51 protein-coding genes are annotated in these 51,416 nt (G+C 40.3%); 24 read left to right on the top strand and 27 right to left on the bottom strand.

Features of this window, described 5'->3' with window-relative positions:
• Window positions 1–334: 334 nt before the first annotated feature.
• The 3 genes from BVH04_RS18500 to BVH04_RS18490 all read right to left on the bottom strand — a co-directional run bounded on the left by BVH04_RS18500 (window position 335) and on the right by BVH04_RS18490 (window position 2,825).
• Window positions 335–922 (bottom strand): Crp/Fnr family transcriptional regulator, encoded by a 588-nt coding sequence (locus BVH04_RS18500; protein ID WP_086542958.1) that lies wholly within the window; start codon window positions 920–922, stop codon window positions 335–337.
• Window positions 923–1,219: 297 nt separating this feature from the next.
• A complete protein-coding gene (locus BVH04_RS18495) occupies window positions 1,220–1,990 on the bottom strand; it encodes a dienelactone hydrolase family protein (protein ID WP_086542957.1) in 771 nt (256 codons plus the stop codon).
• Window positions 1,991–2,054: 64 nt separating this feature from the next.
• Window positions 2,055–2,825, bottom strand: coding sequence for a cupin domain-containing protein (locus BVH04_RS18490; protein ID WP_086542956.1), 771 nt, complete (start codon window positions 2,823–2,825; stop codon window positions 2,055–2,057).
• Between the two features lie 226 nt (window positions 2,826–3,051).
• Between BVH04_RS18490 and BVH04_RS18485 the strand changes: the two genes are divergently transcribed.
• The gene (locus BVH04_RS18485) at window positions 3,052–3,630 is read left to right on the top strand and encodes a YceI family protein (RefSeq protein ID WP_086542955.1); all 579 of its coding nucleotides are present in this window, start codon (window positions 3,052–3,054) and stop codon (window positions 3,628–3,630) included.
• A 55-nt stretch (window positions 3,631–3,685) separates the two neighbouring features.
• On the opposite strand, the gene BVH04_RS18480 is transcribed toward BVH04_RS18485, so the two are convergent.
• A complete protein-coding gene (locus tag BVH04_RS18480) occupies window positions 3,686–4,081 on the bottom strand; it encodes a DUF1573 domain-containing protein (RefSeq protein ID WP_086542954.1) in 396 nt (131 codons plus the stop codon).
• Window positions 4,082–4,218: 137 nt separating this feature from the next.
• Window positions 4,219–5,673 (bottom strand): ATP-dependent DNA helicase, encoded by a 1,455-nt coding sequence (locus tag BVH04_RS18475; protein WP_086542953.1) that lies wholly within the window; start codon window positions 5,671–5,673, stop codon window positions 4,219–4,221.
• Between the two features lie 14 nt (window positions 5,674–5,687).
• On the opposite strand from BVH04_RS18475, the gene BVH04_RS18470 reads away from it, so the two are divergent.
• The 4 genes from BVH04_RS18470 (at window position 5,688) to coaD (ending at window position 8,216) form a co-directional block, all read left to right on the top strand.
• The gene (locus BVH04_RS18470; RefSeq protein WP_086542952.1) at window positions 5,688–6,197 is read left to right on the top strand and encodes an NUDIX domain-containing protein; all 510 of its coding nucleotides are present in this window, start codon (window positions 5,688–5,690) and stop codon (window positions 6,195–6,197) included.
• 48 nt (window positions 6,198–6,245) lie between these two features.
• Window positions 6,246–6,827, top strand: coding sequence for a hypothetical protein (locus tag BVH04_RS18465; RefSeq protein ID WP_086542951.1), 582 nt, complete (start codon window positions 6,246–6,248; stop codon window positions 6,825–6,827).
• 11 nt (window positions 6,828–6,838) lie between these two features.
• Window positions 6,839–7,657, top strand: coding sequence for a DUF3822 family protein (locus BVH04_RS18460; RefSeq protein WP_169714460.1), 819 nt, complete (start codon window positions 6,839–6,841; stop codon window positions 7,655–7,657).
• A gap of 103 nt (window positions 7,658–7,760) precedes the next feature.
• On the top strand, window positions 7,761–8,216 hold the full coding sequence (gene coaD, locus BVH04_RS18455) for a pantetheine-phosphate adenylyltransferase (protein WP_086542949.1): 456 nt from the start codon (window positions 7,761–7,763) through the stop codon (window positions 8,214–8,216).
• Here the strand turns inward: coaD and BVH04_RS18450 are convergent.
• Window positions 8,204–8,890 (bottom strand): NUDIX hydrolase, encoded by a 687-nt coding sequence (locus BVH04_RS18450; protein ID WP_086542948.1) that lies wholly within the window; start codon window positions 8,888–8,890, stop codon window positions 8,204–8,206. The genes coaD and BVH04_RS18450 overlap by 13 nt on opposite strands.
• A gap of 99 nt (window positions 8,891–8,989) precedes the next feature.
• Between BVH04_RS18450 and pyrE the strand changes: the two genes are divergently transcribed.
• The gene (pyrE, locus tag BVH04_RS18445; protein ID WP_086542947.1) at window positions 8,990–9,634 is read left to right on the top strand and encodes an orotate phosphoribosyltransferase; all 645 of its coding nucleotides are present in this window, start codon (window positions 8,990–8,992) and stop codon (window positions 9,632–9,634) included.
• A gap of 64 nt (window positions 9,635–9,698) precedes the next feature.
• Here the strand turns inward: pyrE and BVH04_RS18440 are convergent, their stop codons facing one another.
• From BVH04_RS18440 to BVH04_RS18415, 6 genes are all read right to left on the bottom strand, one after another.
• Window positions 9,699–10,889, bottom strand: coding sequence for a hypothetical protein (locus tag BVH04_RS18440; protein WP_086542946.1), 1,191 nt, complete (start codon window positions 10,887–10,889; stop codon window positions 9,699–9,701).
• 6 nt (window positions 10,890–10,895) lie between these two features.
• Window positions 10,896–11,726, bottom strand: a complete 831-nt coding sequence (locus tag BVH04_RS18435; RefSeq protein WP_317045510.1) for a type 1 glutamine amidotransferase — start codon at window positions 11,724–11,726, stop codon at window positions 10,896–10,898.
• 44 nt (window positions 11,727–11,770) lie between these two features.
• A complete protein-coding gene (locus BVH04_RS18430; protein ID WP_086542945.1) occupies window positions 11,771–12,889 on the bottom strand; it encodes a carboxylate-amine ligase in 1,119 nt (372 codons plus the stop codon).
• A gap of 22 nt (window positions 12,890–12,911) precedes the next feature.
• The gene (locus BVH04_RS18425; RefSeq protein WP_086542944.1) at window positions 12,912–13,868 is read right to left on the bottom strand and encodes an ATP-grasp domain-containing protein; all 957 of its coding nucleotides are present in this window, start codon (window positions 13,866–13,868) and stop codon (window positions 12,912–12,914) included.
• A gap of 23 nt (window positions 13,869–13,891) precedes the next feature.
• Entirely contained in the window at window positions 13,892–14,605 is a 714-nt protein-coding gene (locus BVH04_RS18420; RefSeq protein WP_086542943.1) for an esterase family protein, read from the bottom strand.
• 579 nt (window positions 14,606–15,184) lie between these two features.
• Window positions 15,185–15,697 (bottom strand): gamma carbonic anhydrase family protein, encoded by a 513-nt coding sequence (locus BVH04_RS18415; RefSeq protein ID WP_086542942.1) that lies wholly within the window; start codon window positions 15,695–15,697, stop codon window positions 15,185–15,187.
• Window positions 15,698–15,833: 136 nt separating this feature from the next.
• On the opposite strand from BVH04_RS18415, the gene BVH04_RS18410 reads away from it, so the two are divergent.
• From BVH04_RS18410 to secG, 8 genes are all read left to right on the top strand, one after another.
• Window positions 15,834–16,556, top strand: coding sequence for a YceI family protein (locus tag BVH04_RS18410; protein WP_086542941.1), 723 nt, complete (start codon window positions 15,834–15,836; stop codon window positions 16,554–16,556).
• Between the two features lie 152 nt (window positions 16,557–16,708).
• A complete protein-coding gene (locus BVH04_RS18405; protein WP_086542940.1) occupies window positions 16,709–17,959 on the top strand; it encodes an anthranilate synthase component I family protein in 1,251 nt (416 codons plus the stop codon).
• Window positions 17,949–19,055, top strand: a complete 1,107-nt coding sequence (dinB, locus tag BVH04_RS18400) for a DNA polymerase IV (protein WP_262481375.1) — start codon at window positions 17,949–17,951, stop codon at window positions 19,053–19,055. The genes BVH04_RS18405 and dinB overlap by 11 nt, the downstream gene beginning before the upstream one ends.
• Before the next feature lie 225 nt (window positions 19,056–19,280).
• On the top strand, window positions 19,281–20,756 hold the full coding sequence (miaB, locus tag BVH04_RS18395; protein WP_086542939.1) for a tRNA (N6-isopentenyl adenosine(37)-C2)-methylthiotransferase MiaB: 1,476 nt from the start codon (window positions 19,281–19,283) through the stop codon (window positions 20,754–20,756).
• The gene (locus BVH04_RS18390; RefSeq protein WP_086542938.1) at window positions 20,756–22,045 is read left to right on the top strand and encodes a sigma-54 interaction domain-containing protein; all 1,290 of its coding nucleotides are present in this window, start codon (window positions 20,756–20,758) and stop codon (window positions 22,043–22,045) included. The genes miaB and BVH04_RS18390 overlap by 1 nt, the downstream gene beginning before the upstream one ends.
• Window positions 22,029–22,568, top strand: a complete 540-nt coding sequence (gene lptE, locus BVH04_RS18385; RefSeq protein WP_086542937.1) for an LPS assembly lipoprotein LptE — start codon at window positions 22,029–22,031, stop codon at window positions 22,566–22,568. Before BVH04_RS18390 ends, lptE begins: the two co-directional genes overlap by 17 nt.
• Before the next feature lie 33 nt (window positions 22,569–22,601).
• Window positions 22,602–23,306: a hypothetical protein gene (locus tag BVH04_RS18380; protein ID WP_086542936.1), complete on the top strand. Its 705-nt coding sequence runs from the start codon at window positions 22,602–22,604 to the stop codon at window positions 23,304–23,306.
• 12 nt (window positions 23,307–23,318) lie between these two features.
• Entirely contained in the window at window positions 23,319–23,684 is a 366-nt protein-coding gene (gene secG / locus BVH04_RS18375) for a preprotein translocase subunit SecG (RefSeq protein ID WP_086542935.1), read from the top strand.
• Window positions 23,685–23,905: 221 nt separating this feature from the next.
• On the opposite strand, the gene BVH04_RS18370 is transcribed toward secG, so the two are convergent.
• Entirely contained in the window at window positions 23,906–24,616 is a 711-nt protein-coding gene (locus tag BVH04_RS18370; protein WP_086542934.1) for a hypothetical protein, read from the bottom strand.
• A 215-nt stretch (window positions 24,617–24,831) separates the two neighbouring features.
• Between BVH04_RS18370 and BVH04_RS18365 the strand changes: the two genes are divergently transcribed.
• From BVH04_RS18365 to BVH04_RS18355, 3 genes are all read left to right on the top strand, one after another.
• The gene (locus tag BVH04_RS18365) at window positions 24,832–25,110 is read left to right on the top strand and encodes a co-chaperone GroES (protein WP_086542933.1); all 279 of its coding nucleotides are present in this window, start codon (window positions 24,832–24,834) and stop codon (window positions 25,108–25,110) included.
• A 39-nt stretch (window positions 25,111–25,149) separates the two neighbouring features.
• Entirely contained in the window at window positions 25,150–26,778 is a 1,629-nt protein-coding gene (gene groL, locus BVH04_RS18360) for a chaperonin GroEL (RefSeq protein WP_086542932.1), read from the top strand.
• 172 nt (window positions 26,779–26,950) lie between these two features.
• Complete coding sequence (locus BVH04_RS18355; RefSeq protein ID WP_086542931.1) at window positions 26,951–27,343, top strand: response regulator; 393 nt, start codon at window positions 26,951–26,953, stop codon at window positions 27,341–27,343.
• Between the two features lie 8 nt (window positions 27,344–27,351).
• Here BVH04_RS18355 and BVH04_RS18350 read toward each other — a convergent pair whose 3' ends face one another.
• The 4 genes from BVH04_RS18350 to BVH04_RS18335 all read right to left on the bottom strand — a co-directional run bounded on the left by BVH04_RS18350 (window position 27,352) and on the right by BVH04_RS18335 (window position 31,793).
• Complete coding sequence (locus tag BVH04_RS18350) at window positions 27,352–28,482, bottom strand: serine hydrolase domain-containing protein (protein ID WP_086542930.1); 1,131 nt, start codon at window positions 28,480–28,482, stop codon at window positions 27,352–27,354.
• Window position 28,483: 1 nt separating this feature from the next.
• Window positions 28,484–29,992, bottom strand: a complete 1,509-nt coding sequence (locus BVH04_RS18345; protein ID WP_086542929.1) for a S10 family peptidase — start codon at window positions 29,990–29,992, stop codon at window positions 28,484–28,486.
• A gap of 70 nt (window positions 29,993–30,062) precedes the next feature.
• Window positions 30,063–31,340 carry a metal-dependent hydrolase family protein gene (locus BVH04_RS18340; protein ID WP_086542928.1) on the bottom strand — a complete coding sequence of 426 codons (1,278 nt, stop codon included), beginning with the start codon at window positions 31,338–31,340 and terminating at the stop codon, window positions 30,063–30,065.
• Between the two features lie 45 nt (window positions 31,341–31,385).
• Window positions 31,386–31,793, bottom strand: coding sequence for a GNAT family N-acetyltransferase (locus BVH04_RS18335; RefSeq protein WP_086542927.1), 408 nt, complete (start codon window positions 31,791–31,793; stop codon window positions 31,386–31,388).
• Window positions 31,794–31,818: 25 nt separating this feature from the next.
• Between BVH04_RS18335 and BVH04_RS18330 the strand changes: the two genes are divergently transcribed.
• Window positions 31,819–32,079 (top strand): hypothetical protein, encoded by a 261-nt coding sequence (locus tag BVH04_RS18330; RefSeq protein WP_086542926.1) that lies wholly within the window; start codon window positions 31,819–31,821, stop codon window positions 32,077–32,079.
• A gap of 6 nt (window positions 32,080–32,085) precedes the next feature.
• Here BVH04_RS18330 and BVH04_RS18325 read toward each other — a convergent pair whose 3' ends face one another.
• The 7 genes from BVH04_RS18325 to BVH04_RS18295 form a co-directional block, all read right to left on the bottom strand.
• Entirely contained in the window at window positions 32,086–32,376 is a 291-nt protein-coding gene (locus BVH04_RS18325; RefSeq protein WP_086542925.1) for a GNAT family N-acetyltransferase, read from the bottom strand.
• 38 nt (window positions 32,377–32,414) lie between these two features.
• On the bottom strand, window positions 32,415–32,801 hold the full coding sequence (locus BVH04_RS18320) for a VOC family protein (RefSeq protein ID WP_086542924.1): 387 nt from the start codon (window positions 32,799–32,801) through the stop codon (window positions 32,415–32,417).
• A gap of 229 nt (window positions 32,802–33,030) precedes the next feature.
• Complete coding sequence (locus BVH04_RS18315) at window positions 33,031–33,855, bottom strand: hypothetical protein (RefSeq protein WP_086542923.1); 825 nt, start codon at window positions 33,853–33,855, stop codon at window positions 33,031–33,033.
• 50 nt (window positions 33,856–33,905) lie between these two features.
• Window positions 33,906–35,162, bottom strand: a complete 1,257-nt coding sequence (locus BVH04_RS18310) for a DEAD/DEAH box helicase (RefSeq protein WP_394335238.1) — start codon at window positions 35,160–35,162, stop codon at window positions 33,906–33,908.
• A 121-nt stretch (window positions 35,163–35,283) separates the two neighbouring features.
• A complete protein-coding gene (locus BVH04_RS18305) occupies window positions 35,284–35,652 on the bottom strand; it encodes a DUF2116 family Zn-ribbon domain-containing protein (RefSeq protein ID WP_086542922.1) in 369 nt (122 codons plus the stop codon).
• Window positions 35,653–35,751: 99 nt separating this feature from the next.
• Window positions 35,752–36,606: a hypothetical protein gene (locus BVH04_RS18300; RefSeq protein WP_086542921.1), complete on the bottom strand. Its 855-nt coding sequence runs from the start codon at window positions 36,604–36,606 to the stop codon at window positions 35,752–35,754.
• Window positions 36,607–36,671: 65 nt separating this feature from the next.
• The gene (locus BVH04_RS18295; RefSeq protein WP_086542920.1) at window positions 36,672–39,335 is read right to left on the bottom strand and encodes a PQQ-dependent sugar dehydrogenase; all 2,664 of its coding nucleotides are present in this window, start codon (window positions 39,333–39,335) and stop codon (window positions 36,672–36,674) included.
• A gap of 553 nt (window positions 39,336–39,888) precedes the next feature.
• On the opposite strand from BVH04_RS18295, the gene BVH04_RS18290 reads away from it, so the two are divergent.
• From BVH04_RS18290 to BVH04_RS25530, 3 genes are all read left to right on the top strand, one after another.
• Entirely contained in the window at window positions 39,889–41,139 is a 1,251-nt protein-coding gene (locus tag BVH04_RS18290; protein WP_086542919.1) for an LVIVD repeat-containing protein, read from the top strand.
• A 4-nt stretch (window positions 41,140–41,143) separates the two neighbouring features.
• Complete coding sequence (locus tag BVH04_RS18285; protein WP_140160612.1) at window positions 41,144–41,770, top strand: hypothetical protein; 627 nt, start codon at window positions 41,144–41,146, stop codon at window positions 41,768–41,770.
• 449 nt (window positions 41,771–42,219) lie between these two features.
• The gene (locus tag BVH04_RS25530; protein WP_086542917.1) at window positions 42,220–42,444 is read left to right on the top strand and encodes a hypothetical protein; all 225 of its coding nucleotides are present in this window, start codon (window positions 42,220–42,222) and stop codon (window positions 42,442–42,444) included.
• A gap of 598 nt (window positions 42,445–43,042) precedes the next feature.
• On the opposite strand, the gene BVH04_RS18275 is transcribed toward BVH04_RS25530, so the two are convergent.
• Together BVH04_RS18275 and fahA are read right to left on the bottom strand one after the other, a co-directional pair.
• Entirely contained in the window at window positions 43,043–44,545 is a 1,503-nt protein-coding gene (locus tag BVH04_RS18275) for a hypothetical protein (protein WP_086542916.1), read from the bottom strand.
• 269 nt (window positions 44,546–44,814) lie between these two features.
• Window positions 44,815–46,083, bottom strand: coding sequence for a fumarylacetoacetase (fahA, locus tag BVH04_RS18270; RefSeq protein WP_086542915.1), 1,269 nt, complete (start codon window positions 46,081–46,083; stop codon window positions 44,815–44,817).
• 405 nt (window positions 46,084–46,488) lie between these two features.
• Here fahA and BVH04_RS18265 point away from each other — a divergent pair, with 405 nt between their 5' ends.
• The 3 genes from BVH04_RS18265 (at window position 46,489) to BVH04_RS18255 (ending at window position 50,290) form a co-directional block, all read left to right on the top strand.
• Window positions 46,489–48,369 carry a CocE/NonD family hydrolase gene (locus BVH04_RS18265; protein WP_086542914.1) on the top strand — a complete coding sequence of 627 codons (1,881 nt, stop codon included), beginning with the start codon at window positions 46,489–46,491 and terminating at the stop codon, window positions 48,367–48,369.
• Window positions 48,370–48,672: 303 nt separating this feature from the next.
• Complete coding sequence (locus tag BVH04_RS18260) at window positions 48,673–49,170, top strand: DUF6398 domain-containing protein (RefSeq protein ID WP_205635883.1); 498 nt, start codon at window positions 48,673–48,675, stop codon at window positions 49,168–49,170.
• Between the two features lie 553 nt (window positions 49,171–49,723).
• Window positions 49,724–50,290 (top strand): cupin domain-containing protein, encoded by a 567-nt coding sequence (locus BVH04_RS18255; RefSeq protein WP_086542913.1) that lies wholly within the window; start codon window positions 49,724–49,726, stop codon window positions 50,288–50,290.
• A 183-nt stretch (window positions 50,291–50,473) separates the two neighbouring features.
• On the opposite strand, the gene BVH04_RS18250 is transcribed toward BVH04_RS18255, so the two are convergent.
• Entirely contained in the window at window positions 50,474–50,947 is a 474-nt protein-coding gene (locus BVH04_RS18250; protein ID WP_086542912.1) for a GNAT family N-acetyltransferase, read from the bottom strand.
• Window positions 50,948–51,416: the final 469 nt, after the last annotated feature.

The raw sequence follows: 51,416 nt of genomic DNA, 5'->3' as shown, positions 1-51,416 counted from the left end.
GGTTCTACCCTGAATTTTGTTAAAGGGGAAATTTTTAAGATCAATAAAATAATTGTTAAAATAACCCGATTCGAAATATGGAAGTAATTCTAAAATGGTGTAGTAAATCCGTATTTATTTACCACAAAGTAACAAAGAAAACAGAAGCCCGCTTTTTGTTTTCTTTTGATTCTTTGTGGTTTATTCTTTTTACAGGCTGCTTTATATCTGATTTTGACAATCAGTTGCCTGTTTTTGGAAATCTTAAAACTTTTATTCTCTTAGGATACAAAGTTTTCACAACATTCGTGGTAGAACCGATTTTTTAATAATAGCATTCCGTGAGCAAAATGCACTAAGCAAATATTTCCTCTTTGAGGACTTTACTAACTGTCTGCCGCGTCAATCCACTCAAGTCTGCAATATCCTGAAGGGTTATAACTTTCTGAAGATTGATTAATCTACCGGAGGCATCTTCTACCTGATTTTGAAAATCAACCATTATTTTTCTGACCTTTGAAGCAGCATCCAGACTTCGCACAGCATACAGTCTATCTTCAGCCCTACACCATCTTTTTACTACCTGAATATTAAACCACTCAGAAATATCAGGCTCTACGACCGTAATCCTTTTGAAAAAATCACAATCGTATTCCCTTACGATAACCGAGGAAAGTGATTTAGCAAATTCCAAAAATTGCCCATTTAAGTACCTCAAATTCCCAAAAAATTCACCCGGTTTGAGGATATCATAGCAAACTTCCAGCCCTGACGGTGAGTAAGTGCCTATACAAATTGCTCCTTTGACTATTTCATAAATTGGAGTTATCCGCTGGGGAGGTTGATACAGAAGTTGTCCTTTCTCAAATTCCACTGTATTCACATATTTGCTAATAGCTTCGGGATTGTGGGCACTTAAGAAATTGTACGGGCTAAATTGCATCTCTTATGATTTTGAACCCAAATTTAATCTCAAGATTAGAACTGCACTCTCCGATTGTGAAAGTTAATAATTGGATAATATTAAAGTACAATTACCATTTAAAAAGTGACCTTGTAGCTATTATTTATGCGTGTATGCTTTATTGCCAGTAGTCATGGAATTGGCAAGTGGCCGACCGGAGAGGAGATGCATCAGTACCATTTTCGCGATTTGCTGTTGAAAAATCAAAGCTCGAAATATCTGATTTGAACTTAAATCAAGAATTACTAAGAACCCCAGACGATTTCATTGCTGACCTTAAGTTAATTGCTGATCAAAATAGCCTACAACTTCATCAAAGGTTTTTCTTGTTGGATGCCCTGCTTTATCTACAAATTCCAGCGTTAAGATCGCATGTCCTTTACCGGGAAGCTCATGAAAAATGATTCGTTCTTTGTCGTCGGTGTTGAATGTTTTATCCAATACCTCAAACTTTTTGGCAGTGCATAATATATCTCCCTCAAATCTCCCACAATGCATGGGCCCTACCAGATCTAGCTTAGCTTTGATTGCTGAAATCTCGCCTGCACTCATGTGAATTGCTGAGCTATTTAATATAGGTAAAGAAGGCTGACTGGCGAAACCAGCTAAAACAGCATCATTTGCCATAAGAGAAATTGCAAAATTACCAGTCAAACACATTCCTATCACCGCAACTCCTTTTACCTGATACCTTTCTTTTATCAAAGTGCACAAGCCAGAAAGATAATCCACAATCGGACTAGACTCATTTTTAGAAAAAATACTGAACTCCTTTCTCATACAAACTACTCTAAAGAGATTTGAAGTGATGGCGGTTTTTCCAATTGGCCCAAAAAGATGTGGCAAAACTACCACATACCTTTGCTCAATGAATTTATCTGCCAAAGCCAAGGTTTCCTGACCTATCCCTGGCAATTCTTGAATGATGATGACTACTTTGTTTCCTTGTCCTATCGTGTAAACATCGTGAGTAGCCACCTGCTCGTTACTCATAGTAAATGAGAAGGTTTCTTTAGCGTAGGCGTCTATTTGTGTAGTTTTTCCCATGGAGAGAGAAAAGTATTAAAGGTGATTTTAACTGAATGTTGATTCCATAGTCTCTCAAAAAATTCTACTTCCACTTAAAAGCAAAATAAGTGGTGGGCTGTTCAGTAATGTTACGAATACCATGCATTGATTGTGATTCCATGAAATAAAAGTCGCCAGCTTTGGCTGTATATTCTTTGCCATCGATCAGTTGCGCTGTTTCGCCAGAGATCATAAGGATAATCTCAGATTCGATATGTGCGTGAGGTTCGTGGCTTGGCACTTTTCTATCCAATGTAGTCACGTGCATCTCTAATCGCTCACACATTGCAGTCGATCGATCGAAGTATGAACGAACTCCTCCAACACTTGTCGGCTTGAAGACAGTTGAATCCTGATTGATCATCAGCGAACCACCAGAAGTAACTCCTCTCTCAACATCCATTTTTTTCTTGGCTCGATATCTAATGATAAAATAAGTAAGTGGGCTCTCCCCTGCATTTTGGAGTGAATGCATCTGCTGCGGCATCAACGAAACCACTCCATTTGCTCCGAGTATCGAACTTTTACCCTCTATAGTCACCTTCATCAATCCCTCTTTCACTATAATAATCTCTTCAATATCCTCATTTGCATGAGCCGTACTTGGTTTGGCGCCTACAGCTTGAGTGGTCGCATGTATTTCTAAGTATTCGAAGTGTGGAGAAACACCTTCAAGTATCGGTCTTGATACACGATCTTCATTGGATATTACTTCGTGATCATCCCATTTGAATATGCCTGATTTTACAGGTTGGAGTTGAGCAAACGCAGAAAGTGACATGAGTAAAAAGATAGATGTAATTGTTGATTTCATAATAAAATTCTAGGTGGGATCCTGATAAATATAAAGAATCGAAATCAATTAAAATGAAGGCACATCTGTGATCAAGAATAATTTAATCAGCCTTCCCAATTGCAAAGAAAAAAAGGTAAGTCTTAAACAATTCGATAGTAACGTCTATTAACTAGAACCTTGTACTATTCTGTTTCGTCTAAATTCATTTAATCCAAATTTCCTTTACTTACCTAAAACCTCACTTATGAAAATCTTTACTTTACTATTCACACTAGCTTTTACCGCTTTCTCGGTTGCTCCAGAAGTAGCGACGGTAAATACCGCCGACAGCACAATCACTTGGACAGCCAAAAAAGTAACCGGACAGCATTATGGAAAAGTACCCATCACCTCCGCAACCTTGGATTATCAAAATAATAGAATCCGCGGTGGAAACTTCGAGATGGATATGACAAGCCTGACAGTGGAAGATCTTACCGATGCAGGTATGAATAAAAAGCTAACAGATCACTTGAAGTCTGATGATTTTTTCTCTGTAGAAAAGCATAACAAGTCCACCTTTAAGATCACTGAAGCCAAAACCAGTAATGGTAAAGACTACCAACTCACTGGAGATCTTACGATCAAAAACATCACCAAGCCTGTTACCTTTCCTGCCACAGTAAATGTAACTGGAGGTAAAATCACCGCAACCGGCAAGTTGACATTTGATCGTACACACTACGACATCAAATTTCGCTCAGGATCCTATTTCGAAAACCTCGCTGATAAGCTTATCTATGATGATGTAGAACTTGATGTTAAGCTCGTTGCAAGTGAGTAAACAAAAAAAAGCCTCCCGATTTTTTCAGGAGGCTTTTTTTTCACTTAGCTGTTGATTACTTCGTCTTTGGTAGAACGTTAGAAATCAATGATACTTTTTCAATAGGCTCTGCAGCATTGGAATAAATTCTAACTACAGAATTTTGCTTGCCCATTTTGCCTGCTGAATTAAATGACACTTTGATCTCAGAAGTTTTTCCCGGAGCAATTGGCTCTTTTGGCCAGCTAGGGACAGTACAACCACAAGTGGCGGCTACATTCGAAATGATCAATGGAGCAGATCCCGAGTTCGTCAACTGAAACGTATGCTCTACTTTATCTCCTTGGGTGATGTCACCGAAATCAATTGACTTTTCTTTAAAAGTGATTGCTGCACCACTTTGTTCTTGAGCATTGGCATTAAATGCAAATACCAAAGCAAAGACGGTCAATAAGAATCCTAATTTTTTCATGGCATTATTTATTTGGTTTTCAAATATTCAATTTTTTGTACCAACTTCAAAATAACGGATTTTAAAGCTGTAAGATGTATTAACTCGAAAATACCTTGCCAAAAGCTATTTTTCAGAATTAAGTTTTCCTAAAAGCTCTAAAACTCTGAGTCCTCAACTTCCTTTGGCTTTACAAAGAATGAGGGCGAAAAATTGACTAGGTACAATTCCTCTGTTGCCCGGGTAATCGCTGTGTAAAGCCATCTTGTAAAATCCTTATTCACCTGATCTTCGGGAAGATACCCTTGATCCACAAAAACTGCTTTCCATTGTCCACCCTGTGCTTTATGACAGGTCAATGCATACGCAAACTTAATTTGGAGAGCATTTAGAAACGGGTCTTTTTTGATCAATTCTTTTCGCTCAACCTTACTTGCCACATCTGCATAATCCTCCGAAACCTGCTGATAAAGGCTCCTATACTGCTCCCTTGTGAGTGAAGGACTAGGTGAATAAAGTGTGTCCAGAATCACTTTCGCCTCAAAATGAGGCTCCTCTGGATAATCCAACAGCCGAAGCTCAAGCGTGGCAAATCGAAGTCCATAAAACTCCTCAAACGATCGGATCTTCATCACTTCTGCCATATCACCATTTGCCAGGAAATTCACCTTTTCCGATTCAGCCATGTAGGTGTAATTGTTCTTCACAATCATCAATAAATCCCCAGAGCTAATTTCATCCTCAAAAAAATGGATCGTTCGCCTGATGTATAGATTGTACTGCACCGCGGCCTTGTTTGATCGGGTTATTATCGTCGTATTCTCAGTTTCAAACTTGTCATAAGCGTATCTCAAACCATCTTCCAGCCTTTCCCCAGTCATTTTGAAGGTGTCTTTAAACTGAATAGTACTGATCTTGATCTCCTGCTTCTCTTGCAGCAGTTGATATCTTAGATTGGTTGCATTATAAAGAATGCCTGATTCCAGTCGCTGCCGCATTACCTCTGTCAACTCTATAAAGTCCGCATCCAAGCGAAAGTGTCTCAATAAATAATCAGCTTCCAGTGCAGGGCTGAATTCACTTCCTACGGGTGGAAGCTGGGCTGTATCCCCTACCAGAATGAGACGGTTATTCTGTCCGTGAAAAACAAAGCTGATCAAATCTCCCAGCAAATTGCCAGACATTCCTCCATCATCAGCCAGCATAGACGATTCATCTATTATAAAGACGGTATCCTTGTAGTAATTCTTTTGAAGGATAAATCCTCCGCCTAGACTTCCGTCCTCAGCTTTGGGTTTGTAAATAATCTTATGGATCGTATAAGCGGCTCGTCCACTGTAATTGCTCATTACTTTGGCAGCGCGCCCCGTCGGAGCTAGTAAAAGTGAGCGCATGGATAATTTAGGCAAAGCTTTCACCAAAGCAGAAATCACAGAAGTCTTCCCTGTACCAGCATAGCCCCGCAGGACAAAAGTTGGTTTTTTCTCCGGCTCCATGAGTAGGAAAAAATCCATCTTGGAGAAAAAGGCGGCCTGACCCGACGTGGGCTCAAAAGGAAAATATTTACTCAGCAATGCTGATGGCCTCTGCAAAGGCTCATTATCTTTACTCATACAAACGAATGTAAATGCCAAAAGACAAAATCAGCAAGGAAATCGAAGCAAAGTTCGGAAATCATCTCAGATCGCGTGTGAACGGCATTCTCATCGAGGGCAAAAAAATCCTGATGATCAAACATTTAATGGGTAATGGCCAGATTATGTGGTCAGTTCCAGGCGGCGGAATGCATTTTGGTCAGAATGCAGCTGAGAATTTAAAACGAGAGTTTTCTGAGGAAACTGGACTAGATATAGAAGTAAAAGCCTATCTTTTCATCCACGAATACCTTGCAGCACCACTTCATGCGATGGAACATTTCTTTCGCGTGGAAAAAATTGGAGGAAATTTAACACTAGGCACGGATCCTGAGCTTTATTCAGATTCTCAAATTATCGAGGAAGTCAAATGGATGAGCATAAATGAAATCCGATCATTGCCAAATGAAGCCCTTCATCAAATCTTTTGGGGAATTAAATCCCTTGAGGACTTAGTATTGTTGCGAGGATATTTTAATTTTGAAAATAATTCTCTAAAATAGCACGATTTAAAACCTTCAACCTTACCCAGATTCTTAAAATTTTAGCAAATGAATTTATCTAAAGTACTATCCGTGGTCTTCTTCGTAGTGGCAATTGGTCTTGGCTACCTTCTCTGGAAAGGTGTTGAAGACGTAGTTGAGGACGAAAAAAGAGTTGCACTCATCGAAGCTGCAATCATCGAAAAATTGCAAATGCTTAGAGATGCAGAGTTGGCATTTCACGCTTCTAATGGAAGATATGCCGAGAACTGGAATGAATTGAAATCATTTATCCAATCTGGTCAGATTTGGCTTGTTCAAAGAACCGAAACAACAAAACTTCTCGAATACGGTAAAGAAGAAACTACTGTCACATTCGACACACTTGGTTCAGTGCCGGTAATCGATTCTTTATTCAACGAAAGAAAATTTCCTGATTTCAAATTAGACGGTCTTGCTGTAGTTCCAGGTTCTGGAGGAAAGCAGTTCGAATTCTTCGCAGATAAAGTGGAGAGAAACTCTTACGAGATTTCTGTGTTCGAGATTAGAGATCCAGCTCCAGTTAATCCAAACAGAAGATTGAACAATAATGAAAAAGCCTTGAAAGTAGGTTCAAGAACAGATGCCTCTACTGAAGGTAACTGGAAATAAAACCTCCTATTTTGGAAAGTAACCTTAAAGTATTCAAAAGTGATAGGTTTGATGTGGAAGACGCAGCAAGCCTATCACTTTTTTTGTATCCGGATTCTCTCTTCATTTTTGCAAAAGATAAGAACCAGTCAAATATCTGTATTCACGAATACATTAATTTCGACTGGAATTCTTTAGAGCAATTGGTGATTTCAGATCATTTATTGAAAGCGGACATACCTGCTACGATCTATCTGCACCAACCTAATTTCAGTCTAGTTCCAGGCGTTTTATTTCAACCAGGTCAAGAAGCTGCCTACTTAGCGTTTGCTGGAGATCAACAAGCCAATACGAGTTACTTCAACACACCTCTGGACAGCAATAATCTTCAGGTGTTGTCCTGTGTCACTAGTAAGCTGAAAAAGTCGCTTGAAGCTCGATTTTCAGAGTTGACTTTTCACCACGGATCCGTTTGTTTCCTCTCTTATTTATTCAAGGAAAGGTTTAATCTAATCGGGCAAGAAATCTTAGTCAGCATCTTTGGAAATCAAATCTATGCCGCAGCCTTCTCAAATCAGGAACTCGCGGTGTTCAATATCTTTTCCATTGATTCCAAAGAAGACATCTTGAAATATGCCTTGATCCTTATTGAGCAATTGAAGTTTGATCGGAATCACGTACGAATCAGTGTTTTTGGTGCAACAAACGAAAGTGGAATTACAGAAAATTGGGGAAAAGAATACTTTAATAATTTTCGACTGTTAACTCCGCATGCCAACCAAAATTTCACCCACGGTTTCAAGCATTTGAAATCAGTGAATCTATTTGAGACTAATTGGCAATTTGATTAAGCAAGGAAACCCAAATGACCCAACTAATCATCGCCAAGTGTTTGTCATGATTAGTTTGATCATCTTCGGTTCCATGTGGCCAAGGAATAATTAAAATAATCACATGAAAAAAATTGCCATTTTTCCAGGTTCTTTCGACCCCTATACTCTTGGGCATCATGACATCGTGATGCGAAGTCTGAATTTATTTGATGAAGTGATCATAGGAATTGGCTATAATTCCACTAAGAAATCAAGATACTTTGAGATCGATGATATGGTGGAAAAAGTAAAAAGTGTCTATGAAAATACACCTGGAGTAAAGGTCATCGTCTACAACGAACTAACCTCTACACTTGCCAAAAAACACAATGCGCAATTCCTGATCAGAGGACTTAGGAATACCACAGATTTTGAATACGAGAACACGATCAGTCAGATGAATCGGTATCTAAATGCCGAATTGGAAACAGTATTCCTGATTACATCTCCAAGATATGCAGCAATCAGCTCCACGATCATTCGAGAAGTACATCGATTTGGCGGTGATGTGGCGGAATTCCTTCCTTACAATGTCTGAGATTTCAGATGAGTCCTGATGTAGTGTTTGAAGAGGTAACGCATTGAGGGATAAGAATTGATGAGGGCGATTTTAGCATCACCTTCATAAAACCATCTGATGTCTTCTATGCCCTCATCCTCCTGCGGAGTCATCTTAGAATCATCCAAACAGTCCATTTCAAACCAATACGTCTTCTTCAAAATGCTCTTTCTATCCTGAGTATAGGTATGCCAAGTACTGCAGATTTGATTGCCTGCTTTCACTTTCACAGCGCATTCCTCTTCCACTTCACGTATAGCGCATTCCTTAGGGGTTTCTCCTTTTTCAAATTTCCCCTTCGGAAAATCCCACTTTCCCAGTCGGAAAATCAGTAGCATCTTATCTTTTTTGGATACTACACCGCCAGCTGCTTTAATTATAGAGAAACGGCTTTTCACAAATTTTTTCAGGGCAGCTTTATCCTTAGTGACCAAAGTGACCGAATCCAAATCCTTCAGCTTTCGAGTACGAAGCATATAGAGTAATCGAATAACAAGGTCGTGCGAAGGCTCATGAAATAGAATATCGTCTATCCAAGGTAAATGGGCAGGCAAGTCTTCTTGCTTATGATAAATGGTCTCATAAGCTTTCGAAGGATTCAGTTCCTCGTAGCTTATCAGATCAAAAGGTTTGTCATTCACGAAGATTCTCATGGGTGAATCAAAGTTTTTGCATTGGTGGAGTTAGTCAAAAGTGCATAATTTTTTCACTTGCTACAACCTTAGCCAAAGTTAATCTCTTATTTTTGGGTCATGGAAATTTTAGACGCGAATGTAGCTGCTGAAGTAGCTGATAAATTATTGGAAATTCAAGCTATTAGACTTCAGCCTGAAAAGCCTTTTACCTGGGCTTCGGGCTGGAAATCACCTATTTACTGTGACAACAGACTTTCACTCTCTTTTCCTAAGGTTCGCACAATGATCAAAGAACAATTGGTCAAAAGCATTCAGCATTATTTTCCGACTGTAGAAGCCATCGCTGGTGTAGCTACTGCTGGAATACCTCAAGGAGCTTTGCTCGCCAATGACCTTGATCTTCCATTCATCTATGTGCGCTCCAAGGCTAAAGGTCATGGAATGGAAAACATGATCGAAGGAAAAGTTGTGCCAGGACAAAAAGTCGTGGTGGTAGAAGATTTAATCTCTACAGGCGGAAGTTCACTCAAAGCCACTCAAGACTTGCTAGATGCAGGGTTTGAGGTTTTGGGAATGGTCGCCATTTTTAGTTATGGATTTGATGTGGCAAAGCAAAACTTCGAAAATGCAGGTGTGAAACTTATTTGTCTCTGCAACTATGAAGCGATGCTTCCTATGGCTGTAGAGAGAAATTACATCACAGACGATACGCTGGAATCTCTCTCAGAATGGAGAAAAGATCCGGCAACCTGGAAACAGTAAGATATACTTAAACAAAAAATGGCAGTGAGAAATCACTGCCAATTTTTGTTTAAGATCATAAATTCTATTTCTCAAAAAGACCAATAGAACCTCCTACCCAGTCTTTGTCTTTGTTGAATTTCACACCGATCATATCTCCACGGCTTAGTCTTACCAAGTTGCCAACTAAAGTTGGTTTCTCATCGGCTTCTGGCCAAAGCACCAAGATCCTAACTTCTACTTTCACTTTTCCATCTGGAGACTGGATCACAGGCGCATAAGCTACCTTCTTCTGGAGAATGTAGAGATCTTTATCCTTGACACTTTCCACATCAGATTTCGAGACATTGAAAACAACGCCGGAACCAGAAAAAGAAAACAAAGGCTTCAATACGTAATTCTCCAAGTCCTCTGGTATTTCCTCCAATTCACTCAGCAACTTAGTTTCTATAAAGTATTTCCCCTGTAGATAAGGTAGAATAAACTTGGAAATCCTCGTGTACCAATTCGGATGCCCGGCCCACTCCACATCCAATTTTTCCTCAAAACTGAATTGCAATGTCAAATCCTTTCGAAGATCAAGCTCATCAAAAATCACTCGATTGTAAATCCGCTTGATTCGTTTTTTCTCGCCACCATCATTTAAATAAAAAAGTTGGTCACCCGTCTTTATGACGTCGGTGACACAGATGATTGGAATCCCCAAATCTCTATGGCAGTAGTAGAAGTCAATCTTTGTATTCTGCTTTTCTGGTTCTATTTCCAGCAGAACCACTTCAGATTTATCATGTCCATTCAGCACCACTTCCTTCAACTTATTCATATAGGAATCTTCATCTATTCCTGACATATAAGGTGTCAATTCAGAGATGAACGGGTAATGCTTTTGAATCTTTCGAAACAAGTTGAATTGAAAATTAAAGATGGACGGAAAGCCCTGAACCTCGATAAGCTTTGGTACTATCAGTCCATTTTCTTCACAAATACCAAAATCAATTGCCATAAACTGCGTATGGGCATCTTCATTGGGTACTGCAGTATTCAGATTTATCGCGCGCTGGGTGATATCTTTGAAATTCGACTTTCTGATGAACTCGCACACTTCGCCACAAGCCTCTTCCAGTTGTTTCTTAATTTCATCAGGTATGAAAAAAGGAGTCTCCGCTAATCTGAAAGTTGGTGCATAATTGAAGTCCCGAGCTATATCATCAAGGAATGCCTGATATTTCTCAATAGAAAATTCAGCATTAAATTGAGCTCTTCGGGATTCAATCATAACGTATCAAATTAAGGTAAGCAATTTAGATGCTTTTACTTTTTGTATGGATTGCTCTATAAAATTTGGAATCAATGTCTCATTCGTCTTGTAGATTTTATCTTCATCGACCAAATGCTCCAGCATCTTTCTAAACCTTAATTTCCCGATAGATGCAATGATTTTATCTTTGACTTCAGGTTTTTTCAGATGTATCAAAAAGCTCACTGGATCGGCTTCAGGATGAAATTGCGTTCCCACCATTTCTTCCGAAAACCGAATAGCCATGATTGCACGTTCGTATTGTACATGATCACGAATCTTTTCGAGGGCAATGATTTTGGCCCCTAGCACTTTGAATTTCTTCAGATCCGGCTGCACTACTTGATAATCTCTGGAATCAACTGCCCAGAAAGGATTTTCCAGGTTTTGAAGCAAGGAATCTTTTTGTCCATCAGCTGTCTTATGCACAGGCATTACTCCAAAAGAGTTGGATTGACGCTTGGTAAGTGTGCCAAGTCCAAAATGCCTACATGCCATCTGAAATGAATGACATATAAAGAGTATGTATTTCTTGTGGTTATAATTTTGATTCCAGATCCAGATTTGGTCCAGAAAATCGAAATATTTCAAATCCCAATTACCATCGCCATCCATTGGGTTGCCAGGACCTCCAGAGGATATAAAAAGATCATAATCGTTGATTTCAGGAATCTCGGCCTTGCCTCTTACATCGAATACTTTATAGCTGACCTGACTATCAAATCTAGCTACGATATCTTTGATACAACGCATCCCCTGGTTTGGCTCCCCGTCATTCATATCCAAGATCGCCAAGTTCATTTTTTTCTTTCCCACGTTGCCTATAAATTAATTTTCGCCCGCAAAGATAATGAAAGCCCTTAAATCCCCTCTGTAAACTTTGATGTGATCATATCCACTACTTTCTTCAGATCCTGCGTTTGCTCAAATACGGCTAGTTGCTGATCTGCACCTGTACCATTTTTCAGTATTTGATGCACATAGTTGATCTCTTCTCTGCTGTCTAGCTCATCTACCACGTCATCCACAAAATCCAGAAGTTCCATAATCAGCTCAGAAGTAGGCACTTCTATTTTTCTGCCGAAATCGATGAGTTTACCCTCTATTCCATTCCTGGCTGCGCGAAATTTATTTTCACGGATCAGAGCTATTCTATAGATATTGAAGCTGGTGTTACTCAGGAGAAGTCTGTACAATTTGGCGACTACAGCTTGGATCAACGCTACGATACAAATAGTCTCATCGACTGTAAGGCACATGTCGCAAATGCGAAATTCTATAGTGCTGAAGAACGGGTGAATACGAAGATCCCACCATATTTTCTTGGGATTGTCTATGCAGTTGGTTTTTACCAGTGTCTCCACATAATTATCGTAGGACTGAACTGAATCAAAATACTCAGGCAATCCTGTTCTCGGAAATTTGGCAAATATCTTAGCCCTAAATGCTTTAAACCCTGTATTCCTTCCTTCCCAAAAAGGTGAATTGGTAGTCAACGCATAAATGTGAGGAAGGAAATAGCAGGCTTGGTTCATCAATTGCAGCGCAATTTCCCGATTATCAATACCCACGTGCACATGGAGACCAAAGATGAGATTAGACCTGGCTATGTCTTTTAATTCATCTACTATCGAATGATACCTGGGATCATCCGTGATCTCTTGGTCTTGCCATCTGGCAAATGGATGTGTACTCGCCGCTCCTACGACCAGGTTCTGATTTGCTGCCAATTCAAAAATCTTATTTCGTAGTGAAGAAACTTCCAGTCGAGCTTCGGCTACATTCTCACAGATATTAGTACCTACTTCCACCACTGATTGATGCATCTCTGCTTTCACTTGCTCCTTAAGGGTGATTTTCCCACCCTCAACTATTTTGGACATGTGCGAGCGAAGATCCCTGGTTTCGGGATCGATGATTTGGTACTCTTCTTCTACTCCTAGAGTGAATTTTGGGAGTTTTTTTAGGGTTAAAGCCATGGTTATTCGTTAAGCTAAAAATTTAAAATCTTTTAGTGCTGCTTACGGCATCTTTCATAAATGTGCCCCAAGTCAAATTCATCTTACCAGGGTTTTGAGCTTTGGCGTAGGCTATTGCCATTTTCGCAGCTTCCTCTACCACCCATTCAAAATTCTCCTGTCCTACCGAATTCACATCAGCATCCGGAGCGGGATTTCCAAAATCAATCGCATAAGGAATACCATCCTTCACCGCAAATTCCACCGTATTGAAATCATAGCCCAGACCATGACATAGTCGAAGGGTATAATCTTTCACTGTCGCCAACAATTTCTTGGAAGAGGGAGGCCCATCTACCACGTAGCGCAAATGATGAGGATTTCTTGGTTCGTAAGGCATGATTTTTACAGCTTTCCCACCCAGACAATAGACTCTGAAGTATTCTTCAAACACAATTTCCTCTTGCAGCATCATCACCAGCTGACCTGTCTCAGGATGAGTTCTGAAAAATTCCTCCTTATCTTCTAACTTATACACGTTTTTCCAACCGCCACCTGCGTATGGCTTCATATAAGCCGGGAAACCTACATAGTCAAATATCCCTTCCCAATCCAAAGGAGCAACAAGGTTCCTAAAAGATTTACTCGACGTATCGTCAGGATGTTTCGCTGATGGCAAAATCACAGTTTTGGGCAATGGTACGCCTAATTGATCTGCAAGTGCATTATTGAAGAATTTATCATCAGCACTCCACCAAAATGGATTATTGATAACAGCTGTCCCGGTCAAAGCGGCATTCTTTAAATAAGCACGATAGAAAGGCACATCCTGAGAAATCCTGTCTATGATGACAGCGTATTCCGTCAGTCGATTTTGAACCACTTTGTCTATTTGAACTGCTTCAGCCATGATTCCTTTTTCGGCTTTTTGATTTACGCGGTCAATAAAAGCCTGAGGAAAAGTATCCTCCATTCCGAAAAGTATTCCTATTTTTTTCATATCTAAATTGATAATAAGTTGACTTAATTAAACTTGATCCTGCTGAGGTAATGTGGGAACATCTCTTTCCAAACACCCCAATCATGTTCACGATTCTGACGCACGTCAAACCAGTGATTTACATTTTTTGATTTGAGCGCTTCATGTAGTTTGAGATTGGCATCGAAGCAGATATCCCAATTAGAAGTTCCTAACACAATATCCATTTTCCATAACTCCTGATCGTGAAGACCTGGAAGGTATTCTAGTGGGTTATTGTAAAAAATATCATCATGCTGGTAGCCACCCATGAAGTTTCGAATATCAAATGCACCAGACATGCTAAACATGTGGCTGACATATTCAGGATGTCTAAAAGCAAAATTTGCGGCATGATATCCGCCAAAACTGCATCCAGCCATCACCACTTTCGCCGCTGGAGTATTTAGACGGATACGTTCAACTATCTCATGGCAAATCATATTGTCATAAGCTACATGATGCTGAATCCGCTGATGAGGATGAATTTTTTTATTGTAAAAACTGTCAGCATCATTGCTCACTGGACAGTAAATTTTTATTAACCCTTGTTCTATGTACCAGTGGGCAGATTTTACTAAACCCATATCCCTGTTTTCATGAAAAGAGCCTTTGGAAGTAGGAAAAACAACTACTGGATATCCCGCATGCCCAAACACCAACATTTCCACATCCCGCTGCAGATGGGGAGAAAACCATTTCACATATTCTTCTTTCATAAATAAAATTTTAACAAACCGTTAAAAAGCAGAGGTTTTCTCACGCTTTCAAATACTAGTCAAAATTTCCTAAAAAGAAAAGGAACTGATAGTAGCTTATTAATTAAAAAATAAGCTGCTAACCTTTCATATCTTGATCTGGCTGATTATTAAGGACATAATTATAAATGAGAAAGGAAGAAAAGTAAGCAAAAAAAACCCCTCCAATTAAGTCACTTGGTGGTCGTCAAAAAAGTCGTAACAAACCCTTAACCTGATAATCTAATGGGAATCTCAACAACTAAAATAGTATTTGCCAAATTTCTAAAAAGTCTAAAATCAAAATCAGAAGCAGTAAAAATAAAAGAGCTTGGCTTTAAAATAACCTGATTATCAAATCACTAAAATCTTATAGATAGACTACCGAATGTGATTTTCTCAAACTCTTGGGAATAAAATAATTGGTCAAATGGAAGCACTGAACCTTCTGGCAGGAAAGCTGATAATCCAAAAAATCCAGCAAAATGACTGCGACTTTATTGAGTCGATTCTAGTTGAAAATTAAAAGAAAGCCATCCTATATGGACTAAACAGTCCACTTCAGACGGTATACCAACGCGCATACATTGGATAGTTTTTGGCCGTTCGTAAGATTGCTTCATCCATTTCTGCACCAGTATCTTTTACTTTTTTGGCTGGCACACCTGCATAAATTGTATTTGCTTCCACGATAGTATTTGCCAAAACTACCGCCCCAGCAGCGATCACTGCTCCAGAATGAACCACTGCCCCATCCATCACGATCGCACCCATTCCTATCAATACTCGATCATGAATGGTGCAGCCATGTACCACTGCATTATGGGCAATTGATACTTGATTTCCAATATATGTTCCAGCCTTTTTGTAAGTGCAATGTATCACAGCACCATCTTGGATGTTAGTATCATTCCCAATTCGGATTTCGTTTACGTCACCACGAACTACCGCATTGAACCACACCGTACAATTATCCCCCATGATCACATCCCCAACTACAGTGGAATTTGGAGCTAACCAACAGCCCACTCCAAACGCAGGATTTTTTCCATTTACTTCTAATAGCAATGCCATATTTATTAAAGTGATTTTGCTTCAATTATTGAAATACAAGAACCAAAGTTTCACTTTTTCTTTTGAGTATTGAACTTTTTCGCAGATTTTGAGTTTTCATGTATATACATTTAAAATTGAAACCAATCTTATTACGATGAAAACTATCAAACAATCAGGCCTTATTCTCGCGGCCGCATTAATGACTTTTGCTTGTAGCAAACCTTCCGATACGGTAGAAGCTACTGAAGCACAGGAAGTGTCCCAAGCAGAAGGAACTACATTGAATTTGAATCCAGAAGCTTCTAAAATAGCTTGGATGGGTTACAAGCCAACTGGTCAGCATACCGGAATAATTCCTGCTACTACGGGCACCGTGACGGTAAATGGCCCCGAAGTAACTGGTGGGACTTTCTCATTCGACATCACTGCGCTTGAAATCCACGATATGGAAGAAGGTACTGAGAACCACGGCAAATTACATACTCATCTTCAGTCAGACGACTTCTTCGATGCTGCCAATCACCCAACTGCCACTTTCGAAATCACCGCCGTTGAGCCTTTTACTGCCGGAGATATGGTAACTGATGAAGAAGAATTTGTCTCTGACAACACGCCAAAGGCAAATAGCGAACTGGCTCCTGACGCTCCTAACTACTGGGTAAGCGGTAACTTGACTATGAGAGGCACTACCAAAAACATCAAATTTCCTGCGACTATCAATGTAGCTGACGGAGCTGTGACTGCAAAAGCTGGTTTCAACATCGATAGAACTGATTGGGGACTAGCTTACGGTGACGAAGCAACTGTAGCTGACAAAGCAAAAGACAAATTCGTTTACAATAACGTTGGATTAGTATTGGACGTGAAAGCCAATTAATCATAACAAACTCATTTGAAAGAGGAATTCTAACAGGATTCCTCTTTTTTTGTGCTACCAATGAAATCGAGCATGACGCAAACGTAGCATATTGGACAGATTACAAACAATGCGAGATTCCATATGACCTTTGAAAGACCAATTATATACAGATGAAAAGCACCTCTCTCAACTACCCCATCACAGATTCCAATTGGATCGAAAAACTTTGCCGATGGGCAGACGCACATTATGAATTTTTTGCCTTTACCAATGGAAATAGCTACGAATATCCAGAACAACCTTTTGCCACACGGTTTCTTGCGGGAAATAATCAATTAACCGAAAAAGAAATCTGGGCAGAATCTACTGGCTTCAAAAAAGTCGGTATAATCGGCTATGACTTCAAAAATAAGCTAGAAAAGCTCAAAAGCGAAAACAACCCTTTTTTCGAGCTTCCGGAACTCTGCTTTTTCCAGCCCTCCTTTTCCTTAAAATTTGAGGGGGAAAATATCTATTCGGACGTAGAATTGACTGATGAATTCTGGATAGAAATAGAAAAAACTGAGCTTCCAAACTCAGCGAATACCAGCTGCGCTGTCACTCCACAAATCTCGCAAGAGAAATACCTAGCAACAGTCAAAACCATTCAAAATCACATCATCGAGGGAAATACTTACGAAAGTAACTTTTGCCAAGCGTACTCAGGTTCATTTGAAAACTGGGATCCTATCGGGGCTTATTTCAAATTGAAAAAGCTTTCTCCCATGCCTTTTTCTGCACTGTTCAAGGCAAAATCTCAGTGGTTAGTTTCAGCTTCTCCTGAGCGGTATTTGAAAAGAACTGGATCGAAAATAATCGCACAACCGATCAAAGGAACAATCAGGCGTGGGCAGTCCCTAGCTGAAGATGCAGTCAACAGAGAAACTTTGGCCAACAGCGAAAAAGAACAAGCAGAAAACCTGATGATCACAGATCTGATGCGAAATGACCTCTCAAAAGTGTCAAAGACAGGATCCGTACAAGTCAGAGAACTATTCGGTATTTATCGGTTGCCCAGAGTGTTTCAGATGATCAGTACAATAGCTTCCGAGTTGAAGGAAGGCGTAAGTTTTTCTGATATCATTCAAGCTTCTTTCCCGATGGGAAGCATGACAGGGGCTCCAAAAATCCGAACAATGGAAATAATCGAAGAACTAGAAAGCTTCAAGCGTGGTTGGTTTTCCGGAGCATTCGGGGTAATTGAAGAAAATGGAGATTTTGATTTCTCAGTGATCATTCGCAGCATTATTGCTGATCTGGAAGTGAAAAAACTCTATTTTGGAGTGGGCAGCGCCATCACCTACGATGCAGATGCAGTTCAGGAATATGAGGAATGCAGCCTTAAAGCTCAGGCAATTCTAGAAGTGCTCAGTGGAAAATGAAAAAGACATATTTGCCCCTCCTATTCGGAAAATCATCCATGTGGATATGGACGCATTTTATGCTTCCGTCGAGCAACTTGATCATCCAGAATGGCGCGGAAAACCACTTGTGGTAGGTGGAAATGCCGCAAGAGGTGTAGTCGCTGCGGCAAGTTATGAAGCGAGAAAATTTGGTGTGTATTCTGCGATGCCTTCGGTCTTGGCGGCTAGGAAATGTCCTCAGCTTATTTTTGCGCCAGCGAGATTTGATCGGTACAAGGAAATCTCCAGTCAAATCCGTGAAGTTTTTCACGAATACACAGATCTAGTCGAGCCCCTTTCCCTCGACGAGGCGTTTATGGATGTGACGGAAAATAAAATGGGTCTTAAATCAGCCATTTTAATAGCCAAGCAAATTCGCCAAAAGATCAAAGAACGTACAGGCCTGAATGCTTCTGCAGGTGTTTCTTATAATAAGTTCTTGGCTAAAATAGCCTCTGACCTGAACAAACCCAATGGCCAGGCGGTGATCCTTCCCGAAGAAGCTGAAGCCTTTTTAGAAAAACTGCCTATCAAAAAGTTCTTCGGAATAGGAAAAGTGACTGCCGAGAAAATGAGTGGGTTTGGAATTCACAATGGTAAAGACCTCAAACAATTTTCTCTACAATACCTCACTCGGAAGTTTGGAAAGTCTGGCATCCATTACTTCAATATAGTCCGCGGAATCCATCTCTCGGAAGTGCAGCCGCATCGCATCCGCAAATCTATCAGCGCAGAGAACACCTTTGAGAAAGATATCATGGCGATGGAAGACCTACTTTCTGCTTTAAAACCCATCTATGATGAACTGATCAAGCGAATTAAAAAATCTGGGATCAAAGGGCGGACGGTCACCTTAAAAATTAAATTCTCTGATTTCACCCAACAAACGCGTAGCAAAACTCAGGAGCAATATCCCGATGAAGAACTTATTTGGCAAATAGCTACAGAACTTTTAGCCCAAGAGTCCTCCAACAACCCAATTCGATTGCTGGGCCTGGGCATCTCCAATCTCAATATTATCGAGGAGCATCAGCATTTTGGAGAGCAACTGAAAATCCCTTTTGACGGTCTATAAGTATCAGAGAGTTAACGCTTTTAATGAAAAAATCCCCAGAGAAGAATCAGACAATTGTCCTTAGTAAAAGCACTACTTGCCTTCTTTTAACCCCACTAGTCCACGTCATTTTTTTCCAATAGACAGTAAATCATCTTAAAAGAACAAAATAAAGAATAAGACATTCTGCCATTTTGTCCGCGTTTTCTTAATTTCGCCAACAGAAAGAAGGAACGAAGAAGGTACATGAACAATTTAATTGCAGACATAGACATCATCCCAGGAGAAGAAGCACAAGCGTGTGACTTCAAAACCACTGTAGATGAACATACCGGCAAAACCAGAAAACTCTATATTGAGAGCTATGGTTGCGCTATGAATTTCGCAGATTCAGAAGTTGTTGCGGCTATTATGAAAGAAGGAGGGTTTGATACAACTTCAGATTTTTATCAGGCAGATGTAATTTTTCTCAACACTTGCTCTATTCGGGAAAAAGCAGAGCAAACAGTAAGAAAGCGCCTCACCGATTTTCAAAGAGCCAAAAAAAGCAAACCAGAAATGACCATTGGCGTGCTGGGATGCATGGCAGAGCGACTGAAAGAAAAATTTCTCGAGGAAGAAAAAATCGTGGATATCGTCGTAGGTCCTGACGCTTATCGTGATCTTCCAAATCTTCTTTCTATAGCGGAAGAGGGGCAGAAAGCAGTAAACACCTTTCTTTCCCGTGAGGAAACTTATGCTGATATCTCCCCTGTTCGCCTGAATTCCAATGGTGTGACGGCATTTGTATCTATCATGCGTGGATGTGACAATATGTGCTCCTTCTGCGTGGTTCCTTTCACACGCGGAAGAGAAAGAAGCCGTGATCCCTATTCTATCGTCGAGGAAGCAAAAGACCTTTTCTCCAAAGGATATAAGGAAGTCACCTTACTCGGTCAAAATGTAGATAGCTACAAATGGTCTCCTGAAGAGAACAATAAAGCAAGACTGAACAGAAAAGAAGAGGATGTAACTACGGTAGTCAATTTTGCCAATTTATTGGAAATGGTTGCTTTGGTAGATCCATCTCTTAGAGTACGATTCTCTACTTCTCATCCCAAGGATATCACTGACGACGTCTTGTACACGATGAAAAAGTACGACAACATCTGCAAATACATTCATTTGCCGGCTCAAAGTGGTAACTCACGTGTATTGGAAATGATGAATAGAACTTATGATAGGGAATGGTACCTGGAGCGAGTTTCCAAAATCAGAGAGATTCTAGGCGAAGAATGCGGGATTTCATCCGATATGATCACTGGATTCTGTAGCGAAACGGAAGAAGAGCATCAAGACACGCTTTCTTTGATGGACATCGTGAAATTCGATTTTTCTTACATGTTCTTCTATTCTGAAAGACCAGGGACCTTGGCTGCGAAAAAATACCCAGATGATATTTCATTAGAAGTGAAAAAGAGGAGACTGTCCGAAGTGATCAAAAAGCAAAGTGCATCTTCTCTTGAGAGAAATAAGCTTGACCTAGGAAAAGAGCAAATAATGCTAGTCGAAGGCCCTTCCAAGAAATCAGAAGATGACTTCAAAGGTAGAAACTCTGCAAATAAAGTAGTGATCGTACCTGCTGGAAACTACTCTAAAGGTGATTACCTCACAGTGAAAATCATCGATTGTACTCCAGCTACACTTTTTGGTGAGGTGCTTGAAATAAATCCGAAAAATTAATGATTACAAATCCGGAAATACAAAGCGTGAAACAGCGCTTCGGGATCATCGGCAATAGTCCTCTGCTGAATCACGCGATCCAAGTGGCTATGCAAGCGGCTCCTACCGACATGACTGTGCTGATCACTGGTGAAAGTGGAAGTGGAAAAGAGAGTTTTTCCAAGATCATTCATTCGCTCAGTGTTCGCAAGCATGGTAAATTTATCGCAATTAACTGCGGGGCGATTCCCGAAGGCACGATTGATTCCGAGCTTTTCGGTCATGAAAAAGGCTCTTTCACCGGTGCTCATGAAGCCAGAAAAGGATATTTCGAAGTTACTGATGGTGGGTCTATTTTCTTAGACGAAATCGGCGAAATGCCTTTGGGAACTCAATCCAGATTACTTCGGGTGCTGGAAAATGGCGAATTTATAAAAGTAGGTTCCTCAAAAGTCCTCAAAACAAATGTCCGCGTAATCACTGCTACCAATGTCAAGCTTCTCAATGCCGTAGAAAAAGGCAAGTTCAGAGAAGACCTTTATTACAGACTCAATACAGTTCCGATTTTTGTGCCACCACTCAGAGAGCGTGGAGAAGATGTGGTTTTACTTTTTAGGAAATTCACTTCTGACTTTTCGGAAAAATACCATGTACGCCCAGTTTCACTGGATAATGAAGCTCAGGCCGTCTTGATGCGCTATTCTTTTCCAGGCAATATTCGTCAGCTGAAAAATATTGCGGAGCAAATCTCTCTCTTGGAAAGTGAGCGGGAAGTAGATGCTGCTACTTTGGCAAAGTACTTACCCTCAGACAACTCCCGCCTTCCGATGACGCTCCCTAGCATGTCAAAAAATAGCGATTCTTCAGATTTCTCAGAAAGAGATTTGTTGTATAAAGTGCTTTTTGACATGAAAAAAGATATGAATGATTTGAAAAAACTCGTGCTGGAAACCTATCAAAATGGCGGGCTATCACATAACATCATTCAAAAGCATCAGGGACTTTTCGAAGACATGGATAGCGGATTGACTACCAAAGAAAGTACGGAATCCAATCCTAGTTACGTTCCTTTAGTGATCGATTCCAAAAAATCAAATTCAACTAGTGACGATGATTATGGGGATGATGCCATAGAGGACATTATTCATGAGGAAGACGACAATTCACTTTCTCTTGAAAAGAAGGAAAAAGAAATGATTCTCAGAGCTTTGCGCAAGCATAACAATAAGAGAAAATACGCAGCTAATGATCTGGGGATATCAGAACGCACACTTTACAGAAAGATCAAGCAATATGAGATCGACCAATAAGATTACCCTCTTTGCACTTGGACTGGTCTTTATCCTATTTCAAAGCTGTTCGGTCAAATACAGCTTTACAGGCACGAATATCGATTACAACTTGGTGAAGACCTTTACTGTGGATAATTTCTTCAACGATTCTGGTGGAGGCCCTGCGAACGTAGAGCAGAGATTCACCGAAGCACTCAAAGAATATTACCAGAGAAATACCCAACTGGAGCTAGTCCGAACAAACGGGAACTTGCAGTTCATGGGGGCGATCACACGGTATTCAGTTACGCCGCAAGCGCCGGTAACGAGTAGTGACCCCAATCTTCCCGATCGTGCAGGCACTATGCGCCTGACGATATTCGTAGATGTGGAATATATCAACACTGCGAATGAAGAGGAAAATCTAAAAAGAGCATTCTCATTTTTCAAGGATTATGATCCAAGAACTACTACTTTCCTCGATGTGGAAAATGAGCTGGTAGATGAGATTTTCACAACCATCATTCAAGATATCTTCACTGCCACCGTTGCTAACTGGTAATTTGCCTATATTCAAGCCTAAAGAAATATTCACGTGAACTCAAGTCAATTTTTAGAAATAATCCAAAAAGCAGATCCCTTAGAGCGCATGGATATCCTGCAGTTGCAAAAGATGCAAGAGAACTTTCCCTACTTTCAAATTCCCCATGTTCTCATAGCTCGATATGAGTATCTAGAAGATGCCGCCAAATCAACACCGTCTCTAGGATATGCTGCTATCACAAGCCCGGATAGAAGTTGGCTGAAAATTTTAATTGAAAAAAAGGAAGAAGAGGTAGTCGTATCAAAAGTAATTTCTCTAGCAGCTGAAATAAAAGTTGAAGCAGAAACTCTCAATACACCAGAAACCAATGAGACAGAAGTAAAATCAGAACCTGCTAAACCAAAGCTGCAAAGAAGAAAACCTCCGAAAGATGACCTCTTAGAGACGATCAAAAGAAAAGATAAAAGGGAAATTCTTGACGAGAAAAAGAAGGAGCAGATCGACATGATTAGGGCTTTCAGCAAAAAATCAATCAAAATGGCGACCATCAAAGAGATCGAGGCAAATCAAAACCACGAAAATCTCGCAGCTGCCAGCACAAAGATCAATGATAAATTAATCTCAGAATCCTACGCTAAGATTCTTGCCAACCAAGGCAAGAAGCAGTTAGCCAAAGAAATTTATGAGAAATTGGTATTGAAGTTTCCGGATAAAAGGACTTACTTTGCGGACTTGATTGAAAAACTGAAAGATTAACACCCACATTATATGTTTATTTTATTGATTACAATTATTCTAATTCTAGCAGTATTGCTGATCTTAGTGATCTTAGGCCAGAATTCTAAAGGTGGAGTTGGAGCAGCATTTGGTGGTAATGCTACTCAAATCATGGGTGTAACCCGTACCGGAAATGTACTTGAGAAAGCTACTTGGGTATTGGCAATTTCTATTCTTGTGCTTTCGTTGGCATCTTCTGCTTTCTACACAGGATCACAATCCAACCAATTCTCCTCACCAAATATTGAGAATGCCAAACAGCAAGTGGTAGCTCCTACTTTTGGTGAGTCTGAAAGCTTGCTCCCTGCGGCTACTGAAGAAACGCAAGCTGAGCCTGACACTACTTCAGGTAACTAAAATAGAATAGCTTAAAAAAAAAAGTCTGCTCCGCAACGAGCAGACTTTTTTTTTGAAAGATTTTTAATCACGGAGCACACGGAGGTTTCACGGAGATCCACAGAGAAGGTCTGAGCGATTTCAGCCTGAGCGAAGTCGAAGGCCCGTATACCCAATCCTGAAATCGGTTCTCTCTTTCATCCTTCTGAGTGAAGCCATTCATAAATAATTTGTTAATAAACTTACACAGTAACAGACTTCAGCAAAAGTCTCTTGCTGATAGGAATTAGTGTTTCTTCGATTGGGAATTCTTGCTGACTGTGAATTCTCCAGGTAGCCGGATTTGGCAGCTCTTTGATCTCTCGGACCAGATCCATTTTAATTTTTTCAAGGGTGTTGACCAAGCTGCGTTGAAATACACCAATCAGCCACATACTGATGCTACGGAACTTTTCACCGGCAAAATGGAGCAAACTTGATTTGTAGCGAAAGGCATGAATTTCATTCTTTTTCTCCCTAGACATCAAAATATAACCTTCCTGATTATAAATTGGGACGATGCCTACAGGCTCAAATTCCAATTGATCTTCGACATAATCATAAATCGTCCTCCCCTCTTCGATCTGCGAGACTAACTTCGGCAATGCAAATTCAGTGATCATGGAAAGCTCCTTCATCAGAGTGTCCTCGCTTACTTTGGATTGGTAATTCAGCTTGCCTTTCTGAAAGTCAATAGAATCCAATCTCTTTGGAAAAAGCTTGCTAAGTTCGATACTATCAGATTTCAATTCATTCAAGTCTCGATAGTGATCTATCAGTTCGCTGAGCACAGGGTAAAGCTTCATCTCATTGAAGTGCTTGTTAGTTTCTTGCAAATAGGCAAGCAGTTGATATTTTTTAAACTCAAAATCGATGAGACCTTCGGTGATCCAGTTTTTCGGAAGTGTTGTCATAGCTTATAGGTTTGATAATAAATTACGAAATTCTGACAAGTTTGAAGCCTTCCTCACAAAAATGGCAGTCCTCACTGCCATGAAAATCCCATATCGCCACCGGATTCCCCAACATTGACAGCCGATTTGTCAGCCTTTGCCCCTATTGCTTCCTTGGCACAAGAAGTGTTAATAGGCAATTACATTTTAATCTAACCTTTAAACGAATTTATACTATGTCAAATGTGAACATCAAACCTCTTGCAGATAGAGTTTTGGTACAACCTGCTGCAGCTGAAGAGAAAACAGCTTCTGGACTTTACATTCCAGATACCGCTAAAGAAAAACCACAAAAAGGTACTGTAGTGGCAGTAGGAAATGGCAAAAAAGATGAGCCTTTAACAGTTAAAGTTGGAGACACTGTATTGTACGGAAAATACTCCGGCACAGAACTCAGTGTAGAAGGAAGCGACTACCTCATCATGAGAGAGTCAGACATCTTTGCAATCCTTTAATTAATCAACCCTAATCGTTAACCAAAATATTTTAACAATATGGCTAAGCAATTATTTTTCAATACAAGTGCAAGAGATCAGCTGAAAAAAGGCGTAGATGCTCTTGCAGATGCAGTAAAAGTGACTTTGGGACCAAAAGGTCGTAACGTTATTATCGATAAAAAATTTGGCGCTCCTACTATCACTAAAGATGGTGTTTCTGTAGCTAAAGAAATCGAATTATCCGAGCCAATCGAAAACATGGGCGCACAGCTCGTGAAAGAAGTAGCTTCAAAAACTGCTGACGATGCTGGTGACGGTACTACTACTGCTACTGTTCTTGCTCAATCTATCTTCGGTGTAGGTATCAAAAACGTAGCTGCCGGAGCTAATCCAATGGATCTTAAAAGAGGTATTGACAAAGCAGTATCTGCAGTTGTCAAGCAACTTCAAGCTGATTCTAAGCAAATCTCTACTTCTAAAGAAATCGCTCAAGTAGCGACAGTATCTGCAAACAATGACGAGGAAATCGGTACAATGATTTCTAATGCAATGGATAAAGTAGGTAAAGACGGTGTGATCACTGTAGAAGAAGCAAAAGGTACTGAGACTGAAGTGAAAACTGTAGAAGGTATGCAGTTTGACAGAGGTTACCTTTCTCCTTACTTCGTAACTAACACGGAGAAAATGGAAGTTGAGTTGGAGCAGCCGTACATCTTGATCTACGACAAGAAGATCTCATCAATGAAAGAATTGCTTCCAGTTCTTGAGCCAGTAGCTCAGTCTGGTAAGCCTTTGGTAATCATCTCTGAAGACGTGGACGGTGAAGCGCTTGCTACGCTCGTAGTGAACAAAATCAGAGGTGCTCTGAAAGTGGCTGCTGTAAAAGCTCCAGGTTTCGGCGACAGAAGAAAAGCTATGTTGGAAGACATCGCAATCCTTACTGGCGGAACAGTGATCTCAGAAGAAAGAGGTTTCAAACTAGAAAACGCAACTATTGATATGCTCGGAAGAGCTGATAAGATCAATATTGACAAAGACAATACTACTATCGTAAATGGTGCTGGAGACAAAGCTGCTATCAAAGGTAGAATCGCTGAAATCAAAGCTCAGATAGACAAAACTACTTCTGACTACGACAGAGAGAAATTGCAGGAAAGACTTGCTAAACTTTCTGGTGGTGTAGCTATCCTTTACATAGGAGCTGCTACTGAAGTGGAAATGAAAGAAAAGAAAGATCGTGTAGATGATGCACTTCACGCAACTAGAGCAGCCGTACAAGAAGGTGTTGTTGTAGGTGGTGGTGTGGCTCTGGTAAGAGCTGCTGAAGCACTAAATGATCTTAAAGGACTCAATGAAGATGAAGATACTGGTATCAACATCATCAGACAGGCTATCGAATCTCCTTTGAGAACCATCGTGGCTAACGCTGGTGGAGAGCCATCTGTAGTGATCAATAATATCAGAGCACACAAAGGTAACTATGGCTACAATGCTAGAACCGATGTTTACGAAGACTTATTCAAAGCTGGTGTAATCGATCCTACTAAAGTAACTCGTCTAGCCCTAGAAAACGCAGCTTCTATAGCAGCGCTTCTCTTGACTACAGAGTGTGTAGTAGCTGATGTGAAAGAAGATGGTCCTGCAATGCCAATGGGTGGCGGAGGAGGAATGGGCGGAATGATGTAATCATCCCCCATAATACTTTAAAAGGAGGTTCTTCGGAACCTCCTTTTTTTTTTCCTGAATAGCAGTATTAAAAAGGTATTAAAATAAAAAAGATAGTTAATCCTTTTTCTTGAATCAGTATTAATTGTACTTTGGCTACACCATAATGCTTTTTCCAATCCTAATCCTCTAAATGATCTATTTTGACACCATTTTTCTAGTGGATGATGATCCCATAAATAACCTTATCAATAAGCGGCTACTAGGGAAAGTCCAAATTACTAATAATATAGTTGAATTTCTCGAAGCTGAAGAAGTATTGGACAAGCTGAATGATATTGACCCAAATCAATCTATTCTTATTTTCCTGGATATTAACATGCCCGTCTTGAATGGCTGGGAATTTCTGGGAAAATATCAAGAGATGTATGCAGACAGATCTGACAAAATAGTAATCCTTTCCAGCTCCATTGATTATCAGGACAGATTCAAAGCCCAAGGATTTAAGATAGTTTCTGGATTTTTGGAAAAACCTCTCACATTGGAAAAAATTAAGTCTCTGATAGAAACCTTCGATCAGACATAACCACGGCCCTACTTGATTACTGGTTTTAGTCTATTCCAGATATCGCTTATCAAAAGGAAAGATACCAGAGAATTCTCACCTGATCCTCCCATCCTTGCTATCACCAAACCTTCTGAAGGTACCACCATCAAAAACTGTCCATTTTTTCCCATCGCCTGATACATGTCCACGGGGCCATTTGGCACGAGCATTCCAGGAAAAATAATTTGAGATTGAGGGAGCATATATGACCCTTGCCCGTTCAGCCAAGTAAGATAACCATAGCTTCTATTTAGATTTTGAGAGGACTTCGATAGCTCATCAAAAAAATCTCCAAACCAAATCTGATTCCCATCCCAATTCCCATCAGCTAGCAGCAAAAGTCCGAATCTGGCAAACGAACGTGCATCGCTGTAAAAAACATTATTAAAGCCTGTCTTTTGCCAAAAACCTTTCATTCCTATTTTACTGCCTAAATTCTCTTCAAAGTATTTTTGAAAACTCATTCCGGAGGCATTTTGAACCACCTGCTCCAACAAGGTATAAGGTGCGTTGTGATATGCCCATCGCTCACCAGGTTCAGCCAGATACCTCAAAGAGGAAGGGTTAGTATCATCTGGATTAGCTACTCCATCATCCAAACCCGTACTCATGGTCAACTGATCAATCAATTGAATATTGCTTTCCTGTATATTATTAAGCGATGTCCATCCTTCACCCAAATACTTCTGAGAATTATCACTTGTTTTAAGCAATTTCTGATTTTCCGCTATCCCTACTAAAGTTGCTGTAATTGTCTTCCCGGCGGAAGCCCAATACCAATAGGAGTTTTGATCCATCTTCCCCACACCGGTAAGCTTATCTCCCCAATACTCTTCTGTAACTATTTTCCCATCTTTTAAAATGATAAAAGCACGGGTATCCTGTGTAGGTAGCCAAGCCAAAAACGCAGCGAATTTTACTCCGTCCCACCCCAGCTCTTGAATTGGTTGCTTCTCCCAGAAAGTGCCTTCATTCGGAGGAAAGTATAAAGTCGATGTCGGGACCGTGGGTTTTTGACCCTCAGCACATGAAAAAATAAATAAAATCCAGCATCCAGAAAGAATAAATCTTGCCAGTTGAGTGCGGGAGTCTTTCTCCAGGATGCTTGACTTTATCATGCTATTTTCTAAGGGTATCTTCTATAAACTTCTTTACATCCTCTCTAAACAGCTTTGCTGAAGGCAAATCAGTGTACATCATATGTCCAGCTTCATAATAAGTCATTTTAATTCGGTCGGAAGCTGACTTAGGTAATCCCAAATGTGCTATTGAATGTTCTACGCCATAAAAAACCGTCGCTAAATCATAATAACCATTAAGAATCAAAACTTCCATATTTGGATCCTTGCTCAGCGCATCAGCCATATCTGGCAATGTCGTCACAGCACCATCTGTCCCCCAATATTGATTACCTCTGTGAGACCAATCCCACTTGAATCCCTCCTTACTGTAAGCAGAAGTGGAATAGTTCAAATCCTTACTTACTCCTAAAGCACCATGGAAATAATCCAGAAAACCCATCGTGTATGCTGGAGAAATCGCATCACTCTGTGGATCAGTAAAAGCACTCATAGACATTGGATCTAGATTTATCCCTTTGTATCTTGAATCCAGACGGCCAACAGTCATTTCTTCATCTCGCAGCAATTCTTGAAAAAACTCTCCTGCGTCCATTTTAAGATCAGCTCTTTTCCAAATATCCGCTCCTACCCCAGTATAGTCCTGCAGTTTCTGTGCGATTGTACCTTCAGCACTTTCGGATAGTTTGTTCCCTTTAAACAAAGCTGGGGCATATTCATTTTCAGTAAACTCCCTGACTTCTTGCACAAAAGCAGGCAAATCTGCCCCCTTATTAGCTACTTTATCATGATACCATGCGGTAGCCGCCATGGTGGGTAAGTAGGCGATGTATGAAATATCTTCTGTTGGGACAAAAAACAAGCTTCTCAGATCAAACACGGAAGAAACCATGATTACTCCGTTCAATGCATAACCCCGATCAAGAAGGTAGCTCATGACCCCCGCATTTCTAAAGGTACCGTAGCTCTCGCCCAAAATATACTTAGGTGAATTCAATCGATCATGCTCTTTCAAAAACTGCATGATGAACAAACTCACGCTTCTAATATCCTGATCTACTCCCCAGAAATCCTTACCTGTAGCCTCTCCGATAGGAATACTCAAGCCAGTACCCACAGGATCCATCATTACTACATCTGCCACATCAAGTATAGAAAACTCATTGTTTGCCAAAGTATAGGGTGCTCCTTGATTATAATTCGGATCATCTATCACGATACGTTTTGGACCCATGATTCCCATATGCAGCCAATAGGAAGAACTGCCAGGACCACCATTATAAGAAAATACAATAGGTCGGTTTTTTTCGGGGTTTTCTTTAAAATATGCAGTAAACCCAAAAAGCGCGATCGGTTTATTATTTTCATCCTTTAATTCGAAGGTCCCTGCCTTTGCATTCAAATTGATGGTTTTCCCGTCGATTACCACCGATTGCTTTGATTCAAAAACCTGAGCTTTTGGATCTTCCTTTTCGGGATTTTCAGTTTTGTCTTGAGCATCAACAAGGAATGAAACAAAAAATAAAACAAGTAGAAGTCTGATTTTCATAGTTTTTAGATTTGAAATAATATAATAGTTAAAAAAAGAAATGGCCTGAATTCAGACCATTTCTTTTTATTTATTTCTTAACAACTTTACCTTCTTTCATGACAAAGACGACATCCTTCATCACTTTGATATCTTGCTCTGGGTCACCATCCACCGCTATTATATCTGCCAGCTTTCCTGGCTCAATAGAGCCTAACTTATCTTCTATTCCCAGAAAAATAGCATTAGTGATGGTAGCCGATTGAATGGCTTCCAGATTTGGCATGCCCACTTCAGTCATATATATGAATTCACGGTAATTGTCTCCATGTGCAAATACACCTGCATCGGTTCCAAAAGCTATCTTCACTCCTTTTTTGTAAGCCTTCCCAAAAGTCTCCTGTATTTGCGCACCGATTCTCTTTGCCTTCTCTGCTACTACAGCTGGATAATAACCTGGAATTTCTGCAAAAGCTGCGGCAGACATGCCCGCAGTTATGGTTGGAACCAGCCAAGTCCCTTTCTCTTTCATCATATCCATTGTCTCTTCAGACATCATAGTGCCATGCTCTATCGAAGTAACTCCAGCTTTGATTGCCCGCTGCATACCTTCATCACCGTGCGCATGAGCAGCTACCATGATCCCGAAATCCGCGGCAGTTTGAACTACTGCATCTAACTCATCCTGGGCAAACTGTGGCGCTGAACCATCTCTCGCTACCGATAAAACACCTCCTGTTGCCGTAACTTTAATCAAATCTGCTCCAAATTTCACCTGCTGACGAACGGCTTTGCGAGCCTCGTATGGTCCGTTGATTACTCCTTCATCCGGACCGGGATCTCTCATCAAATCTCTTCGTACTCCATTTGTAGGATCGGCATGGCCGCCGGTTGGAGCAATAGATTTACCTGCTGTGTATATTCTAGGACCTATTACCTTACCTGAGTTGATAGCATTTCTTAGCGCTATGTTTACGCCTGATCCGCCTAAGTCACGCACAGTAGTAAAGCCAGCCATGATAGTTTTTTCAGCAAAGTGAATTGACCGAAATGCAATATCCGCTTCGTTGTTTCGAAAACCATCGACATATTGGGTGGGGCTGGTTTCGCCTTCAATATGCACATGCATATCCATTAGGCCTGGCATTACCGTTTTATCTTTTAGATCAATCGTGGAATCTTTAGACCCACCACTCTGAAACCCTGGATTAACAGAAATGATTTTGTCAGCTTCTACCACAATTGTCTGTTCACTTAGAATCTTTTTATTCTTTACATCCACAAGTTTACCTGCATGGATATATGTTTTTTGTGCATAAAGGCCGAAAGACAGCATAAGTGCTAGTCCTGTAAGTAGAATTTTTTTCATAAGAATGATTTGGTTGGTAATTACAATAAGCAGTTTAATCAAAAATCAGCATAATTTTTCACCAACCTTCAACTGATAGCAGCGCTCATGTAAGTGAAAACCAAGCTTCTGATAAAAACCAAGTGCATTTTCGGCTGAAAACAGAATTAATCTCGCATCAGGCGCCAAAGTTCTGGCAAACTGAAGCATTCCACGGCCAATCCCTTCACCTTGCCTCTTCGAAACCACCGCAAGGTCTGCAATGAAAGTTCGATATGAGAAATCTGTCAGCGCTCGAAGAACTCCTAAAACCTCCAGTCCTTCCCTTGCCACTATGACCAAGTTAGAATTGACCAACATTCTATTCAAAAGCTCCTGATCATGCATAGGTCGTCTTTTACCCAAACCCGAATCGTTTAGCAAATAGATAAAATCGGCTAGCGACAAGTTCTTTTCTACTTCGTATGAAATCATTACATTGAAGGATAAATAGTTAAAAATGACAGGAGGAGCAGGATTCAGCGTATCAGGAATTAAATCTTCTAAGGAGAATAGAAATTTGGGGAAAATCCGTCCAAAATCCACTAGTCCTGATGGGGTTTCCCGAGAAAAAACCATGAATAAAGCTGATGTTAAAAGCATCGATGAAAGCATCAAGTTCAGAGCTGGCAGATATTCTTCCTCTTCCAAAAGCGGTTATTTCTTTGCGATCATGGTGATCTTAACCTTGGCCTGGATTATTTGGACGCTCTTTATTTAGACTTAGCTAGTTGCGCAAGTCTCTCAGTTCTTCTTTTTTCTCAAACATCGCTTTGGCAAAAGAACAGAGCGGAATGACTTTGATTTCTTCCTTCCGTACATAATCCGCCAGCTCATTTAATAGTTTGAGTCCTATTCCATGACCTTGCATACTTTCATCTACTGCAGTGTGCTCGATGATCATTTTCTTTGGTCCAGCCATCACATAAACCATTTCTGCGAAGCGCTTGGCTTCTTCTTCTATGAAAAATGATCCTCGCTTTCCATCCGTCTCACGTTGAATTTCAAAATTGTTCATGCATTTTAGCTTTTCGCCCTTCCTTTAGTTAACTCATCTTAAACCTCATCCATTGCCTCCCATAGCTCGATCTTGTGTCCATCAGGATCAAGAATATGAACGAACTTGCCGTACTCAGTATCATCGATTTCGTCCAAAATAGTCACTCCTTCAGCTTTCAACTCCTGCACCAATTCGACCAGATTTTCCACCCGGTAATTAATCATAAAATCCTTTTCCGAAGGCTTGAAATACTGGGTATCATCCTTCATGGGTGACCATTGTGTAATACCTTTTTTATTAGAATTTTCGAAATTTCTCCACTCAAAAGTAACTCCATACTGATCCGTGTTTAGTCCCAGATGCTCTTGATACCAAGACTTAGTTTGATCAGGGTCCTTTACTTTGAAAAATATTCCTCCAATTCCTGTGACGCGTTTCTTCATGTGAGTTGATATGGCTTGGTGAGTTGATATGGCTTGGTGAGTTATTAAGGTAAGGAAAAATCAAGTTTACACATTATAAATAATGGTATACCTATCAACAGCTACATCACTTATTGAGGGTGGCAATATTTATTTTCATACTGTAGGTATTGCACTGAACTATCCCACAGCTAATATTTTTTCCCAGATCCTTGACATCCAAATAGTGATCAAAAAGTTTTATTCACTATTAGAATTGAATAGTTAAGTAGGCAATTTTTGATTTTGGGTGAAAGAACACATATAATGTCCCCATATCTCCAAACATAAGAAACTCCTTAGTTTTCCTACTGCCAAGGAATCCTTTTTTCATGATGTTTATTCGCGTTGTTGACGAGATTGAGCAAACAAATTTCATTAGCTCACCAGTTTTAGGACATTTAGGTAGTTCTGGGTATTGATACCAGAGAGGTACTCCACAAAGGTGAATTGGATCAGATTCATTCTCTAATTCCTTAATCGTCACCTCCTCAGTAGCATCAAATGCTATTGAACTGAGTTCCTTTTCAGGACTATATTCAGATTTGTTAGTTTCATTGAATAGTTCAGGCTTAAGTTCATCTGCATAATCGATGAAAGTTGGATCATGATAGAAGTCTAGTGGATAGAATAAATGTAATTTGTCTAGCCCAATCCAAGAAAAATATTCGTCTTTACAATCTAGTTGTCCCAGATAAAATGGTTTAAAACTATCGTCTGTAAGGATTTTCAACTCGTCAGGCATCTTGCCACCAAGCTGATGCTTTCCTGGATTTGAAGGTTTAAGCCAAAAGAGCTTATGAGGTTTTACTTCGGGTATCAAGAATTCTAAAGGCCCAGAAACCTTTTCATCTCCTGGCTGATTTAAGATTTCAATGATTTTTCCGTTGTCTGTTTTTATTTCTAGCCCCGATTGAATTCCCGTAAATACTTCAAATCCACTCTTGGTTAAACTATGCTGAATTATGAAATTTCTTAGTTCTTCTTCGTCATTGAAGTTTACCTCCCAACCACCTAAATAAATACTTTTGTCCATTTGTATTCTAAACCAAATAAATACTAATATTAACGACCTTAAACCAACCCCTAATTCGCTTCCTCGATCTTTACCTTCACTTTCTTAACCCGCTCGTTTTTCAGTTTCGGCATTAGCTTTTGTGCCAAATTACTTTTCACAGCCACATAGGATGCAAAATCCATGATCGTGATCAAGCCGATCTCAGCACTAGTTAGTCCGCCTTTTTTGGTGAGCATCCCGACGATATCACCCTTGCTGACTTTATCTTTTTTGCCTGCACTTACATAGAGGCAAGTCCATTCTTGAGGTACAGGCGGAACGAGCTTTTCTCCCACCTTATATTCTTCTATGAACTCTTCAATATAATCTGGTCTAGCCTCATCATTTGCCAAGATCAAATAGGACTGCCCTTCCGCATGCATCCTGGCAGTCCGCCCATTTCTATGGATAAATGCATCTTCTTTTGGAGGCAACTGATAATGAACTATATGCTTGATCTCAGGAATATCCAACCCTCGAGAAGCCAAATCTGTAGCAATCAATAAATTGGTAACCTTGCTCCGGAATCGGATCAGGTTCTTTTCCCGATCTATTTGCTCCAATCCGCCATGCAAAACCGAGTGAAAATAATTATAGTCGTTGAGCAAAATGCTCAATCGATCCACAGCATCTCGGTGATTGCAAAAAACGATGCAGGATTCCTCCTGAAAACCAGCCACCAGCCGCATCAGATTTTCGCCTTTTTCCTTGCTTGAACTATGAACGACCTTGAGTTCCAACTTGGACTCAACCACATCCTTGAGGAAATTGACTGTACGATGATCCACAAATGGAAGAAAATCAGGCAACCTTTTCAACATCGTGGCGGAGGTAAGCAAATGTCTTTGTTGCCCATTAAGTGCGCCAAAAATCACCTTCAACTGCTCATGAAATCCCATTTGCAGAGACTTGTCAAATTCATCCAACACCACAGTTTGGATAGTTTTCGGATCAAAAGAGCCTCTTTCTATGTGATCAGCCAATCTTCCTGGAGTACCAATAATCACATCTGGCGCTTCACCCAAACTGTTTGATTCCAATTTGGAGGAATGCCCTCCATAAACCGTACTGACTCTAAAAGAAGTTTTCATGCCTTTGAAAACCTGCTCAATTTGAATCGCCAATTCACGGGATGGCACAATGATCAGCGCCTGCACTTCTCGGATATTTTCCTTGAGGGAATTCAATAGAGGAATCAAAAAGGCAACAGTCTTACCTGAGCCAGTTGGAGATAAAAGTACGAGATGAGGATTTTTGGCTGCTCTTGAGATGAACTCCGTTTGCATTTCATTGAGGCTTTCAATTGAAAGACTTTGGAGATACTGGGCGGTGGATTCTGTTTGTTTTTCTGACACCCTCAAAAGTACCCAATTCCTTTGAGCAATGTGCTCAAATCAGTCCAAGAGGCTAAACTTCCTTTCCTTTCACCACCAAAAACCAATCGCCTTCCAACGCCAAATACCCATAATCATAGCAGTAATGATAGAGATTTCCCTTTTTGGTTTCATAGAGATGCGTAAAATATCTGAACTGAAAACCATCACTAAGTAGACGAGCACGAGTTGATTTGGCCATCTCCTCTCCTGCTGGAATAATCTCCTCCAAAATATTCCTGTTCTTTTTCAGGCTGTGGTTGACCCGTCGGATGTAATTTGTGGATAGCGCATTTTGCTGATTGTTGTAGGTATTGCGGCATTGATCATCACAGAATTTCTTGTCGATTCTGCCTTGAATCACTTCACTACAATTCAAACAATATTTTTTCTCGATTGCCATTTTTAAAAAGTTTAGAGAATTTAGATAAATAGTTTCAAAAAAAATAGTGAAGAGCGAAAATCTCAACCCCTCACCTTATTATGGTTTACTAATTATTTATCAATTGAACCTATATGCAAAACCCGTTGCAACTGTGAGAAAGTGAAGCCAATTCTTCACATATCCATCACCTGGTCCTGGTTCATCCTCTGAAGTGCCTACTGCTCCTCCACCCAAATAGCGCAAATTGAAAAATGTATTGACGTTGGAAGTAACTTTTAATCCCGCTCTCAAACTTGCATCCAGGATCGCTCCTTTCACTTCATTATCACTCCCGTTCAAATAGCTAATTGGCGCATAGATGCCATCTGCCTCAAGTTCCAGATATACTAGCTCACTCAGATTACTTCTAGCTCTGACTTTCAGCGCAGGGACCACACCTACATCTCGGTTAGTGCGAAAGCGCGTACCATCTGTTGACTCAAACGTTATCGTTGCATTTCTTAGCTGAACACTTCCGCCTACTGCCAAGTCAAACTTTGGTTTGTTGGGAAGCAATTCCCTCAAATAACTTATCCTGTAAAAAGGAAAATTATATAATAAATCTACGCTGCTGTTTGCAGGAAAAGTCAAATTATCTACCACTAAATCTTCATTGAGCAAAACCTGCGTTTGAATTGTCAGGGGTTGATATAAAAGGATAAATGTATTTCGTTCTTTTATATCCAGTTCCAGAGAAAGCCGACCCACAGGAAAAAGCACATTTTGACCACCATCTTTTTTATAGTCGAAGTAGGTTCCATTTTGTCCAAATTGTACTTTATGACTCAAAACTGCCAAAAAGCCTAATTCAGCTACAGCTCTAAACTCGTAATCTTTTTTTTCTTTCTTTCGAAAAGAATCTAGATTTTGTGAAAAAGCTGAGATACTTGAAAATAAGAGAAAGAGGGGTAAGATAATCTTTAGAAAGTTCATAATTAAGGCCATTTAGTGCTTTAAATCATACCTTCTATTACTACAAATTAAAGAAATCGTTACACTCAATTTTCAAACTCCAAGGTGTTCATATTAAATGTACTCCAGATCGAAATAGGCTCCTCAGTCACGTAAACAAAGTAAATATCTCCAAAATAGTCAGTAGCTGGAATAATAAAAGGAGCACCAAACCAGCCCTCTTCTTGACCGGAAGCAGGTCGGGAATCTTTAGTTAGAATGCCTGTTTCTGCTATAAGTTTCCCATCAGGAGATCCTGCACGAACCTGGATTTTCCCTTTGGTATTTCCAGGCATGATAGAAAGTGTAATCCTCTTGATCTGATTGAGATCAATTTCTCTAAACAAAAGCCAAGAACCAGATGAAGTGAATTGCACGTACTGCTGATCTTCAGGATTTGCCCGTGCTACATTTTCAATACCATCAGCGGTGTATGCAGAAACTTTGGTATTTCTCAATTTCAACAGACTAGTAGTCTTTATCGGCTCGATGCCATTCGCTCCTTGGTCTTCATAGGAAGCCTGCACCGAGTAGAATCCTTCAGAATCATCGGTTTTTTCAATCTGATATTTCCCAGAAGCAGGCAGCCCAGATATCACATTTGGATTGGCGATACCTAACACGAAGTCAACCATCTGTCCAACTCTATTTTCATCCAAATGTGTGTGTCCAGGCATAATCTGCTCACCCCAAACTCCCGATCCACCATTTCTGACTTTATTGATCAGGTACGATTTTGCATTTGGATCGTTTTTGTATTTCTCAGACACCGACGTATAATCAGGCCCTACTGATTCATTGCTGATTCCATGGCAAGCTTTGCACCCAGCTTCATTGATGTAGGTCTCACCAATGCTCAAAATCTCTTCTTGGTGTCCCATTTCTATCAGATCGTAGCCACCTTCGAGATAATCAACATTCAAGTTGATCTGAGAAGGATCGATCTGCCCATCCTCTTTATCGGTAGCTGTGACAGCATAATTGATAGTCTCTTCACCAAAATAGAAGCTCCGATTTCCTTCCCAATCAATCGAAACCTTCGGCGCATCATTTCCCACTTTCACCTCTAGAAACGAACTTGCAGTCTCTCCCTTTAGATCTGTAGCGGTCAATTTCACCTTGAATACACCCGGTTCATTAAAGGTATAAGATGGATTCTCATCGGTAGAAGTAGCTCCGTTATCTCCAAATTCCCATTGAAATTTGACCGCATCATCAGTATCTAAGTCTTGTGTTCCAGCTGAAGAAAAATTCACAGTCAAAGGTGTTGCACCAGTACTTTTGTCAGCTGATATTTTCACCTCCGGATTTCTATTTCCTTCGGAAAAAACAATTCTATAAAGTCCAGAATCATCGTTATTCGCACGCCAAAAAGTACCATACTCCAGCACATACAAAGAACCATTTTTGCCAAATTGCATATCCATAGGCTTCTCGAAATGTGTCTCCGGCATAAAGCGCTCCATGGTATCGTACTCAAAATTCTCCGTCAGGCTAACTGTGAAAATCCAGTTTCTCATCCAATCATAGATGAATAGCTTCTCATTGTAATACCCCGGAAATCTAACTTCAGAGTTCTCATAATCTTCCCGATAATATACCTGACCAGCCATCGCATTTCTTCCGCCTTGACCAATCATTGGAAATTCCTCTGATTCGGCATAGGGATAATAGATCAAAGGCGGCTTGGCGACAGGTAAAATCTCCATTCCTGTATTGTTGGGAGAAGTATTCTTTGGAGCAGTTGGATCAAACTGAAACAAGCTTTCGCCTGTAGCAAAATCATATTTCCAATAGGCATAATTATTTCCCACAAAATATGGCCAGCCATAGTATCCCGGCTCTGTCGCCATATTGATTTCATCATAACCTCTTGGGCCACGACCTTCTTTATCCTCCGACCCATCGGGGCCTACTTCACCCCAAAACAAATTACCATTGTGATTATCAATTGAAAATCTAAACGGGTTGCGATTGCCTTTAATATAGATTTCAGGACGGGTTTTGGGCGTGCCTACAGGAAATAAATTTCCTTCAGGAATAGAATATCCACCTTCGGGGTTTGGCTTGATCCGAAGAATCGCACCTCTCAAATCATTGGTATTTCCCGAACTTCTCTGAGCATCCACGTTTTTAGGCTGATCCTGACGCTCATCGATTGGATTGAAATTACTCGACTCGAAAGGTGTGGAATCATCCCCTATTCCCAAGTATAGATTCCCCTGAGAATCAAACTCCAAAGACCCGCCAGAATGGTAACATCCTCGAAAAAGATCAACATCGAGAATAATCTCCTCAGAAGTCAAGTCTAGGGTATTGTCAACAAAGTCAAATCTTGAAATTCTGTTTAAAGCGGGTTCAGAAGCTGGAGCATAATATAGATACAACCAGTTATTCTTAGCAAAATCCGGATCTTTTGCCATTCCCATCAACCCATCCTCCCGCTCTGGAAACACGTCCAATTCACCCACTACTGAAGTTACTCCCGATTCTGCCTTAAAAAGTTTCAGTTTACCATGTCGCTCGATGATCAACACATCACCATTATCCAGCACCTCGATCTCCATAGGTTCATTGAAATTCCCTGCTAAATGAATTTTCGTGAATCTTGATTCATCAGGCTTTAGGATAGCAAAGGGATCGTCTTCTTTTGTCGTGCAACTCCAAAAACTCAAACTACAAACTGCAAATAGGAACAGGTATTTTTTCATGCTAATTACTTAGATTCATACAGATCTTGAAGGTAAAGAAATCTGAAAAACTCAGTGAGAGAATATGATTAAAGGTCTGAATTCTAGATTGGGAAAATTTTCTTCGATTGAAACTCTAAGTCTTACCTAGTCAATTTAGAATTTGTCCTACCTCGGATATTCAGATGGTTTCAGTTACAGAGAATTGACATCGAAAAATCTATCCCAAGTCTTACCCTTGATCTGTCAATCCTAAAACAAGACTTTCAGAAAAAATGTTTATGTAAGAATACTTCACAAACGTAGCTGAAATCGACATGCTCTCATGAAAGATGGTTGCTCAGCCTACTATCGGGTAAACATGCCCAACAGAAAACATAACATTAATCCCTACTACAAAAGCACTAGCCTGTCCTCCGAATGATTAGACAACTATGACCTTTGTAGTCTTAGTGGTAAAAAAAAACTTTCCAGAAAAAAACTCCAAATCAAATTTTTTTACTTCCTCTGTAGCATATCCTTGTTCGGTTTCGTCTGAAGATTATATACATTTATATCACTAAAATCCAGATATATGAAATCCTACTACGCACCTTACTCCCTACTTTTCTTGCTGTCGATTTTGGTATTTTCCTCCTGTCAAGATGATGTTACTACTTCCTACACCTATCGCACCATGATGCCTGTATATCTGGAAATGAGCGACGTAAGAGCAAGAATCATCACCACTGAGCCAGCCCAACCGTTAGACAATCCAGGTAAAATCTATATCTATGGAGATTACCTTTTTATTAATGAGCCCACTAAAGGCATACATATCCTGAATAATTCGAACCCCGCTGCTCCGATCAACTTAAGCTTCATACCTATAGCCGGCAACGTGGATATGGCAGTCAATGGCAAAATTCTGTACGCCGATAATTATGTGGATTTACTCGCATTTGACATCAGCACTATTAGCAAAATCAAGCTTGTCAAACGTGTGGAAGATGTTTTTACACATATGTACCACCATGAAACAGGTGAGATTATTACTTTTCGTGACACCGTAATCACAACAGAAAATCCTACCTGGGAAACAAATGGTGGGTGGCTTATGGATTCTAGGATGAGTTTTTCTTCCAATTTTTCAGCTGCCGCCCAAAGCTACGGGACAGGTGGATCAATGGCCAGGTTCACGCTCTCAAACAGCCACTTGTATGCAGTAGATGAGTCAACCTTACGTGTATTTGATGTAGAGACTCCAGCTGATCCCACTTTCGTCAAACCAATTGATCTAGGCTGGGGGATCGAAACTATCTTCCCTTTTCAGGACAAGCTATTTATAGGATCGAACAACGGAATGCATATCTACGATGCCAGCACGCCTAATTCACCAACCCGCATGGCGGTGTACGAACATGTCCAGGCTTGCGATCCTGTAGTAGTAAATGCTGACTTTGCTTTTGTGACGCTTAGAAATGGCAATGCTTGCTGGAATGGCGTGAATGAACTTCAGGTCATCGATATCAAAGACCTGTACCAACCCAAGCTTAAAAAAGCCTATTCTATGCTCAATCCCCATGGCTTGGGATTAGCTGGAGACTACCTTTATATAGCAGAAGGGACTCATGGACTGAAAAGCTTCAATGTAAGTGACGTAATGGCCATTGATCAAAACCAACTCGAGTTTTTGACCAGCCAAAAGTCGGTTGATCTGATACCTGGCCCTAAATCTCTGATTGTAATCGGTCCTGATGGCGTTTGCCAATTTGACTATAGCAACCCTTCCAAATTGAAAAAACTCAGCTGTATCCAGGTTAAAAATCCAGTCAACTTTTATTGAGAGGATGATGTCATACAACACCAAACTTCTATTAATCGTTTTTTTACTCTTCAGTGTCAAATGTCTGGCTCAGGAGAAGATTTATTTTGGCCAAACCGAAATCGGATTTTTGTACGGTCGAGGTGTGGAGCAATGGGACGGAAATCATGAAGAGCGAATTGATGTCAGTTTCATGACTTTTCATGGCGTACACCTCAGTAAAAACAACGTCATTGGATTTTCTGCCGGATTCGATCAATATGATGAAATCTCCATCATCCCTATTGCTTTGGGATGGAGGGGATTCCTAGGAAAAGAGGGCAAACCGAAGATTTTTGGAGGGCTGGATTTGGGAGGAGGCTCAGCGGTATTCGAAAAAAAAATAAGCGATGAGTGGAGTAAAAGCTGGTACGAAGGTGGATTATTAGTCAGTCCATCGGTGGGTATTAGCTTTCCTTCGAGAAAAGATAAAACTGCCCTTTCTTTCAGTTTTGCCTATAAAAGGCAGCAAATCTCTCAATTTTATGGAACTCTGTCGCGAGCGGGCACTCAAAGAATCGCGACAGATCTTCTACCTCCAGAATTCAGTTCTTTAACAGAAAACAGCTTCCTATTTCGAAGCTTTGTATTTCGTGCGGGACTTATGTTTTAAAAAAAAATCGCTAAGCTGTCAAATCTCGAGTCCAAACTGAACAACCTTTTCATTGCTATTGTCTTCACAAAAACTTAAATACAAACAGTATTTTACTAGAATTTAAAGTATGTCACATGTAGAATCGTAACCCATTACTACTTCTTTTTTCTTTAACTGTGGCGGTGTGAAGTCTGAGGTAACGTGTTCATTTTTCTCTTAACCATGCATATTTCAACTAATGCCCTTGCTCACATGAGCATGGATAAAATCAGTGTCTCTTGTAGCAAAGGCCACATTGAAATTGGTTAGAAACTCCTTGTTTTATAGAGTTTTTATAACTGGTATTAATTTGAATTTTAGTCATTTTGTTCTGTTTGCATGGATGGCTTGTGCCTCAGCCAGTCATAATAGGTGCTTCTAGAAACTGCATAAACTTTGCACATCCTCTCAACAGCAAATTCTTTTTTATGAGTGTTCGCTTTGTTGCACGTTCCGGAAAAAAGCTAAATCTTGATTCTAAATCGGATCAAATTCCTCCTTTCTCTAAGGGGGTAAGGGGGATTTTAGGAAGCAAATCAGTATTAAATATAGCAACGTGCAGGATTACGGATACTCATTTTCTTTTTGGTGGCCTTTCACAAACCCGAATATTTGTTGATGCTCTTGGAGAAGGTTCTTACAGCCTTTTTTAGGATGTCCCGATCAATCTGTGCTTCTTTCAATTCTTTCTTCGGTTCGGTAAACTTACGCTACTCTACCGTGAGAACAGCCTTCCCGATACCTGCAAAAACACAAGTTCTACTTCTGGCAAATTCCCTTCCCCAGCGCAGGATCATATCTGATGGAATATTCATTTCACGACCTACTTCCTCGGAAGTCTTCCCGGTTCGGTATAACTCTACTGCCCTTAACTAAAAAACTTTGTCAAAGATCTTCTTTCTCACATCATTTCTAAGTTATGAGGGCTTAACCTAATCTGCAATCTATAGTAGCTAGTCCATTCTTCTTGTTTTAACCTTAGAATACGGGCAGGCTTCTTGGGGCACTGGCGTTAATTCAAACCTCAATTTACCAGGGAAAACTACCCTGATCTACGCGTTCTCTTCATGAGCTTCGTGGCTAAAAAAAAATCCAGCTTATGAATAAGCTGGATAACTGTACCCCCTGTGCAAACCTCGGTTAGTGAGCTTGTGGAACTACTGTGTCCAGCGTGGTAAAAAGAACGTCCACAAAAAACCACTACTCCGGTAGTACCCGGGAGTAGTGGTTTTCCCTTTAAATCATTGCTCCTTAACCTAGTAATAGAGTCAAATTGCGATGAGTATTGTTGTATCCCACCCAAGAATAGCCATTGGTTGTTCTTGCAGATACCGATAGTACAAAGCTATACGCGCAAGATTGTGGTGGTCTCCAATTGCCTGATGCAGGAATTAGCTTATTAACGAACCCTGCCCAGTTTCCTTTGGCAGGAGTATAACCTTCAGAATAAATCGAGGCGGAAAGACCTGCTCCATAGGTAGCATAGAAGCTTACTGAGCGGAGATTCCCTTCCGGGTCATTAGCCGTAATCCTAAAATTCAACCCATCCGGAGCTGCTCCAATAGTCTCAATAGCACAGGCAGACACTTCACTGCTACCATGCTTCACACTTTCTATGATGGTAGACGGCACATGGTTATCGATATACAACTTCAACTCCTGGACAGCAGCCACATCAGTTGTACTAGATCCTACTAAGAAAGTCACTTTTATCCTGTAGAGCCCCGGTAATAGTGCAGTTGTAGGGAATTGAATCAACAGATCATCTATAGAGTAATCCGTAGCGGGATTTGCCAATTGATAATAACCATAGGCTGATGCAGCAAATGATTCCAAAGCATAGGTAGAACCCGTCCAGCGGTAATTAGACCAATTGCTAATCAACTTAGTGAATGAACCACCTGGTGGGGCTATTTCTACTTTGTATTTTCTATTTCCAGCCGTCCAGAGTTGCTGCATTTTGGTTCGATTTCCTATCAAATTCAACGTACCGCCAAATGCAGCATTCTCTACAAAGTGATAATATCCAGAATCAGTAGTTGCCCGACCAGAAGCGTTGATTTTTGTAGTTGGGATCAACCCTACACTTCCGACCAAAGGTCCCAGATCCGCAGAAGGAATCGACGGTTTTCTGCTCAAAATCAACTGTCGAAGCTTGGTGAAATCTGTGTAAAAATTACCCGGAAAATCTGTCGTAAACCCAGGGTTGCCGGATTTTACTCTAAATCCAAAATAAGTATACGGAGTACTAAATGGCCAATGAAGTGCCACATTGATCTCACTGAGCTCTAGTCTGAATTTCCAGATTCTATGAGATACATCTGAATTTGGACTAGCTCCAAACTCTTGAACCACGGCAGAATTGGAAGGGTCAGCCAGCAAGCCTGTCCATGTGCCCGGACCTAGATATTTCTGTCTGCCGAGTTTGTTTGGCTGACCAGGGTAAAGTCCATAGTTCACATCTACTCCCGAAGTAATCGCACGATCACGATTATTATCGAAAGTCAACCAAAAGTAATCATTGGTACTTGCATCATTTCCAGTATCTGACACTACATCGAGTGTGAGGTAAAGAAAATTCGCATCGTTTTTGGCCATTACATAGCCTCTTGAGAATTTGAGGCTACCGGCACCATCCCAGTCACCAGCCATCACAGGCTTATTGATGTCCACGGGGTTTACTGCCCACTCGCTCCGTAGAGGGAAGGCAAAAAGAATTGGAGTAGTAATAGATAAATTTCTAAGCTTAGCCATAGGGTTTAAGAATTATTAAAATTTAAAAAGGAACAATTGTCTCCTAAAAAAATGAGACATGAATGAAAATTACAATCCCGATTTATTCTTATAAAAGACTTAAAATTTTCGGGAACCAACGAATATCAGCACTTGACAAAATCAATTCAATCAATTGATATTCAACACTTAATAAATTTACAGATTATGATGAAGAATACGAGAGAAATGGGCATAAAAAAACCCTGACTTGCACTAAGTCAGGGTTTAAATTTAGTATTTTTTGCAAATCACTTAGCTGGTAGAACTTTAGCTTTTACCTCTCCAAAGCCAACTCTGATTCCATCTTTCTCTGCAAATCCTTTCATAATCACTGTATCGCCGTCTTCGATAAACATTCTTTCTGCCCCAGAATCAAGCTTAACAGCTTCTTTTCCATTCCAAGAAAGCTCCAACATCGACCCAAAAGAATCTGGCTCCTGACCGGAGATAGTTCCAGAAGCCATCATATCACCTACATTGATATTGCAGCCATTCACCGTATGATGTGCCAATTGCTGGGCTACATTCCAGTACATGTTTTTAAAATTGGATGTGCAGACTTTGCTGATCTTATCTTCTTCAGGCTGAATGTATGCTTCTAATTGAATATCGAAGCTGTGAGGTTTTTCACATTTCAGATAATCCAAAACTTCAGGATCTTGTACAGGACTTCCTACTTTGAATCGCTCCAGAGCTTCCAAAGTCACCACCCAAGGTGAGATCGAAGAAGCAAAGCTTTTCCCTAAAAATGGCCCTAAAGGCACATATTCCCAAGCCTGAATATCACGGGCAGACCAATCGTTGAAAAGCACAAATCCGAAAATATAATCCTCCGCATCAGCAGTGGAAACAGAATCTCCAAGCTTGGTAGATTTGCCAGTAATAAATGCCAACTCTAATTCGAAATCAAGCTTTTGACTTGGCCCAAATACCGGTGAGCCTGTTTCTGGATCTTTGGTCTGACCTTTTGGTCGAGTGATCGGCACTCCAGAAGGAATGATAGAAGACGCTCTTCCATGATAGCCTACAGGGAGATGCTTCCAGTTTGGTAAAAGTGCGTTTTCTGGGTCACGGAACATTTTGCCTACATTGGTCGCATGCTCTTTACTGCTATAGAAGTCCGTATAATCGCCGATCTTCACTGGCATTAGCATAGTTGCTTCTTTACGGTGCAGCATCACTTTTCCCCTTGCAGAATGATCTCTCAACTTTTCATTATCTGCCAAAAGTAAATTTTGAACCCGCTCCCTGATTTTTTTGGTAATCACCTTACCTAATCCAATCATGGCATTGAGCGAGTCGGTTAGAAACACACCCTCGGGCAAAAACATATCCGAAAAGAATCCTTCCTGATCCAGAATACTCAAATCCACAATCTTGTCCCCGATTGCTATTCCTATACGCGGACTTAGTTTTTTATTCTGAAAAATTCCGAACGGGAGATTATAAATCGTGAAATCAGAATTTTTTGATACTTCCACCCAAGTAATGAGGGTTTTGGTTGGGCTGTCGCTCATGGGTAAAAATCATTGTGACCGCAAATTTAGCTTTTATGTATGAAATCAAAAGAGTAAAAAAGGAAAGATTGGTATTTCATTTTCTAACTCAGGTCATAAGTCTTTGGGTTCTTGACCTTTGGAACGGCACATCTAAATTTCAATTAATTCTCAAAGAATGAAATCGATTAATCGTACCTACCAGAATACTATTCCTCTCGACTTAATTCGACAAGCTCACTATTAAATGCTCGGGGATCTGATCCGTTTTTGAAGAATGGGGAGTGAGGTAGTAGATGCCAGACACAACTTATCTAAACTGATGCGGACACCATTAATTCTAAACCATAATCAACCAACCATCATTTTTCATGCCTCCAATCCGATCTCTTCGCTAACTTAGATGGAAATTGAAATCCTATCCTAATGAAAAATCTTTATAACATCTTCCTGACCCTCCTACTGGCTATGTTCATTTCCGGCTCTTTTGCTCAGGAAAAAAGCATCATCGATCAGCTGGATGAAGTTGCTATTGTCGATCAAAAAGTCATGATGCCCATGCGGGATGGCGTGCGACTGGCTACAGATATTTACCGTCCAAAAGGTGAAGGTGAATACCCAATCGTATTTTCCAGAACTCCCTACAATTTCAATACCTGGGGAGATGGGGAAATGAATACGCGTACCATGCAATCCGCAATCGATTGGGTTAAAAAAGGCTATGCTTTCGTAGTTCAAAATGAACGTGGAAGATATTTCTCTGAGGGAGATTGGGATATTTTGGGCGTTCCGTTGACTGATGGATACGATGCGTTTGAGTGGATGGCCAAACAAGACTGGAGCAACGGAAAGGTAGGAACACTAGGTTGCTCGTCCACTGCCGAATGGCAAATGGCTGTAGCTTCTCTCGATCATCCGGCTCTGACTGCACTTGTGCCTCAAGGGTATGGAGCCGGAGTCGGCAAGGTTGGAGACTTTTGGGAGCAAGGTAATTGGTACCGCGGTGGAGCTGGACAGATGCTTTTCACCAACTGGCTTTATAGCGTACAACATGATCCTATGGCTCCAAAACTGCCAGAAGGCATTAGCCAAAAAGATCTGCTAAGACTTCAGCGTTTCTATGATATGTCTCCTGAGTATCCAAAAATAGACTCCAAGGCCGCTTTGAGTCATCTTCCTATTCAGGACATTATCAAAAATCAAAATGGACCTATGGGAATCTACGAAGAGATGATCACCCGTAAGCCAAATGATCCAAAGTGGTTTGACAGTGGATTGTATAATGACGAAATGCCTTTTGATACACCTAGTTTCTGGTTTGTATCTTGGTTTGATGTGTCGGCTGGTCCAAACATTGCGATGTTCAATCACGCCAGAGAGAATGCTGTTTCTCAGCTGGCCAGGGAAAATCAGTACCTGGTAATTGCGCCTGTTTTACATTGTTCTTATACTCGCGCTACTGAAAATACCATGGTAGGTGATCTGAATGTAGGTGATGCTCGCTTGAATTATGATGAGATTATTACTGCTTGGTTTGATTTGTGGCTGAAAGGAGAAAAGTCTGAAACGATGGAGGAAATGCCAAGAGTCCAATATTATACCATGGGCGCTAACAAATGGCAAACTTCAGACGTATGGCCTCCTGCTGAAGCTGTGATGACCACTATGTATTTGGATTCTGAAGGCAATGCAAATACACTAAACGGAGACGGAAAGCTTACTCCTAAAAAACCCAAAAAAGACAAACCTGACACCTTCAAATATGATCCGATGAATCCGGTGACTTCTTATGGTGGAAATGTTTGCTGCACCGGAAATGCACTGGTTGGAGGATCTTTCGATCAATCTGAGATGGAAAAGAGGGATGATATTCTGGTTTATACTACGGATGTACTGGAAGAGGGAATCGAAGTTTCAGGCTTTATCGAATCTTATATATACCTCTCCTCTGATGCCAAAGACACGGATGTGACGATCAAACTAATCGATGTGCATCCTGACGGAAAAGCTTTCAACCTCGATGAAACAATCCAGCGAGTTCGCTATAGAGAAGGCTACGACAAAGAAGTCTGGATGGAAGATGGCGAAGTCTATGAAGTAAAAATGACGCCGATGAGTACCTCCAATTACTTCGACAAAGGACACCGAATCCGGATCGAAGTCAGCAGCTCCAACTTCCCGCGATTCGACAGAAACATGAATACCGGTGGAAATACCTACGATGAGACTGAAGGTGTAATCGCTACCAATTCCATTCATCATGGAGCAAAGAGTCTGAGCAGAATTGTGCTGCCGATTGTGAAGTAATTCTACTTTCTTCGCACCAACGAATATTGTTATCGAATTAGCTACACACAGGGTGACCTAAATTTCTTAAAGAGAATACTTTGAATTGGTTAAGAATATTAATGAGTTTGCTACTTTCATTACATAAAGTATGGAAATGGATGCTGCTTATGGACTGGAGACACAAGGCAGTTTAAGGGAATGTCAAAAATGAAATGATAGAATTTTAGATACTAGTGCGCTGGAAGGAATACTAATTAAATGATTCATTGCACCCTTATGGCAAACGTGTAACGACAAGACTCACTTCAAACAACAGTAAGAATGGACAAACAAAAAATAAAAGAACAGCAACAAAAAATTCTTGAGCTTGTAAGAGAATTTTGTAGTAAGAAACTGGACGAAGATTATTTTGAACTTTCAGAACGGCTGATCCAGAAACTTGGACGCAAAAGGAATGTTCCTTTCGCAACTGGTCAACCGCAAGTATGGGCGGCTGCAACTATTCATGCACTTGGAACAATTAATTTTTTATTTGATAAATCTTTTGAGCCATATGTATCCATTGATGAAATCAACGATTTTTTCGGGACTACTAAATCAACAACAGGAAATAAATCAAAACAAATTCGAGATTTGCTCAAACTTGACAGATGGGATAAGGAATTCTCTACAAGAAGGATGAGTGAAAGTAATCCGTTTTCTAATCTTGTAATGGTTGATGGGTTTATTGTTTCTGTGGACACATTACCGGAACAGTATCAACTAGCAGTTCGCCAGGCAAGAGCAGAAGGCAAAGACATTTCTTTTACGACAAGTTGAAAATCCAGCCAACAGGTGATTAGCCGGCTGTGTCTAATAAGCTCCACATCCTGCCCACCTGAGCGTAGAATCCAGCGTTGGGGCTACGTGTAATTTGTAATTATACCTTCATATCAATATGAATTTATAATTCGAATTAAATATCTCCTTGCAAGCCCAGCTTCTTGAGAACCAAGACAATTTCAGCCGAATAATGTCCAGGACTGTCATGCAACTGATAATGTAAAGCTGTTGCTGCACGACTTCTAAAAGATCTTTTGGGGTCTGCTGATAACTTAATGAAATTCAGTTTTGGTCGGACGGGTAAGAAAAAACGGATTTATAAAGAAAAGACTGGACTTTCTTATCCAATTGAGTTTTACCTTGATATTGAATATTTTGATTCTCCGCTTTATTACCAATAATGTATGCTTTACCAAACGAGCGAAGTCGAGGTGCGAGAAATTTAATTTAGCTACTGGTGTGATTACGGATAATCATATTGAGTAAATTATATTAAGAAAAAAAAACACAGAATTTTGAAAATCCCACGAATCATCTAAAATTCTAATAAATGAAAAGAAAAGGATTCATTACAGCACTTCTTACATTCGTAACAACGCCATTTTGGGGGTTTGCCTCAATGGAAAATAAATCAGTAAGAGAGGACAAAGGATTTAAAATTAGTGCGGGAGAAGGCCGATTGCACGGGCACATAAAACTTAAAGGTGTTAATTCCAATATTCTGGATGTTAAAATATCGGGTAAGGACACCGATGGTGAATTGGCAATATTTGAACAGACCTCGCTTTCTCAGGGACGAGGAACACCATTACATATTCATAATTCACAAGACGAAATATTCTACATTATTGAAGGGGCCTACTATTTTCAGGTCGGGGATGTAAAATATGATTTAGCCGTGGGAGATAGCATATTTTTACCTAGAAAGATTCCACACGCTTGGACTCAAAAATCAGAAAAGGGTAGGATGACTGTGATTCTGCAACCGGCAGGAAAGCTGGAGGATTTCTTCGTGACAATGGCAGCATTGGACCACGAACCTACCACAAAAGAAATCGAAAATATTTTTGAGGAAAATGAAATGCAAGTTGTCGGGCCAACTTTGAAGCTGGAATAATTACAAATCAAACATTTACTTTCCAAATAGGATTGAAATAATTGGTGCAAAACCGGAATATGTTAGATGCTCTGAAAACAAACAGGGCGTAAACCATGACTTCTGTTGACTTCTCTTAGTTATTTCCGATATCCTACTTATACCCCAAAGCTCAAGGCCGTCAAATCAACTGGTGGTTCTTCTTTAGTAGTCATCTTGCAAACTATTTCTGCCAAACGAATAGGTAAAATGTGTTGCCTTGATTTCACTGCTAATTGGTGTCTTTCTATAAAAATTAACTGTATGGATATCTTCCGTTTCAGCTTGAACGAATACTTCATTAAATCCATTCTTTTGGCAAAAATCATTTAATGTCGCAATTAATAATCTCCCAATTCCCTTTCGCTGATGGTCTGTCAATACTGCAATGTCATAAATGTATGCGGAAGGTTTTTCAGTGTCGTACCTTTCCAAAACATGTGCTGTAAGACCTCCAACTAGTTTATCGTCTCGCTTGGCCACAAATACTAAAAAACTTTTATTGCTGAGTAATTTTTGTAAATAGGTCTCTGTCGGAAGTGAAAAGGCCTCCCACTCAAAAGCATCTAAAAAAACTTTAATCAAGTCTGAAAAGTCCTTTATGTCTCTAGGAGTAAGTTTTGCTATTTCTACTTTCAAATAATTATTTTTTGACGTCTCTTTTAATTGGACCAAAATGGTTTCGATCTTTGCGTTAGGGCCGGTTTCGGAGGGCTACTCTGTCATACAAAAAAGAATCATAGGTACTTCATGCTTATGCGGCTTTTATTCACGTGGCATTTGTTCATGAATCTTCATATCTCTCGCGCGAAAACCACCTCATACTTGGTCTATATTCACCATTCAAGGCATAATCACTCATTTTCCATCAGGCGGGCTGAAGTGGAAACCACAACATTAGTGTATTTAATTAGCATTAGCTCAAGACGACGATTTTGCGATACCAACCCCACCTTACTCAAAGCTAGAAAACGTTATCGCACACGCTTTTGCTTCACAGCTAAATAATACTGGGAGATAGGAATCAAATTTTTTAGTATAGTTGCATATTAAATCACACACACATAAATGACTTTTTTACATTAAAACACATTATTTTAATTACTTA

Source organism: Algoriphagus antarcticus, assembly GCF_002150685.1.
GTDB lineage: Bacteria > Bacteroidota > Bacteroidia > Cytophagales > Cyclobacteriaceae > Algoriphagus > Algoriphagus antarcticus.
Note: the sequence above shows the minus strand (reverse complement) of the source record. Positions and strands in the feature narration are given on the sequence as shown.

Bases quoted from the DNA above. Each gene is read 5' to 3' on its own strand.
- BVH04_RS18420 (WP_086542943.1), bottom strand. From the start codon at position 14,605: ATGAAAGAAGAATATGTGAAATGGTTTTCTCCCCATCTGCAGCGGGAT.
- miaB (WP_086542939.1), top strand. From the start codon at position 19,281: ATGAACAATTTAATTGCAGACATAGACATCATCCCAGGAGAAGAAGCA.
- BVH04_RS18485 (WP_086542955.1), top strand. From the start codon at position 3,052: ATGAAAATCTTTACTTTACTATTCACACTAGCTTTTACCGCTTTCTCG.
- BVH04_RS18390 (WP_086542938.1), top strand. From the start codon at position 20,756: ATGATTACAAATCCGGAAATACAAAGCGTGAAACAGCGCTTCGGGATC.
- BVH04_RS18370 (WP_086542934.1), bottom strand. From the start codon at position 24,616: ATGACAACACTTCCGAAAAACTGGATCACCGAAGGTCTCATCGATTTT.
- BVH04_RS18265 (WP_086542914.1), top strand. From the start codon at position 46,489: ATGAAAAATCTTTATAACATCTTCCTGACCCTCCTACTGGCTATGTTC.
- groL (WP_086542932.1), top strand. From the start codon at position 25,150: ATGGCTAAGCAATTATTTTTCAATACAAGTGCAAGAGATCAGCTGAAA.
- BVH04_RS18255 (WP_086542913.1), top strand. From the start codon at position 49,724: ATGAAAAGAAAAGGATTCATTACAGCACTTCTTACATTCGTAACAACG.
- BVH04_RS18325 (WP_086542925.1), bottom strand. From the start codon at position 32,376: ATGAACAATTTTGAAATTCAACGTGAGACGGATGGAAAGCGAGGATCA.
- BVH04_RS18310 (WP_394335238.1), bottom strand. From the start codon at position 35,162: ATGCAAACGGAGTTCATCTCAAGAGCAGCCAAAAATCCTCATCTCGTA.
- BVH04_RS18470 (WP_086542952.1), top strand. From the start codon at position 5,688: ATGCCAAAAGACAAAATCAGCAAGGAAATCGAAGCAAAGTTCGGAAAT.
- BVH04_RS18295 (WP_086542920.1), bottom strand. From the start codon at position 39,335: ATGAAAAAATACCTGTTCCTATTTGCAGTTTGTAGTTTGAGTTTTTGG.
- BVH04_RS18305 (WP_086542922.1), bottom strand. From the start codon at position 35,652: ATGGCAATCGAGAAAAAATATTGTTTGAATTGTAGTGAAGTGATTCAA.
- BVH04_RS18490 (WP_086542956.1), bottom strand. From the start codon at position 2,825: ATGAAATCAACAATTACATCTATCTTTTTACTCATGTCACTTTCTGCG.
- BVH04_RS18275 (WP_086542916.1), bottom strand. From the start codon at position 44,545: ATGGCTAAGCTTAGAAATTTATCTATTACTACTCCAATTCTTTTTGCC.
- BVH04_RS18500 (WP_086542958.1), bottom strand. From the start codon at position 922: ATGCAATTTAGCCCGTACAATTTCTTAAGTGCCCACAATCCCGAAGCT.
- BVH04_RS18340 (WP_086542928.1), bottom strand. From the start codon at position 31,340: ATGAAAAAAATTCTACTTACAGGACTAGCACTTATGCTGTCTTTCGGC.
- BVH04_RS18430 (WP_086542945.1), bottom strand. From the start codon at position 12,889: ATGGCTTTAACCCTAAAAAAACTCCCAAAATTCACTCTAGGAGTAGAA.
- BVH04_RS18495 (WP_086542957.1), bottom strand. From the start codon at position 1,990: ATGGGAAAAACTACACAAATAGACGCCTACGCTAAAGAAACCTTCTCA.
- BVH04_RS18330 (WP_086542926.1), top strand. From the start codon at position 31,819: ATGACAGGAGGAGCAGGATTCAGCGTATCAGGAATTAAATCTTCTAAG.
- BVH04_RS18410 (WP_086542941.1), top strand. From the start codon at position 15,834: ATGAAAACTATCAAACAATCAGGCCTTATTCTCGCGGCCGCATTAATG.
- BVH04_RS18290 (WP_086542919.1), top strand. From the start codon at position 39,889: ATGAAATCCTACTACGCACCTTACTCCCTACTTTTCTTGCTGTCGATT.
- secG (WP_086542935.1), top strand. From the start codon at position 23,319: ATGTTTATTTTATTGATTACAATTATTCTAATTCTAGCAGTATTGCTG.
- BVH04_RS18450 (WP_086542948.1), bottom strand. From the start codon at position 8,890: ATGAGAATCTTCGTGAATGACAAACCTTTTGATCTGATAAGCTACGAG.
- BVH04_RS18425 (WP_086542944.1), bottom strand. From the start codon at position 13,868: ATGAAAAAAATAGGAATACTTTTCGGAATGGAGGATACTTTTCCTCAG.
- BVH04_RS18315 (WP_086542923.1), bottom strand. From the start codon at position 33,855: ATGGACAAAAGTATTTATTTAGGTGGTTGGGAGGTAAACTTCAATGAC.
- BVH04_RS18480 (WP_086542954.1), bottom strand. From the start codon at position 4,081: ATGAAAAAATTAGGATTCTTATTGACCGTCTTTGCTTTGGTATTTGCA.
- BVH04_RS18300 (WP_086542921.1), bottom strand. From the start codon at position 36,606: ATGAACTTTCTAAAGATTATCTTACCCCTCTTTCTCTTATTTTCAAGT.
- BVH04_RS18355 (WP_086542931.1), top strand. From the start codon at position 26,951: ATGATCTATTTTGACACCATTTTTCTAGTGGATGATGATCCCATAAAT.
- BVH04_RS25530 (WP_086542917.1), top strand. From the start codon at position 42,220: ATGAGTGTTCGCTTTGTTGCACGTTCCGGAAAAAAGCTAAATCTTGAT.
- BVH04_RS18320 (WP_086542924.1), bottom strand. From the start codon at position 32,801: ATGAAGAAACGCGTCACAGGAATTGGAGGAATATTTTTCAAAGTAAAG.
- BVH04_RS18260 (WP_205635883.1), top strand. From the start codon at position 48,673: ATGGACAAACAAAAAATAAAAGAACAGCAACAAAAAATTCTTGAGCTT.
- BVH04_RS18475 (WP_086542953.1), bottom strand. From the start codon at position 5,673: ATGAGTAAAGATAATGAGCCTTTGCAGAGGCCATCAGCATTGCTGAGT.
- BVH04_RS18440 (WP_086542946.1), bottom strand. From the start codon at position 10,889: ATGATTGAATCCCGAAGAGCTCAATTTAATGCTGAATTTTCTATTGAG.
- coaD (WP_086542949.1), top strand. From the start codon at position 7,761: ATGAAAAAAATTGCCATTTTTCCAGGTTCTTTCGACCCCTATACTCTT.
- BVH04_RS18415 (WP_086542942.1), bottom strand. From the start codon at position 15,697: ATGGCATTGCTATTAGAAGTAAATGGAAAAAATCCTGCGTTTGGAGTG.
- BVH04_RS18405 (WP_086542940.1), top strand. From the start codon at position 16,709: ATGAAAAGCACCTCTCTCAACTACCCCATCACAGATTCCAATTGGATC.
- BVH04_RS18335 (WP_086542927.1), bottom strand. From the start codon at position 31,793: ATGATTTCATACGAAGTAGAAAAGAACTTGTCGCTAGCCGATTTTATC.
- lptE (WP_086542937.1), top strand. From the start codon at position 22,029: ATGAGATCGACCAATAAGATTACCCTCTTTGCACTTGGACTGGTCTTT.
- BVH04_RS18345 (WP_086542929.1), bottom strand. From the start codon at position 29,992: ATGAAAATCAGACTTCTACTTGTTTTATTTTTTGTTTCATTCCTTGTT.
- BVH04_RS18285 (WP_140160612.1), top strand. From the start codon at position 41,144: ATGATGTCATACAACACCAAACTTCTATTAATCGTTTTTTTACTCTTC.
- BVH04_RS18465 (WP_086542951.1), top strand. From the start codon at position 6,246: ATGAATTTATCTAAAGTACTATCCGTGGTCTTCTTCGTAGTGGCAATT.
- fahA (WP_086542915.1), bottom strand. From the start codon at position 46,083: ATGAGCGACAGCCCAACCAAAACCCTCATTACTTGGGTGGAAGTATCA.
- BVH04_RS18365 (WP_086542933.1), top strand. From the start codon at position 24,832: ATGTCAAATGTGAACATCAAACCTCTTGCAGATAGAGTTTTGGTACAA.
- BVH04_RS18350 (WP_086542930.1), bottom strand. From the start codon at position 28,482: ATGATAAAGTCAAGCATCCTGGAGAAAGACTCCCGCACTCAACTGGCA.
- pyrE (WP_086542947.1), top strand. From the start codon at position 8,990: ATGGAAATTTTAGACGCGAATGTAGCTGCTGAAGTAGCTGATAAATTA.